The sequence below is a fragment of the Mucilaginibacter sp. 22184 genome (assembly GCF_052045695.1).
Taxonomy (GTDB): Bacteria; Bacteroidota; Bacteroidia; order Sphingobacteriales; family Sphingobacteriaceae; genus Mucilaginibacter.
This window is the reverse complement of sequence record NZ_JBQEPI010000005.1, coordinates 115,344-173,014: the sequence shown is the minus strand read 5'-3', so window position 1 is coordinate 173,014 and position 57,671 is coordinate 115,344. Positions and strand designations below refer to the sequence as shown.

At 41.8% G+C, this 57,671-nt stretch carries 43 protein-coding genes (2 of these 43 cut by a window edge); 25 read left to right on the top strand and 18 right to left on the bottom strand.

Annotated elements, in window-relative coordinates:
- From ACTJKG_RS12730 to ACTJKG_RS12655, 16 genes are all read left to right on the top strand, one after another.
- On the top strand, positions 1 to 279 hold the 3' portion of the coding sequence (locus ACTJKG_RS12730) for a PAAR domain-containing protein (protein WP_172333451.1). The gene continues 12 nt to the left of window position 1, outside the view; the window shows 279 of its 291 coding nt (coding positions 13-291); its start codon lies off the left edge, out of view; it ends in the stop codon at positions 277 to 279.
- A 1-nt stretch (position 280) separates the two neighbouring features.
- Positions 281 to 688, top strand: coding sequence for a GPW/gp25 family protein (locus ACTJKG_RS12725; RefSeq protein WP_172333450.1), 408 nt, complete (start codon positions 281 to 283; stop codon positions 686 to 688).
- Positions 688 to 4,557: a hypothetical protein gene (locus ACTJKG_RS12720; RefSeq protein WP_440739431.1), complete on the top strand. Its 3,870-nt coding sequence runs from the start codon at positions 688 to 690 to the stop codon at positions 4,555 to 4,557. Before ACTJKG_RS12725 ends, ACTJKG_RS12720 begins: the two co-directional genes overlap by 1 nt.
- Positions 4,550 to 7,609, top strand: coding sequence for a hypothetical protein (locus ACTJKG_RS12715; RefSeq protein WP_440739430.1), 3,060 nt, complete (start codon positions 4,550 to 4,552; stop codon positions 7,607 to 7,609). The genes ACTJKG_RS12720 and ACTJKG_RS12715 overlap by 8 nt, the downstream gene beginning before the upstream one ends.
- A gap of 3 nt (positions 7,610 to 7,612) precedes the next feature.
- Positions 7,613 to 11,005 (top strand): hypothetical protein, encoded by a 3,393-nt coding sequence (locus ACTJKG_RS12710; RefSeq protein WP_440739429.1) that lies wholly within the window; start codon positions 7,613 to 7,615, stop codon positions 11,003 to 11,005.
- Between the two features lie 10 nt (positions 11,006 to 11,015).
- Positions 11,016 to 12,956: a contractile injection system tape measure protein gene (locus ACTJKG_RS12705; RefSeq protein WP_440739428.1), complete on the top strand. Its 1,941-nt coding sequence runs from the start codon at positions 11,016 to 11,018 to the stop codon at positions 12,954 to 12,956.
- Positions 12,957 to 12,966: 10 nt separating this feature from the next.
- Positions 12,967 to 15,198, top strand: a complete 2,232-nt coding sequence (locus ACTJKG_RS12700; RefSeq protein WP_440739427.1) for an eCIS core domain-containing protein — start codon at positions 12,967 to 12,969, stop codon at positions 15,196 to 15,198.
- A 58-nt stretch (positions 15,199 to 15,256) separates the two neighbouring features.
- A complete protein-coding gene (locus tag ACTJKG_RS12695) occupies positions 15,257 to 16,300 on the top strand; it encodes an eCIS core domain-containing protein (RefSeq protein WP_440739426.1) in 1,044 nt (347 codons plus the stop codon).
- Positions 16,301 to 16,314: 14 nt separating this feature from the next.
- Positions 16,315 to 18,126, top strand: a complete 1,812-nt coding sequence (locus ACTJKG_RS12690; protein ID WP_440739425.1) for an eCIS core domain-containing protein — start codon at positions 16,315 to 16,317, stop codon at positions 18,124 to 18,126.
- Between the two features lie 10 nt (positions 18,127 to 18,136).
- Entirely contained in the window at positions 18,137 to 19,576 is a 1,440-nt protein-coding gene (locus ACTJKG_RS12685) for an eCIS core domain-containing protein (RefSeq protein ID WP_440739424.1), read from the top strand.
- 11 nt (positions 19,577 to 19,587) lie between these two features.
- Positions 19,588 to 20,517, top strand: coding sequence for a hypothetical protein (locus ACTJKG_RS12680; protein WP_440739423.1), 930 nt, complete (start codon positions 19,588 to 19,590; stop codon positions 20,515 to 20,517).
- 18 nt (positions 20,518 to 20,535) lie between these two features.
- A complete protein-coding gene (locus tag ACTJKG_RS12675; protein WP_440739422.1) occupies positions 20,536 to 21,852 on the top strand; it encodes an ATP-binding protein in 1,317 nt (438 codons plus the stop codon).
- A 27-nt stretch (positions 21,853 to 21,879) separates the two neighbouring features.
- Positions 21,880 to 22,692 (top strand): SH3 domain-containing protein, encoded by an 813-nt coding sequence (locus tag ACTJKG_RS12670; protein WP_440739421.1) that lies wholly within the window; start codon positions 21,880 to 21,882, stop codon positions 22,690 to 22,692.
- A gap of 32 nt (positions 22,693 to 22,724) precedes the next feature.
- Entirely contained in the window at positions 22,725 to 23,876 is a 1,152-nt protein-coding gene (locus ACTJKG_RS12665; protein ID WP_440739420.1) for a hypothetical protein, read from the top strand.
- A 156-nt stretch (positions 23,877 to 24,032) separates the two neighbouring features.
- Complete coding sequence (locus tag ACTJKG_RS12660) at positions 24,033 to 24,995, top strand: heme-binding domain-containing protein (protein ID WP_440739419.1); 963 nt, start codon at positions 24,033 to 24,035, stop codon at positions 24,993 to 24,995.
- A gap of 17 nt (positions 24,996 to 25,012) precedes the next feature.
- Complete coding sequence (locus tag ACTJKG_RS12655; RefSeq protein ID WP_172333437.1) at positions 25,013 to 25,495, top strand: hypothetical protein; 483 nt, start codon at positions 25,013 to 25,015, stop codon at positions 25,493 to 25,495.
- Between the two features lie 42 nt (positions 25,496 to 25,537).
- Here ACTJKG_RS12655 and ACTJKG_RS12650 read toward each other — a convergent pair whose 3' ends face one another.
- From ACTJKG_RS12650 to ACTJKG_RS12640, 3 genes are all read right to left on the bottom strand, one after another.
- On the bottom strand, positions 25,538 to 26,515 hold the full coding sequence (locus tag ACTJKG_RS12650) for a GlxA family transcriptional regulator (RefSeq protein WP_172333436.1): 978 nt from the start codon (positions 26,513 to 26,515) through the stop codon (positions 25,538 to 25,540).
- Between the two features lie 254 nt (positions 26,516 to 26,769).
- Positions 26,770 to 28,170, bottom strand: a complete 1,401-nt coding sequence (locus ACTJKG_RS12645; protein WP_440739418.1) for a pyridoxal phosphate-dependent decarboxylase family protein — start codon at positions 28,168 to 28,170, stop codon at positions 26,770 to 26,772.
- 398 nt (positions 28,171 to 28,568) lie between these two features.
- The gene (locus ACTJKG_RS12640; RefSeq protein ID WP_440739417.1) at positions 28,569 to 29,579 is read right to left on the bottom strand and encodes a fatty acid desaturase; all 1,011 of its coding nucleotides are present in this window, start codon (positions 29,577 to 29,579) and stop codon (positions 28,569 to 28,571) included.
- Positions 29,580 to 29,895: 316 nt separating this feature from the next.
- Between ACTJKG_RS12640 and ACTJKG_RS12635 the strand changes: the two genes are divergently transcribed.
- The 3 genes from ACTJKG_RS12635 to ACTJKG_RS12625 all read left to right on the top strand — a co-directional run bounded on the left by ACTJKG_RS12635 (position 29,896) and on the right by ACTJKG_RS12625 (position 33,380).
- Complete coding sequence (locus ACTJKG_RS12635) at positions 29,896 to 30,429, top strand: OmpA family protein (protein ID WP_172333433.1); 534 nt, start codon at positions 29,896 to 29,898, stop codon at positions 30,427 to 30,429.
- A 186-nt stretch (positions 30,430 to 30,615) separates the two neighbouring features.
- Positions 30,616 to 32,328: an ATP-binding cassette domain-containing protein gene (locus tag ACTJKG_RS12630; protein WP_440739416.1), complete on the top strand. Its 1,713-nt coding sequence runs from the start codon at positions 30,616 to 30,618 to the stop codon at positions 32,326 to 32,328.
- The gene (locus ACTJKG_RS12625) at positions 32,325 to 33,380 is read left to right on the top strand and encodes a glycosyltransferase (RefSeq protein WP_440739415.1); all 1,056 of its coding nucleotides are present in this window, start codon (positions 32,325 to 32,327) and stop codon (positions 33,378 to 33,380) included. Before ACTJKG_RS12630 ends, ACTJKG_RS12625 begins: the two co-directional genes overlap by 4 nt.
- Positions 33,381 to 33,774: 394 nt before the next feature.
- On the opposite strand, the gene ACTJKG_RS12620 is transcribed toward ACTJKG_RS12625, so the two are convergent.
- From ACTJKG_RS12620 to ACTJKG_RS12610, 3 genes are read right to left on the bottom strand one after another with little or no spacing between them, the layout of a single operon-like run.
- Positions 33,775 to 34,908: a glycosyltransferase family 4 protein gene (locus tag ACTJKG_RS12620; protein ID WP_440739414.1), complete on the bottom strand. Its 1,134-nt coding sequence runs from the start codon at positions 34,906 to 34,908 to the stop codon at positions 33,775 to 33,777.
- A 3-nt stretch (positions 34,909 to 34,911) separates the two neighbouring features.
- Positions 34,912 to 36,078 carry an amidohydrolase family protein gene (locus ACTJKG_RS12615; RefSeq protein ID WP_440739413.1) on the bottom strand — a complete coding sequence of 389 codons (1,167 nt, stop codon included), beginning with the start codon at positions 36,076 to 36,078 and terminating at the stop codon, positions 34,912 to 34,914.
- Entirely contained in the window at positions 36,078 to 36,818 is a 741-nt protein-coding gene (locus ACTJKG_RS12610; protein ID WP_440739412.1) for a class I SAM-dependent methyltransferase, read from the bottom strand. Before ACTJKG_RS12610 ends, ACTJKG_RS12615 begins: the two co-directional genes overlap by 1 nt.
- A 225-nt stretch (positions 36,819 to 37,043) precedes the next feature.
- Between ACTJKG_RS12610 and ACTJKG_RS12605 the strand changes: the two genes are divergently transcribed.
- Genes ACTJKG_RS12605 through ACTJKG_RS12590 form a run of 4 tightly spaced genes read left to right on the top strand, consistent with a single transcriptional unit; the run spans position 37,044 to position 41,926 of the window.
- Positions 37,044 to 38,552 (top strand): B12-binding domain-containing radical SAM protein, encoded by a 1,509-nt coding sequence (locus ACTJKG_RS12605; RefSeq protein ID WP_440739411.1) that lies wholly within the window; start codon positions 37,044 to 37,046, stop codon positions 38,550 to 38,552.
- A 33-nt stretch (positions 38,553 to 38,585) separates the two neighbouring features.
- Positions 38,586 to 39,635 carry a radical SAM protein gene (locus ACTJKG_RS12600; protein WP_172333427.1) on the top strand — a complete coding sequence of 350 codons (1,050 nt, stop codon included), beginning with the start codon at positions 38,586 to 38,588 and terminating at the stop codon, positions 39,633 to 39,635.
- A gap of 3 nt (positions 39,636 to 39,638) precedes the next feature.
- Positions 39,639 to 41,108, top strand: a complete 1,470-nt coding sequence (locus ACTJKG_RS12595; RefSeq protein ID WP_172333426.1) for a B12-binding domain-containing radical SAM protein — start codon at positions 39,639 to 39,641, stop codon at positions 41,106 to 41,108.
- Complete coding sequence (locus ACTJKG_RS12590; protein WP_440739410.1) at positions 41,105 to 41,926, top strand: class I SAM-dependent methyltransferase; 822 nt, start codon at positions 41,105 to 41,107, stop codon at positions 41,924 to 41,926. Before ACTJKG_RS12595 ends, ACTJKG_RS12590 begins: the two co-directional genes overlap by 4 nt.
- 181 nt (positions 41,927 to 42,107) lie before the next feature.
- Here the strand turns inward: ACTJKG_RS12590 and ACTJKG_RS12585 are convergent, their stop codons facing one another.
- The 8 genes from ACTJKG_RS12585 to ACTJKG_RS12550 form a co-directional block, all read right to left on the bottom strand.
- On the bottom strand, positions 42,108 to 43,028 hold the full coding sequence (locus ACTJKG_RS12585) for a hypothetical protein (protein ID WP_172333424.1): 921 nt from the start codon (positions 43,026 to 43,028) through the stop codon (positions 42,108 to 42,110).
- A gap of 26 nt (positions 43,029 to 43,054) precedes the next feature.
- The gene (locus ACTJKG_RS12580) at positions 43,055 to 44,374 is read right to left on the bottom strand and encodes an O-antigen ligase family protein (protein WP_440739409.1); all 1,320 of its coding nucleotides are present in this window, start codon (positions 44,372 to 44,374) and stop codon (positions 43,055 to 43,057) included.
- Positions 44,352 to 45,479 carry a DUF1972 domain-containing protein gene (locus ACTJKG_RS12575; RefSeq protein WP_172333422.1) on the bottom strand — a complete coding sequence of 376 codons (1,128 nt, stop codon included), beginning with the start codon at positions 45,477 to 45,479 and terminating at the stop codon, positions 44,352 to 44,354. The genes ACTJKG_RS12580 and ACTJKG_RS12575 overlap by 23 nt, the downstream gene beginning before the upstream one ends.
- A 2-nt stretch (positions 45,480 to 45,481) precedes the next feature.
- Positions 45,482 to 46,555, bottom strand: a complete 1,074-nt coding sequence (locus ACTJKG_RS12570) for a glycosyltransferase family 4 protein (RefSeq protein WP_440739408.1) — start codon at positions 46,553 to 46,555, stop codon at positions 45,482 to 45,484.
- A complete protein-coding gene (locus tag ACTJKG_RS12565; RefSeq protein ID WP_440739407.1) occupies positions 46,552 to 47,520 on the bottom strand; it encodes a glycosyltransferase family 2 protein in 969 nt (322 codons plus the stop codon). Before ACTJKG_RS12565 ends, ACTJKG_RS12570 begins: the two co-directional genes overlap by 4 nt.
- Positions 47,517 to 49,184 carry a hypothetical protein gene (locus tag ACTJKG_RS12560; protein ID WP_440739406.1) on the bottom strand — a complete coding sequence of 556 codons (1,668 nt, stop codon included), beginning with the start codon at positions 49,182 to 49,184 and terminating at the stop codon, positions 47,517 to 47,519. Before ACTJKG_RS12560 ends, ACTJKG_RS12565 begins: the two co-directional genes overlap by 4 nt.
- A 152-nt stretch (positions 49,185 to 49,336) precedes the next feature.
- The gene (locus ACTJKG_RS12555) at positions 49,337 to 50,752 is read right to left on the bottom strand and encodes an oligosaccharide flippase family protein (protein WP_440739405.1); all 1,416 of its coding nucleotides are present in this window, start codon (positions 50,750 to 50,752) and stop codon (positions 49,337 to 49,339) included.
- Positions 50,753 to 50,767: 15 nt separating this feature from the next.
- On the bottom strand, positions 50,768 to 51,592 hold the full coding sequence (locus tag ACTJKG_RS12550) for a glycosyltransferase family 2 protein (protein ID WP_440739404.1): 825 nt from the start codon (positions 51,590 to 51,592) through the stop codon (positions 50,768 to 50,770).
- Positions 51,593 to 51,828: 236 nt separating this feature from the next.
- Here ACTJKG_RS12550 and ACTJKG_RS12545 point away from each other — a divergent pair, with 236 nt between their 5' ends.
- Both ACTJKG_RS12545 and ACTJKG_RS12540 read left to right on the top strand, forming a co-directional pair.
- Positions 51,829 to 52,404 (top strand): TetR/AcrR family transcriptional regulator, encoded by a 576-nt coding sequence (locus tag ACTJKG_RS12545; protein WP_440739403.1) that lies wholly within the window; start codon positions 51,829 to 51,831, stop codon positions 52,402 to 52,404.
- On the top strand, positions 52,401 to 53,069 hold the full coding sequence (locus ACTJKG_RS12540) for an NAD-dependent epimerase/dehydratase family protein (protein WP_440739402.1): 669 nt from the start codon (positions 52,401 to 52,403) through the stop codon (positions 53,067 to 53,069). The genes ACTJKG_RS12545 and ACTJKG_RS12540 overlap by 4 nt, the downstream gene beginning before the upstream one ends.
- Positions 53,070 to 53,276: 207 nt before the next feature.
- Here the strand turns inward: ACTJKG_RS12540 and ACTJKG_RS12535 are convergent, their stop codons facing one another.
- From ACTJKG_RS12535 to ACTJKG_RS12520, 4 genes are all read right to left on the bottom strand, one after another.
- Positions 53,277 to 54,617, bottom strand: a complete 1,341-nt coding sequence (locus ACTJKG_RS12535; protein ID WP_440739401.1) for a hypothetical protein — start codon at positions 54,615 to 54,617, stop codon at positions 53,277 to 53,279.
- The gene (locus ACTJKG_RS12530) at positions 54,614 to 55,246 is read right to left on the bottom strand and encodes an RNA polymerase sigma factor (RefSeq protein WP_172333413.1); all 633 of its coding nucleotides are present in this window, start codon (positions 55,244 to 55,246) and stop codon (positions 54,614 to 54,616) included. The genes ACTJKG_RS12535 and ACTJKG_RS12530 overlap by 4 nt, the downstream gene beginning before the upstream one ends.
- 202 nt (positions 55,247 to 55,448) lie before the next feature.
- The gene (locus ACTJKG_RS12525) at positions 55,449 to 56,486 is read right to left on the bottom strand and encodes a PorP/SprF family type IX secretion system membrane protein (protein ID WP_172333412.1); all 1,038 of its coding nucleotides are present in this window, start codon (positions 56,484 to 56,486) and stop codon (positions 55,449 to 55,451) included.
- Positions 56,487 to 56,489: 3 nt separating this feature from the next.
- Positions 56,490 to 57,671 carry the end of a PKD domain-containing protein gene (locus tag ACTJKG_RS12520; RefSeq protein ID WP_440739400.1) on the bottom strand. Its footprint extends 2,919 nt past the window's final position, so only the last 1,182 of its 4,101 coding nucleotides appear in the window; its start codon lies beyond the right edge, outside the window — the gene reads right to left on this strand; it ends in the stop codon at positions 56,490 to 56,492.

Here is a 57,671-nt window from a genome sequence, read left to right as displayed (position 1 = left end):
GCTAGAATTTCAGACATGCATGTTTGCCCTATGTTTACTGGGCCGGTTCCTCATGTAGGCGGACCCATATTACCACCGGGGAGCCCTACTGTATTAATAGGCGGACTTCCTGCGGCCTGTGCAGGTGACATGTGCACCTGCGCAGGGCCGCCAGATGTAATAGCAAACGGTTCGGCAACAGTACTGATAGGAGGTAAACCGGCAGCACGTATGGGTGACCCAACTGCGCATGGCGGTTCAATAATAATAGGATGTCCAACAGTAATTATAGGAGGTTAACATGGCTGATTCATTTTTAGGAACAGGGTGGAGTTTTCCGCCAACATTTGATACTACCGCAAACTCGGTGATCATGACCAGTGATGAGGCTGATATACAACTCAGTCTGCAAATATTACTGGCAACGCGCAAGGGCGAACGGGTGATGGTGCCTGATTATGGCTGTAATCTGGACGAGATGCTTTTTGAACCCATGACCACCACTTTTAAAACCTATATCCGCGAGATGATCAAAACGGCTATACTTTACTATGAGCCTCGGATTGATCTGGCTTCGATACAGGTTGATGACAGCCGCGAAACAGAAGGAGTGATCCTGATCATCCTTAATTACACTGTTCGCACCACAAATTCAAGGTTCAATTTTGTATATCCTTACTATAAAAACGAAGGAACAGAAATACACTGATGGCAAATAATTGTTTCGATACCAAACTCTTATCCTATAACGGCACCAGCCAGGCTCAGCGTGCGTTGGATGCCCTTTTGGCTAAATGCGCGCTCGTTGATGAGCGTTCAGATGCAGATCTTATCCTGCTTACGAAAAAATATAGCGCCTGGTTAAACTATTACGACAATACCAATACGATCAATGGTGATTGGCAACAACTCATGGGTAAAGATATTGCAGTAGTAATAGCCGCAATTGCCGAATGGAGAATAAACGATTATGCATCATTTATCAAATACTTAAATAATACTATAGCTAACGCGACAAGTGACGCCGATGCAAAGAATAATTTTAAAATTCTTTTTGATTTTATTTTTTCAATAACAGCAGCGCTTGACGATGCTTATAAACATTTAGCTGATGATCTGAGTTATAAAACTTTTTTATCAGTTTCTATAGTTTCAAAAGTAGCAGCCCCTTTAAGCATACTTTATCAATATTATGGAAGCTTTGTAACTGGTTCTCTTATAGACCCAGCTTCAACATATACAGAGGCCTTAACTCCTGTTGATGACATCGTTTATTCGCAAAACTTCACTTTTCTTCCATTAGAGGGTGTTTATGCTGTCTCTTCACAAAAACGTCTGGAAAGTATTTTCACCGTTTCGCCCCCGGTTACGGCATTCCCTATCACACTAACAGGCACCGTTCAGGAGGACATTAATCATATTCTTACACATAACCTATTTACTGGGGCCTTACAATCATTCATTTCGGGTATTGTAAATATAGTGAGCCGCACCCCGGCTTACTTATCTGAAGCATTGGATAATTATCCGACTCATGCACCTCATTATGCACTTTACTTGGCCTTTATAAAACTATTTGGCTTTGCTCAACAACATTTAAATCAGTATACTAAAAAGCATCTTGATTTTTACTATAAACAGGTTTTGCAATTAAGTAATAATGTAGCCGAAGCAGATTTTGTGCACCTGGTTTTTGAACTGCAAAAAAACACAGATCAGCACTTATTGCCTAAGGGCACTTCATTTAAAGCCGGCAAGGACGCCAACAATAAAGATTTATTCTATTCGCTTACAGATGATATTGTAGTTCAAACAGCAAATGTTCAGGCACTAAAATCCATCTATTTAAATAAAGATGATAGTCCTGTAACTTTATATGCTTCGCCTACAGCTAATTCAGAAGACGGTCAGGGAGCTAAGTTACTAAGTGCAGACAATTCCTGGTTCCCGTTTGGCAATCCCCAAAATATTCAGCAAGCCTCTATTGGCTTTGCTGTAGCATCAAACGTATTATATTTAAATGAAGGCAAACGTACTATAACATTAACGTTCACATGTGATAGTTTAGCCGGTATTACATCTGCCGATCTTTCCGGGATATTCAATATCCAATTAACCAGTAAAAAGGACTGGTATACAGTACCCGTGTATACAGCTTCAGTAATAAACAATACAACATTCTCTTTAACTGTAGTTTTGGAAGGCGATGCGCCTGCTATTGTTTCTTATTCACCAAAAATACACGGAGGGAATTTTGATAGCACACTTCCCATAGCCCAGGTAATGCTTAATAGCTACTCCTCATACCAAAAAATAAAAACCCCGCGGATAAATCAGGTAACCATATCGGTAGTTGTTGATGCCATTAAAAATTTAATACTGCAAAATGATGATGGCAAAATAAATCCAGCCAAACCATTTAAGCCATTTGGCGATTTTCCAGAAAACGGAGCCTCGTTTATCATAGGCAGTAAGGAAATATTTCAAAAACAACTCACCAAATTAGCTATAGATTTTGATTGGCAGGAAGCGCCATTGTCTGCTACAACGGTAAATTTATCTTCATTAACCAAAGGTAGTTGGACAGCTATTTCTAATGGAACAAGCTTATATGCATCAAGCATTGTTATCACCGATGTGCAACAAAGAATACTAAGTCCGGTAGTATTTAATGATTTTAATGCACGTAACACGTTAACAGCCAATATTACTTCCGTAGTAAATCAAGGCTTATCATTTGAGGCAAATAATGCACTTGCTTTGAACGTGAATAATTTGGCTCAGGATGATCAGCCATTTAATGTTAAAAATATAATAAACCGGGGCCTGTCTCTTGACCGAACTAATAATACTATCAAAAATGACCTTCCAAATATAATAACAACCAGCCCGGTAAATATCAATGTGGCTGCAGGCCCCAAAGAGATTGATATTACAGGTTTAGAACGCGTAGCACAATCACCCGGAGATTTTGCACCCAATGAGGATTATAATATAACCTCTGTTGATGGTTACCTGAAATTGGAAATGATAGGGAATGATTACAGCATGGCTACATATCTAGCCCATATTCCTCCGCCATCTGTTAAAGTGGTTTATGATACTACGGATCCAAATAAAGTTGTTGGTTATACCGTTGATAAAGTCACTCCCCCGGTTCCAGCTCATCCGGTTTTAAAATCAATAAATGTAAAATATACCGCTACAGATAGTATTGTTTTCAGCAATACCAGTTTTACTACCCGCAGTAATTTCTTTTATCATATGGAGCCCTTTGGCTTCCGTGAAATGCACCCGGCTATTACTGCAGATGCACTCACTTTATTACCGGTGTTTAATGTTGAGGATGGAATACCTACAGATGATGGCGGCGAGTTATGGATAGGCTTAAATAATGCAAAAGCCGACGAAGTTTTCTCTGTTCTGTTTCAAGTATCAGACGGGAGTGCCAATCCATTAAAAAACATGACCCTGGTAAACTGGTACTACCTGAGCAATAACAACTGGCTGCTATTTAATAAACAATCGGTTACTGACCAAACCAATAATTTAACCAGCTCCGGTTTAGTTACGTTTAATATTCCAGCAGATGCTACTCTTATAAATACTCGTGCCGATAATGGACTAATCTGGATAAAAGCTGGCGTACAGCACGATACAGATGCCATTTGTAATTTAATTGCGGTTGGTGTAAATGCGGCAAAAGCTCAATTTATTCAGGATATTACGAATAACATTGTATTTACCCAGATACTGCCACCAAACACAATTAGTAAACCAGCAATATCCGACGCTGCATTAAAGAAAACGCAACAACCCTATACCTCATTTGGAGGTCGCGTGCAGGAAACTGATGATCAGTTTTATCAAAGGGTAAGCGAGCGCCTGCGCCATAAAAACAGAGCTATCACAACCTGGGATTATGAGCGTTTGATATTACAATACTTCCCGCAGGTTTTTAAGGTAAAATGTATTGACCATACCGGATTTCTCCTTGATGTGAACACCAATCAGCAAAAATACAGTGAGACGCTGGCAGGACATGTTACAATAATAACTATCCCAGATCTTACACATTTGAACAATGCCAACCCACTTAGGCCATATACCAGTATAGGTCTGTTAACCGAAATCGAGAAATATATTAAAACGCTCACATCACCATTTGTAAAACTACACCTCAGTAACCCATCGTTTGAAGAAGTACAGTTTGAGTTTAGTGTCACCTTTCGTGATGGTATTGACCCTGTTTATTTCTCCAATCAGTTAAACAATGAAATTGAGCAATTTTTAACTCCATGGGCTTTTGGCGATCCGCAAGCCATCCAATTTGGCAATAGTATTGAAAAATCAGTAGTGCTCAATTTTATTGAAGAAAGACCTTATGTAGACTTTGTTACCTGTTTTAAGATGAATCACATTATACTTCGCCAGGGACAGGTGGTAATAGAAGCACAATATGATATAGACGAGGCGATAGCAAGTACTTCCAGATCTATTTTGGTATCATATTATAATGAAGAAACCAAGGTAAAACATTTAATTAATTCACCAGCTAATTGTGATTGTAATGGATAAGCAAAAAGTAATCAGCAAGGATCCAGGCTTAACCGCCGATCAAAATTATGCTTTTCTGAGAGAGGCCGGCTTGAGTTATATTGAAAAACTGAGCGGTAGGATCTGGACAGATTATAACGAGCATGACCCGGGAATCACTATTTTAGAAGCTCTCTGTTATGCCATAACTGAATTAGGCTACAGAACGGGCATGCCTATGGAAGATCTGCTTACCGACGCGGATGGCCAAATAGCATCTTCACAAACTTTATATACCGCCAAAAATATACTTACGCAATCGCCACTTAATGTAAATGATTACCGTAAATTATTAATAGATATAGTAGGAGTACATAATGCCTGGTTTTTATACGCCGACTACTATGTTAATAATGATAAAAACATTCCGGCCGGCGAAATAACACTTTATGCTGATTGCAAATTGGATGCTTTGTCATATAAGGAAACACCACATCCGGTTTATTTATCAGGCCTATATAAAGTATTGCTTGACCTCGACGCTGATCAGCAATTTGGCGACATGAACAACGGGGCGTTGCAGGTTTTAAACCCAGCAAGCGGCAAATTTAAAGGAGGTGATGTTGGTCTTACTATTATTTTCCCTGTATGGGATAATCCAACTGTGGCTACATTATTAACCATCGATCCTGCATCTGTTTCTGGCGCTGTTGCCAGTTTTACAACAGGTAGTAGTCTTATCATTCAAATTGATTTTAATTATACTATTGAAGGATCAACCTCTTCGGCTGTCATAGCAGGTATAGTTGATGTCGATCTGCAACCTTCCGGCCAAATTGTACAGGAAAGTGATATCCAGGCTTTTTTTAGCGCTGATTTTACCGCACAGGTACTTAACTTATACCTGCTAAAAATTCAACAGGCCAAAAGCATTGTTCAAACAGCTATCCGTACCTTAAATGAAAACAGAAACCTGTGTGAAGACTTCGTAAGCGTTACCACTATAAAAGATGAAGAAATAGCCATTTGCTGTGATATAGAGGTTTTGCCATCTGCTGATATGGAGCAGATACAAGCCCAAGTGTTCTATGCCATCGAAGAATATCTTAATCCCTCAGTGAATTTTTACCTGTTAAGTGAATTACAAGATAAGGGCTATACTACCGATGCCATATTTGAAGGCCCCGTGTTGCAACATGGATTTATCGATACCGCAGAGCTGGAGCAAACTCAATTACGTGGGGAAATATATGCTTCGGATATCATCAGTATGATCATGGATATCGATGGGGTATTGGGAGCCCGAAATTTTATGATGACAAAATATGGAGCTGATGATAAGCCGGTTGATGGTTTAAGCGGAAAAAACTGGTGCATGCCCATAACTACGGGCTGTAAGCCGGTATTTTCTGAAACAAAATCAAAACTTCTTTTCTATAAAAACCAATTCCCGTATTTGCCATCTTTAACAGAGGTGCGCGACACACTCAAGTGGTTACGTGCCGTAAAAGCCCGGAATAAGCTTTCAGGACATACTGATGACCTGGCCGTTCCTGCAGGTAATTATTATCCGCTGGATAATTATACTTCTGTTGAATATCTTTTACCTCAAACTTACGGCGTGGGTTCGGCAGGACTTTCAACAAATGAAAGTGATCAAAGAAAAGCACAGGCAAAACAATTACAAGCCTATCTATTACTATTTGATCAGTTATTGGCCGATTTCTTTTCACAATTAAGCGGTGCAAAGGAATTATTTTCTACAGAGAATATCGCACAAACTTATTACGCACAGTTTTTGGGTGATATCAAAAACATTCAATCAGTTTATAAACAGGACGGAGCAACCCATACGATTAATCAAAGGGTAATGCAAAACCAGGATTCGACTGCTGAACCGGCAAACGACTGGCAAGGTTTATACGAATCAAATGAAGTTTTTACCGACAGGCGAAGTCGCTTCCTTGATCACCTGATGAGTCGTTTTGGCGAATCATTTAATGATTACGTCTTGCTGAATTACTCGCTTGATTATGCCACTCAAAAAGAGTCCAATTTGACACCTGCAGATATCATCGATAGTAAAATCTCGTTTTTAAAGGATTACCCGGTTATTGGTTATCAAAGGGGTAGGGCATTCAATTATTTTCCACAAAACTACTTCCCGCCACATCCAAACTTTTCTGTCAATACCAGTAAATTGTGGGATACGGATAATGTATCAGGTTTGGAAAAGAAACTGTGTCACCTGGGTGGAATCAATAACATTTACCGTAGATTCCTGTATTGTATCGGTAATGTCACGATTATTACTACTAATGATACACCTGTCAAATACCAATTTGTATTCAGCAATCAAAACGGAGGTACGCTAACATCTGTGGCTGTTTATGACACACAAGAGGAATTAAACAGTGCTTTACCTGCATTTATGGATGTTGTTTTAACCAATGAGCACTATGGTATTAAGCAGACGGGCAGCAACTGGAATATTTACGTAATTGATAACGAGGATAAAAATCTTGCTATAAGCAATAATTTTCCATCTCTGGCAGATGCAAACACAGCATTGGATCAATTTGTAACAGAGTTTAATAATGAATGTGACGCCGATGGACTTCACCTTATTGAGCATTTACTTTTAAGACCACGAAATGATCAATTTAAGTTTGCACCGGTGTGCCTTGACCAGAATTGTGATTTTTGCGGCGAGCAGGATCCCTACTCCTTCAAAATGTCAATAGTACTGCCTTATTGGCCTTTGCATTTTAGAAATTTAGCCTTCCGAAACTATTTTGAGGATATTATACGTCAGGAAACACCCGCGCACACCATGGTGAAAATCTGCTGGATAAATGACCAGTCGATCTATGATTTTGAAAACGCCTATAGGGCATGGATAACGGCCTTAGCAAATTACTCATCTGATAATACCAAAATAGATGATCTGCAGCAAGCTAATGATACCCTGACACAACTGCTGTTTAATCTACATAGTGAATACCCGGTAGCCACTTTGCATGATTGTGCCGAAAGTAAGGACACCAACCCAGTAATGCTGGGCAAAACCATTTTAGGATCTTTAAAAAATTGATATATGGCAAATCCAATAGAATACATCGTGTTTGAACCAGATCAGGTACTTACTAACGATCATCTCAATGAAACTTTTAACTACCTCGATCAGCAAAACCGCTGGACACGTAACAAGCTAATAGGTATTGGTATTGTTTGCGGGCTGGATATAGTACTTAATCCAGGGATTATTGAAATTACTAAAGGCTGTGGAGTTACTTCGCAAGGATATCTGATCACACAGGATACCAATCAATATACCTATTATATGCCGTATACAGCTGTTGATGTACCTGTTGATCTGCCATTTACTCATAATAATGGCGATCTGCCTTTTTTCAAACCTTTTTGCACCAATAAGAGCGTATGGTTATTACTAACAGATGATCAGTTTAACGCGTTGGAAAGTGCGCAACAACTCAACGCCAAAACTCTTTCTTCCGCAGCGGCCAATTTTTTAAGTGATTATGTGATCGCCTTATTTTTAGAGATCAAGGAAACAGACCTTAAAAACTGCGATACACAGGATTGCAATAACAAGGGCGAAAAAATGGTTTTACAGGTAAGGCCTTTACTTGTCGCTAAAAATGACCTATATAATAATGCCAATAAGGTAAGTAATATTGATAGAATAGGGAATATAAATAAAATATCACCTATATCTCCCAGGTTTAATATTCCATCTAAAGCATTTCAGCTAAGCTTAAACTCCAAGGTGCAGCTAAAAAGGTTTAATGTCCCCTATACTGATCTGGAAACAACAGATGATGTATTGAATGCCTTTGTTAATTTAGTTGATGATACCACATTAAGCCAGTTAACTGATGCCTATAATTCCTGCTATCAGCAATACGGGGCCATTCTGAACATTACGTCAAATCCTTTTTCTGATATGCTGGCCGTATTGAAAAATTATCTTGACCAGTTATTAAAACAAAATCCGCTCGCGATTGAATATTTCTACGATTTTATTGATGACCTGATCAAAGCCTATGATGAGTTCACTGCTAAGGTATCCCACATCATCGCTACCGGAAGCCCGGATGAGAACTTATTTCCATTGCACCTTATTTTAGGCGATGCATCACTGGCTACCAATGATTATATAAAGGATAGTTACCGTAATTACTTTATTTATTCGCCATTATTTTCAAAAATGGGGGTCGAATCCGCCGAGGTACTTCTCTTATTTAGCCGGATGGTACTGATGATCAAAGATTTTGTTATTCCGGACACAACCCAGTCAGATAAATTTACGATAAAGATCACGCCAAGCCAATATATGCATTTTCCGCTTTCGGAACGTGCCATCCCATATTACTACTCGGTAAATGAAAGCGGTGCAGAGTTGTATAAATCATGGAATTACGCCAAAACCAACAGCGGCAAAGCCACGTTAAACCTGGGCTATAATTCAGGTTTATATAACACCAGTACGGAAGTGGCTCAACCGCTTTTGTATGATATTGAAAAGTACAATTTTTTCAGAGTTGAAGGGCATATTGGCCAAAACTATCAGGATGTTCTGTCAAATATTCTTATTCAGCGTTTAACCTATAATTTGCCATTTGATGTAGTAACAGTTGGGGTTGAACAGTTTAATTTCTCGGATGTAACTTTACCTGATGCTGAAATTCGGGATTTGGAAACTGACTATAACCTGATAACAACAGAAGCCACGGTTAAGGTACTAACTCCATTTATTTTTGTTACAAACTTACCTTATACCTCTAAAAGTACAGGAACCAATATTCCCGGTAAATTAAACATAGAAACAAATAATCCTATCAGGAGAGCTTCAGATGTTAAAAGTAACCTAATTCGTGGGATTGAATCAGCGAGCCCCTCAAACACCCCCTATATCTATCCAAAGGGCACCTTTATGCGCAACAATTGTGCGGTATTGCCCAACACAATTGCAAGTGCTTATCTTAATGCATTAAGTGACACCGGAGTTTTCACCAATCCCGTTACGAGCTCTCAACCAGGTAGTGTAGACGAACTTTATTTCTACTTTTTTAATTTTATTGACGCAATCGAAACGGTGATGGTATACTTGATGAATACCCCATCTATCACTAATGTCAACTTAAACGACCAATATGATGCGTTTAACAATTATCAGGATTCCATCAATAAGGTTATAGCTACCCTGAAAGGCCCGGTGGCAAGAACTCAGATTCCACGGGATGCCTCTATAATATCATCAATTCAAACTTATGGATTGGATATTTTAATTGTAGATTTTGAAAGAGTATTAAATGCTGCTCTTGACGAATTATTGTATTCATTAAGTAATGAAGTTAACGATAGATACTCCCGTTACACCGATAAACATACATTTTTAGAATTCTACAAAAACAACCCGGGGCTCGAACATAAAGGAGGAGTACCCAAAGGCGGCACCCTAATATTAGTTTATAAAAACTACATCCCAACTTTGAAAAGAAACGTAAGTACCCCGCTTTCTAAAGCTGCTAATTTAACATCAGTGAAAGAGCAATCGGCAAGTACCGAAACCACTTCAGCAGATGGACAAAAAGCATCCCCAAATCTTGATGAAAACACGCTAAACCTTGTCAAAAAAATGGTAACCGATAGTAAAGGTGTATCTGATACTGAAAAGATGAGGCTGATCGATATTTTAGCCGGGAGATCTGCTGTTGAAGAGGAGCCAAGCTATGATATCAATAATAGACTTATTATTGCCGATTTCTATATTCCTTATATAGGTTCGCCGATAGAACGCACTACGGCAGAAATTACGCCACCACCACCGCCCGCACCGGTTATTTCGATGAGTGGTACCACTTTCTGTGATAATGATTTTAATCCCGCACAAATTGCGGTATCAATACCAGGCGGTACTTTTAATGCAGTACCAGGTCTTGATTCAGCCAAGCAAACTTTTACACCTGCCATCGCTAAAGCTGGAACGTACAGGTTAATTTACACCGTAAATAATGTAAGTTCTGCACCATTTAACATTACAGTCCTTTCTGTACCTGGTAATAGTGGTTTCAGTTTTATAAATGATTGGTCTGGTGGCATTAAAACTGCGGCCGTAGCTGCCGCAAGGTCAGGTATTGTATCAGCAACATTTACCCCTGTCATCAGAGATACCAGATTTACCTATGATTGGGAAGTATTTGGAGATAATATATCGAAAGGCGCAATGACTACCGATGGGGTTATTCGAATATCAGGTGATAGTAGTGTAGTAAATGTTAAAGCCTCAACTGTTACTGTTTCGTTAACAATATCAAACGGGACTTGTCATTCGTCAACAACATCAATGCAGCTGGAGATTACCTCAACAGGCTTCAGCCCTGCTATTTCAGACGGTCCGCCGGCATCGCTTAAAAAACCAGGGGCAATAGAAAAACTTTTTACCAGAAAGAAGAAAGATCAATAAGTAATAAATCATGGCATCACATATAGTTCATAGGCAGCAAGTAACTTTAAATATTCCCAAACGGGAAGAGGCTCTCGCTTTTCAAAATCGAGTGAGTGACTTGCTGCGTAATGAACTATCTGCTAGTATGGAGGCCATCTTTGATGAACTATTTCCAACAACTGATATTATACGTATCGATTCATTGCTTTTGGATTTAGGTAATATTGAAGCACACAATTTTGAACAAGAGTTTAAAAAGCACTTTATCGAAAAACTCAGAAAAAGCATCCCAGCTATAAAAAATGATTTGGCAGATGAGCATAGCGAACAAATATTAAAGCCTGAACAATCATTAGCAAAAGCGTTCATTTATTTTCTGGAGAATGGTTATTTGCCCTGGTATAGCCCGGTTGAAAATATGGCTGCGTGGAGTAACGAGATCATAGCTATTTTTTCGGATACTGAAAAAATAGCCTTATACTTTTTTGACTGGTTCCGTGATAAACATGTAGATAACCCAGTTATACTCCAAAGGCTGGTTTTGCAATTTGATAACAGCTTTCTGGAGAAATTATTATCAATTATTACCTCATTAAAAACCGAATCCTGGACTCTTATTTACAAAGATCTGGTAAGTTTCATAGTTGGTTATACAAACAAAAGCTCACCAAATCTCAAGGAAATATGGATTTGTATTTTTAAGGCTTTGTTAAGCCCTGTAATTTCAGGGAATGGCACGACTTTATCTGTTATCAATGATCGTGAACTGATATTACGGTCATTAGATTTGCTCACAAATCACTTTAAAATCTCAATTCATAGCATAATAACATCATTATCAGAGAGTAAATCAAAAGAAACGCTTAAAACAGATATTGTCAAGAAGGGACTTCTGGATCTTAAGTCGCTCTTAATATCAAGGGACAACTTGAGAAATAATACAGAAGATCCTGCATTTATAGATAAGCTTAAAGAAACCGAAGCCAACAATGCGCATAAGAATACTGAAGATATAAGTATCAGCAAGCAAACAGACCTGAGTAAAACAAGCCACGTTGAAAACACGGATCACGTAGGCAGTAATAAAAATCAAAAAGCATATGAAACCCAAACCGATGAACGCTTTGATTCTACAAATGACCCGAAAAAAATCAATATAAAAAAGGGAACTCAAGATATCCGGCAAAACAATACGGGGGATGAAAAAACCAAAGAAGAACAGGAAAACAACAAGATTAATCATTCCAATTACCAGGATGAAGAGCAATTAAAACAACAAAAAGGGATAACGGCAGCAAAAGAACTGGAAAAACAGAAAATCACGCTTACTGATAATCAAGATAGTATATCATTAAACGAACCAAAAAAATTCGAGACTGAGCAAGAAATATCTGAGAAAAAGAAACAGGGAGATAATACAAAACGGCCGCTGCCGCAGAGTAGAAGGTTTACAGGTATTCAAGAATCAGAAACGTTATACATAAAAGGTAGTGGAATTGTGATCCTTCATTATTTTTTATCGCCTTATTTTAATGATCTGGACTTATTAGTGGATGGAAGATTTAAAGATGATACGGCTCATCAGCGGGCGGTGTTATTACTTTATTATCTGGCCACAGGAAAAACCAAAGTTGCCGAGTTTGATTTAACGCTTTCTAAAATTTTATGCGGTTATCCCTTGGAGGAAACCCTGCCAGCAACTCTGATCTTAACGAAAAAAGAAAAAACAGAATCAAAAAACTTGTTAGAGGCTATTATACACCATTGGTCACCGCTAAAAAACACATCGGTTAAAGGCTTGCGAAGCGCCTTTTTTGAACGGGATGGAAAACTAACAAAAAAAGAAAATGGGTGGCTATTAACAGTTGAGCAGAAAACTATTGATGTATTATTAGGTAAATTACCGTGGGGGTATTCAACCATACGCCTACCATGGATGCAGGAAATATTAAATGTGGATTGGTATTAAAATAGAAGTAATGTTAGCAAATAAGCAATCACAACCCGAAAATACTACAAAGGCAAAAAACAATGCTCCTTTTTTTCCCGGGCATTTGGTACAGCCTAAATTACAGGTAAATGAGCCTGGTGACAGCTATGAGCAGGAAGCAGACCTTATGGCTGATCAGGTTATGCGTATGAGCGTCCCTTCACCAAATGAGTCTTCGTTTTTTAAACCCGCTCCAACAACTGTTCAGCGTAAATGTCAGCATTGCGAAGAAGAAGAAAAACTTCAGCGTAAAGAAGGCCCTGATACCGGTTTAGATGTAATCAGTGATTTTAAACCAGCATTAACAACCCTTCAGCGTAAATGTCAGCATTGTGAAGAGGAGGTTCATCGTAAAGAAAGCTCCGGTGCAACCGTAAATGGAGGTATCGAATTGGACAGTTATGTAGCATCCCTTGGCTCATCCGGGCAGTCTCTATCAGAAAGCAGTCGTAACTTTTTTGAACCCCGTTTTGGTCATGATTTTTCAAATGTGCGTATTCATACCGATTCTGTAGCCGCAAAATCCGCGCAAGCCATTAACGCGCTGGCCTATACTACAGGTAATAATATTGTTTTTAACAGCGGTCAGTATTCGCCCGAAAGCGAAAATGGTAAAAGATTAATAGCTCATGAGCTCACCCACACCATACAACAAGGGGGAAACAATGTTTCGCGAATGATACAAAGAACGGTAGATAATGTAGAAGTAAATTGCGGCGATAATCAAATCAAATTCTCTCATGATGGAGCCGTTACCTCTTATAATCTTGATCATTGTAATGTAACAGATGGTCAATACAATGCAACGGTAAGGCTATCACCCGCCAGGGTAGATTTTGACCTGGGGACTGTTGGGCCAGGTACACAGTTTGATTTCAGTTATGCCATAGGCCCTGGCCAGCCAAGCCCTAATACATTCTTTGCCGGGCAAACATCGGTTGCCATCAATTGCACGCATACACCATCAGCTTCGGGTGATGGCACAAATATACATTTCAATGCAAGCAGGCTAACTCCGGAACAGTTTACCCAGATGACGGGTAGATCAATTGATAGCGTACCAGAAGGGATGATGGTGCCGTTAGGTAATTTAATATCTTCTGTTGCAGGACCGGCAGTAGCAGGGGCAAGTCATTTTTCACCAACTCCATGGTCTTTCATTCCCAGAAATACCACCGGTATATTATGGGGTGGCAGCCATACCTCAGTGTGGTCAAACCCGGAAGGCCTGTTTTCAACACCAACAATAAGGGGATATAGGGGAAACCTCGGGTATTATATGGGCGAATATGCGCCAATAGTTGGCCATAACTTTACAGTCAGACTTCACGAGGGCGTACCCGGTAGTTTTGCAAATGATGCCTGGTTCCCGATGATGGCCGGCGATCAATATTATATTTTTACGCCTCAAACACCGGAACAGGGCCTGGCATTTGCCGAACGTTTAAGAAGTACCGAATATGGGGGGACTTATACCTACAGTCCGCCACGTGCAACAGGGGCTGCGGATCCCATATTAGGTCCGGTCGGTCCTACTGAGGGCAATCTCAATGCAGAATTATTATCACGGGGACGGGCTCCAATGTGTACAAATAATTGCATTACGGTACCCAGAGCCGAAGTTGAGGCCGCCATTGGCGGAAGACCAGCCACTCCAAGCGGAGTAGATGTAATGAGCGGAACCGGTCCGGATGGGGCTGTTGACCCCGCATTTGCAGGGCGCGGCAGGCTAATGACCGAGGCGATGCGTGATGGGCCATTGCCTCCCGGAGCACAACGACTTCGTATCCGGGTAACTCCAGGCGGGTCAGCCGGAATGTTTGTAATAAGAGGTGCTGGCGGAATAATGCTGGTATACGGCATTTATCAAACAACTGATAGAATAGCTTCATCAGTAGGCACAGGTCACACCACAACAGTAATTACAGAAGAAGCAGGTTCATGGACTGGAGGCATTTTAGGCTCGGCCCTTGGCGGAGCGGCAGCTGGTGCAATTTTATGCGCACCTACAGGTCCTGTTGATGCAGTTTGTGTAGTTGGCGGATTTCTTGGTGGATTATTATTTGGAGCTATTGGCGGAGCTGTAGGGCACACCGTTGGCCACGAGGTTGGAGAACATGTAGCTACACCAATTGTAGATTCTGTGATCCAACAAGCAGCCGAAGTGGAAAGCAGCATGACAAGAAGTATTTATAATCTATATGGAGTACCCTATTTTTAAAGGATTACAATTAATAATTGAATTTTTCAATAAACAGGAATTATCAGAATAGGTTTATATGTCAAAAGAGAAACAAAACACTGAACCAGTAAAAAGCAATTCGCATCATATCACATCCAAGGCTGCTTTATTCTTTTTTCAACCCAAGCTTACCATAAATCAGCCAAATGATGTTTATGAACAAGAGGCCGATGCAATGGCAGATAAGGTGATGCCTATGGCAATACCCAATCATAACCAAAATGTTTTTTTTAAACCGGTTGGGGATAGTATCCAACGTCAATGCCAACATTGCGAAGAGGAGGGAAAATTGCATCGCAAGGAAAGCTCAGATTCCAATGTGCAGGGGGGATATGAGTTAGACAATTATGTAGGCACTCTTGGATCATCCGGGCAAGCTCTATCCCAAGCCAGCCGCCAGTTTTTTGAACCCCGTTTTGGGCGGGATTTTTCCAATGTACGTATCCATACCGGCTTAGAAGCAGAAAAATCGACACAATCCATTAATGCATTAGCTTATACTACAGGCAATAACATCGTTTTCAATACCGGGCAATACGCTCCGGAAAGCAACAGCGGTAAAAAGCTAATAGCCCACGAGTTAACGCACGTAGTGCAGCAAGGACAAGGAGCAGAAGTTAAAACCTTCCCATGGCTTCCAGTTGCTCTGGGTACTGCAGTTATGGGAGGGGCATATGCTTATTGGAAATATAATTGTTTACAACCATGCAAGCCTTTAATGAAAAGAGCCTCAGACGATTTCAGTGAGTGGTACTATGAGCAAACCAAGGCCGACGTCCCGAACAATGTTTGGGATGCCTATGGGCATTGTTATGCGGCATGCTGCGCAAAAAAAAGATGTGGAGGAACCGCAGCGTACTTGGCCGGCCGGGGCCGGGAGTTTTATAGGCAATATCTTGACAGCGAGCCCCACGATAGTTATACCCAGGACGTAAACAATCAGGAGCTGGGCAGGAGTTTAGCTAAAGATGAATATGTAGACTGTTCCGAGGCATGTCAAAATCAAGCAGCTAAATTGGACCTGACTGCACCAAAAGCATCATTTTGGAATCCCCAAAAAGGCTTATATAAACCAGAATAAAATTATTATATCCATTGGAATCAGCAAAACATACCCAGAGGCAAGACAGAATAAAGGATCCATTATTTGTATCCAGATCATTCTTTCAACCAAAGCTCAACATAAATCAACCTAATGATATTTATGAGCAAGAGGCCGATGCTATGGCCGACCGGTTTATGCGTATGCCTGATCCTGCTATAAATGATAACACTTTTTTTAAGCCTGCTCAAACCATTCAGCGCAAATGCCAACATTGTCAACAAGAGGAGAAACTTTTTCGTAAAGAAAGCTCTACAGCCGGAACTCTTGGTGGCCATGATTTAGATACCTATGTAGCTTCATTAGGTTCTTCTGGTCAACCGCTACCTGAAAACAGCCGTCAGTTTTTTGAGCCACGTTTTGGGCAGGATTTTTCGGGCGTGCGCATCCATACTGATACTGTGGCCGCAAAATCGGCACAATCCATTAACGCGCTTGCTTATACTACGGGCAATAATATTGTTTTTAACAGCGGTCAGTTTTCCCCTGAAAGTGACAGTGGTAAACAACTAATGGCGCACGAATTAACACACGTAGTACAACAACGCAAAGGGATCCATCCCAAATTAATTCAGCGTGCACCAGGAAAAGGAGACGCACAAGCAATAATTGACCGCGATAAATTGATTAAAGATATCAAGGCAGAAGCAGCCTTTAAAGCCATGGATGCGGGACAAAAAAAACTTGCCGAGGAAATCATCACCGAAATAAAGAAAAAGCCAGTTCCTATTCAGAATTCCTATTATTTGAAACAGTTTCAATTGCTTTTTAAAACGGTAACCCAAACACCCGCACAAATCACCACTGCAACAAATGCAAAAACCGATACGGCAGTTGCACAGGAAGCTGTAAGAGTTGCCAAACCAGAAGAAGCCAAAAATAAGGATATGGAGGAAAATACCGCGAAAGATCCCGCCAGATCATTTGAGCGCGTTGTTGGTAAATTTGGAGGCGGTGCTTATTATATCGACCGAAGATCGCCAACTGATATTGTCATCAAGGCCGAAATAATGTTAAGGCCTACAGGTACGGGTACTATGGATCAGGTTAACAAAATTAAACAAATGAAGGATGGGATCGAAAAAGCAGCCTCCACCAAAGGCTATATCGTCTCCATCACATTTGTCGATGTAGCCGGGCCTGATACGTTCACGGTGGAAGTGAATCCATCGGAATGGGAAGTGGCCACCAATTGGTCTGGAGGAAGTCCTAAAGGTTTTGCCCATGAATTGCATCATATGATGGCTTATGAATTAGACCGCTATAACTACATTGATTCGCAGGCAGACAATGATGAGATGAAGCTGGGTACTAGGTTATACTGGTTCAGGAAAGAACTATCAAAACCCGCGGGTTATAATGATCCTACATCCATTATGGATAACGCAGATCACCCAAATAATCTTGATGTATGTACAGTTGCGGGAATAGATATGAAAACCTGCATGGACGCACGTAAAAAGATGGATGATGATGCGGTTCCTGTTGGTGAAAAGAAGCAATTTGTTACACCCGATACTATAAAAATTGGCAATGGTAAAAAAGCCAGGATTGGTTTAGACATGCATATTGATTTTTTACCAGACCATGTCCGTTTGCATGTATTTACGGCTAATGAACAAGGCGGCGAATATAAAGCCGGCGCATCACGCCAGATCATAGGCGATCCGGGTAAAGGCGGGGACTATGGTGTCGCTTTATCAGCAGTATCTGCCGGCCCTTTTATAAGACTTGAAGGAAGATCTGAAACTACGGGCATAAATGTACCAAGCGTTAAAGGGACATATACTTTAGAATTTAATTAAATATTTCACAGTGGATTCACATCAACATATCAAACTGGTTGGTAAGCTTGAAAACCACACAGCCTCCAAATCGCTATTTTTTCAGCCAAAGCTCTCCGTCAATCAACCTAACGATATTTATGAGCAGGAGGCAAATCATGTGGCTGATAGGGTTATGCGTATGGCTGTTCCAGCTCATAACGAAAAGGCCTTTTTTAAATCTTCTGATGGAATACAACGCAAATGCCAGCATTGTGAAGATGAAGTAAAGCTGCATCGCAAGGAAAGTTCGAACGCAGATGCGCACAGTGGCCATGAATTGAATAATTATATTGGTTCATTAGGTGCATCCGGCCAAACATTATCTGAGAATAGCCGTCGTTTTTTTGAGCCACGTTTTGGTCATGACTTTTCAGATGTACGCATCCATACGGACACAATAGCTGCAAAATCTGCTCAATCAGTCAATGCATTAGCCTATACTACGGGTAACAATATAGTATTTAACAACGGGCAATATTCGCCAGATAGCGATAACGGCAAGAAGTTACTAGCACATGAATTAACTCATGTAGTACAACAAGAAAAAACACGTCCATTGGTGCAGCGAAAAATAATGGTCGGAAATACGGCAATGACGGTTGACGATCAATACAAAAAAATAGTAAAAGATACATTTGGAGATAAAGGTTTAGAAATTGTATTGGGATGGCATAACAATGGGGCTGGCCCCGAATATGATTTTAAAGATTGGGAAGCTTATCGAACCGAGATCCGTATCCGGAGCAATGCCATAAAGGGTATGGATATTGCCAACGATAAAAGCATTAATTGTTGCCATTACCCAACAAAAGGTCATCCCGGAGGCACTTTGAACCCATTTTATTGGGATAAAACGGAGGATTATCATTTCATCGCAAAAGTACCATTCCCCGCAGGGAAAAACTCTTCAGACGCAATAGAAGATATGTTTAGGCCTAATGCAGGCACAGAGCTTGAATGCCTTACATTGTCTGTTGCTGTAGAGTATTATGCATTGCTTCAGGCTTTGGGTAAGGATAAATTTAACAAAATGTTTCCCGCGGGTGCCGGTCTGGTGATTGCCAATTCAGGTGCCGATCTTTTAAAGTCATTGGTAGGTTCTGACAAATTTGAGGAGCTACCAACAAAACAAAAAATAAGCGAACTTATTCCGGGCGATCACGGCTACTTTAAAAACTTTGCCGACTATGGCACCAGGCATCCAAACGGTTTATGGCAGGGTGAAAATGTGATATACTATGGCGATGGAAAATTCAGGGGCTTTGGAATAGGAATCTATGACGAGGATACCATTTTAGACAGATTGGTTTACTATTACAATAAAGATTTAGATGACAAGGACAAAAAAACAAAGACTGATCTTATAAAAGAAGGTGGGGGTTTTACAGGATGGGTTACCCGACCATCAATTAAACAAATTTTAAAATAAAATGTAATAACTTGGAAGCAATAAGAGATACAACGCAACCGGAAACGTCTGCAAGATCGCGGGATAAAAGCCCCTTGTTCTTTCAGCCTAAACTTTCCATTAATCAGCCCAAAGACATTTACGAGCGGGAGGCCGATAACATGGCCGATCAGATTATGCGCATGGCAAATCCTGCCCCAAATAAAAATACTTTTTTTAAACCAGCCAATAATATAGTTCAAAGGCAGGATGATCCATCCAAAACACTTACGGAAGGGGCAGGAGTTGTTAAAGAACAGTTGGATGATAAACCCGGGTTTGAAGAATGGCAGAAAGAGCAAACAGACGCGCTGAAAAAAGCAGTTTGGGACAACCAACCTACCGAACTTAAAGCAAGTATTATAGGTTTTGGCCTCGGTTCATTGGGAATATTGGGTTCGGTATTCGCTACTGATCAAAGATTCAGGACCGACACTATAAAATCACTAAATGATAAAAACATAGCGTTGCCACTTTCACTAATCCCATATCACGATTATTTCCCTTTATCTTCTTTTAAATATAAATTAAGTGATAATAAAACCCCTTTGTCATTTGATACAGAATTTGAGTTCAAGCCTTATCTGGAATTGTTACATAATAAATGGAACTTTATCCCAAAACTTGATCTTACATTAGGTTTAAGCAGTGAATATTCATCAAAAGGAGGTTTTGATGTCACAGGTGGCTCCATTAAACTAAAATTTGCCAGTGGTATTATTAACCTGCAAGGATACATCAATCAACCTTTGCCTCCTACGCCTATGTTGGTTAGCGGTAACGAACAATCACCCATGTGGATAATGAGAACCCTTCCCGGTCAGTTTGAGGATCAATTACCAAAAGGAACCGGTGTATTTTTATCTGTCGACGTATTACGTCTACCAGAGCTGTTTACAAACGGAGGAGAAAAAAAACCTTAATATTAAAGCTTAGACACCATGCAGGCTCAATCAATAACCAACTCTTTGGAAGTACTTTATCAGGTGATACATAATCGCCTGCAAGCGCATTTCAATAATACAGAAACTTCTTTTCCACCAGTTACCATCATGGACGATGGCAGCTCAATTAATGGGTTTATTATCGAAAAGAAGCTTCCTATCGAGGAATACATTATCCTTTTAACCGCGCTGGCCCCGCATTTGCGTACATCCTTTTTTGAAAACATTATACAAGAGTTTTTACCAAATGGCGGCGATTTTCCTGAATTTGGAGGAATAAAAGGAAATAACCACCGCGGATTACTGCCCACCGGTGAAACCGTTCAGTTCATATTAGGTAGTAATGATATCGACAAACGCCTTGCAGTTCAGTATCTACTCACTCATGGCGTATTGGTTAAACATGGCGTACTGTCTATGGAAACCGTTAAAGAGGGTGAACCATTAATGAGCGGCAGGATCATACTTGATGCAGAATGGGTAAGCCGTTTTCTTACAGGTGCCGAAACAGTACCTAAATTCAGTCCCGATTTTCCGGCAAAAAATATTGCAACGGCCATGACGTGGGACGATCTTGTATTGAACAATTATACTCAGAACCAGCTTAATGAGATTATGATATGGGTGAAACATAATGATACATTGATGCAGGATGAGGTACTGAAAAGAAAAATAAAACCAGGCTACAGGGCACTGTTTCATGGCCCTTCAGGAACGGGCAAAACATTAACAGCCACCCTACTTGGCAAGCACTTTGATAAAGAAGTGTATCGTATTGACCTCTCGCAGGTGGTAAGTAAATACATAGGCGAAACAGAAAAAAACCTGGAGAAAGTATTCCTGAAAGCCGAAAATAAAAACTGGATATTGTTTTTTGACGAAGCAGATGCCTTATTTGGTAAGCGTACCGGCGTGCAAAGCTCTCATGACAGGTACGCCAACCAGGAAGTAAGTTACCTACTGCAACGCATAGAAGATTTTCCCGGCCTGCTCATACTCGCATCCAACCTGAAAAGTAATATGGATGATGCTTTCTTAAGACGCTTCCATACGATCATACATTTCTCTATGCCAAATGCGCAGGAGCGGCTAAAATTATGGGAAAAAGCATTCCCTGAATCATGCGGGCCAGAACCCGGCATCCAATTAAAGGACCTGGCTGATAAATATGAATTAACCGGGGCAGCTATACTTAACATCATCCATTACGCCGCGCTGCAATCTATATCCAAAAATGATCAATACATACGCCTCAGCGACTTGATAGAAGCGATAAGAAAAGAGTATCGTAAAGAAGAACGTACCATGAGTTAATTAAACCACATAACCGGAGGAAAGAACATGGCCTTAGCACAATTTCATATATACACCCCACAGGAGTTTCAGCAGTATCTGGTAAACACAGTTTTTTCCAGAAGCATTAAAATGATACAAAACCATCATACCTGGGAGCCAAATTACAGTTCACTAAGCCCTAGTCAAGGGGAAATGTATTGGCTCGAATCTATGAGAAGCTATCATATCCATAATAATGGCTGGAGCGACATCGCGCAGAATCTGACCACTTTCCCTTCCGGTAACATTGGGCTATGCCGCCCAATAAATATCACACCAGCAGGCATTTTTGGTGCAAACTCAGGGGCCATTTGTATCGAAAACTTAGGTAACTTTGATGCAGGGCATGATCAAATGACCCTACCGCATAAGGATACCATTGTATTTTTAAATGCTATACTTTGTATGAAGTTTGATCTGAAACCGGTAAAAGAGCAAGTAGTTTATCATCATTGGTTTGACCGTTCAGGTAAAAGATTCCCTGAAAGTGTGGTTAATAATAATCAGGTTGGCAATCAACAGAAAACTTGTCCGGGCACTGCGTTTTTCGGCAACAATACCATTACATCTGCCGAAGCTAATTTCTTTCCTCTGATTGCTAGTAGAATAAAGCAACTCGATGAAACTTCGATATCCCAAATTGCATCTATGATTGTAAATACAGATGTATTAAACGTCCGCTCAGGGCCAGGTACATCGTATCCTATTTTGCGCACAATTACTCAAGATACTCAGGTGGCCGTTTACACCACAACCAATCAATGGAGTAAAATAAGTAACACGGCAGACGAATGGGTGTTCAGCAGCTATTTGTCTTAACTATTTTTTAAAACCATAAACCATAAAAAATCATGTTGTTATTTTTTAAAGCAAAAACCTGGAGCGGAGCCGGTTGGTTACTGACCCTTTGCGTGATACTTGTTTTTATTGCGATGATTTATACCGCACTTCATCTTTGTTATAAAGGTACCGATCATAAAAAACTGGACAATACGCAACTGTTAAATATTGATAATGTACTTGCTGTATATCCTGATCCTGATTCGGCTCAGTTGGCATCAAAAGACCCAGCGGTTAAAAAAGCTGTATTTGCAAACCGAAGAGAACGCGATCGTGCGCTGTTTAACTTTTTAAGAAATGAATATGACGGACACATAGATGAATACCGTCTCAAACGTATGGATAGTTTATTGATCAATCTTAACAATAAAGATGCCAAGGCATACCTTACCAATGCGGAGATCATTGTGAATGATTTTTTCTGGTTTGTTGGAACAGGCACTTATGCCGAGGTGTTGTTTTGGGCTCTTATAGGCGTTCTGGTAAGTTTAATTTATTATGTAAGTATTGCCAACCGCCAGGCATTAAAATTGGCTGGAGATGCGGATACAGGGCCGTTCGACCCTGCTGAAATATCTGGGCAGGTATCAAAAATGTTTTACGCCCCCATATGTGCTCTTGTTTTGGTGCTTGGATACAATTTATTAAGCGGCAGCAACTCCAAAATGACAGATATCAGCATAGGTAAAGGGCTTTTATTGTTTTCATTTATTTCGGGATTCTTTTCGGGACGGGTTATGAAATTTATTGATGGATTAAAAGACCTGGTATTACCATTAAGCGGAAACGATAGCACCTCAACAGATAACAGTAATAAAACGGATGGAAAAACAGCAGATATAACCATCGATCTGCATTTAGCTCAGGCTATGTTATCCGCACCCGAGGCAGCCGATATCATTGAGGGAGGATTTAATGCGGCTGTTGTTACACTAAAATCCGACGCAGGCGATATTATTACACTCGACAAACCAGCCAATGATCAAAGTTCAGAATTTACAGCAACACAGATACCTCAGGGAAAATATAACCTGCATGCCACTATGGCTTTTAAAAATAACGATGTTATTATTAACCTTGAGGGTGATAAGAATATTGAAATAAGTGATACCAACAAGACCATCTTTCAATTGGATCTGGATAAAGCGGCAGAGGCTGGCTAAAACCGTCTCAACGTACTTTTTTGAGGTCTGATGAACAGGCACCTGTATAACTCAACCGTTAAAATGTCCGGTTCGCCTTTGAAATTGTCTACTTCGACACTGGTTATGCGTATAAGTGTTTATTATTAAACAACTTTGCTGTATAATCATTGAACTATGAATACCCCAAATTCCAACCTATTCAAAAGAAAACCCATAGTCATAGGAGCTATTTTGCTGATCGGCTTTTTGTCTATACAATTCATTCGCCCTCAGATCACCAATCCACCGGTAACGGCAGAAATAGAAGCTCCGACAGAAGTAAAAAGTATATTGACACGGGCTTGTTATGATTGCCACTCCAATGAAACCAACCTACGCTGGTATGATCAGATATCACCTGTTTATTGGAGAGTAGCCGGTCACGTGAATACCGGTCGCAAACACTTAAATTTTTCCAACTGGAAAAATCTGGCACCAGCCGATCAAAAAGCCATGCTTTGGGAAGCCGTTAACCAGATAGCCGCTGGTGCTATGCCTATAAAGGATTACGAACTGGTTCACCCCTCGGCTGCCATTTCCAAAAGCGATCTGGAGATATTGAAAAAATACGTCTCGTCCTTTTCGCCTAAGCAAATCCCGGGAGATACCGCTAAAATAAACGCGGCCGATAAGCAATATGCGCATTGGCAAAAAACAACTACCACTTTAGCTAAACTCCCTAAAGCCTTAAACGGAATTACTTATATTCCAGACTATAAAAACTGGGAAACCATCAGTACCACAGAACGTTTTGATAATGGCACTATGCGAGTGATCTTCGGTAATCCGATAGCCATAAAAGCCATTCGCGAACATCATATTAATCCATGGCCCAATGGAACAACGTTTGCCAAAGTGGCCTGGGATCAGGTAACCGATAAAGATGGCAATATACACACCGGCGCATTTAAGCAGGTGGAGTATATGATTAAGGACGACAAAAAGTATGCCTCAACAGCCGGATGGGGTTGGGCCCGATTTAAAACTGATAAGCTTGTGCCTTATGGTAAAACAGCCCTGTTTACTAATGAGTGTGTGAGCTGTCATAAACCCTTAAGTAACACCGACTTTGTTTTCACATCACCAATTGAACACTAATCTATCAGGAAATCATCATGAAAATTACTCATATATTATTCGCGGCCTCTGTTTTGATAGTATCGGCCTGTAATAACCGTAAACCCGTCGAGGAACTTTTAAATAAGAAAGCCGCTATACCCGCTTCGTTTAACTTTAGCAAAGCTGGCTTAAAAGTGATCACCTCATTCATCAACAAAAAGGAGCAAACCATGTCAACTCTCTACGGCAATGACCTAGCCTTAAAAACAGCTCTTTTAGGTTCAGCAAACTATCCGCCGGGAGAAAACCTGACACTGGTTACCTGGAAACAGCAGGACGATGATCGCTGGTTTGGTGCCAGGATACCCGGCGACCTGTTATCTGTTGAAGTGATTAAAACAATCAGTTCAAATACTGGAAACGTTACAACTAATTATCAACGATTTACAGGAAGGGAATTAGCGATAGATACTGATACAACACATCAGCAGGAACGTATTAGTTACATCTTTTCTCAGAAGCCTTCAATAATGCCCTGATGCTTTTTTAAAATAGCAACAAGGCATTATTAAAGATCTGTATTACGTGGCGTACTCCCGTTGGTACTTATTCCGGTAATCAATAGGAGAGAGGCCTGTTATACGCTTAAATGTAGTACGAAAAGCTTTGGTATCGGTATAGCCTACGTTATACATTACTTCGTTCACATTCTCGCGCGAAGTTTCCAGGCTTACTTTAGCAGCCTCGATCTTTACACGCTGTATATATTCGGCCACGGTATTTGCTGTGGCTTTTTTAAAGCGGCGTTCCAGGTTTCGGCGACCAAGAGCAAACATCGAGGCCAGTTGCTCTACCGTGATTTTTTCCTGGTAATTCTTTTCAATAAATTCCTGTGCTTTTTTGATCGGATCATCTGCATGATCTTTTTGCCCCTGAAATATGATGAATGACGATTGGCTATTCCGCTCCATTTCAATGGCAAAAACCTTGGCACTTAAAATGGCAATGTCACGACCGGCGTATTTTTCAATAAGATATAAAATAAGATTCAAGTAGGAGAAGGCCCCCCCGCTCGAATAAATGCCCTGCTCATCTGTAATGATCTTTTCGGTAACCAGGTTAACATCCGGGAACATCCGCCTGAATTCATTGGCAAACATCCAGTGTGTAGCGCATTTTTTGCCGGTTAACAAGCCGGTTGAGGCTAATAAAAAAGCCCCCATGCACAAACTGGCGATCTCGGCTCCTTTATTATATTGTTCGGTTAACCAGGGTAAAAACTCTTTATTATTCTCCACTTCTTCACTGATATTACCATCAATGGCAGGAATAATGATCAGATCGGTCTTTTCAACTTCACCGATCAGCTTATTGGCATTAACGGTAAATAAGCCACCGCTAACCGGAGTTTCCATGGTAAGGCCAACCAGTTCAACTTTAAAAATAGGGTCTTTGCCGGCCGCCAAAAAAAATTGGTTCACTTGCGTAAGCAATTGACGAGACCCTTCCAGGCTTCCGAGTATGGCCCGTTTAGGAACCAGTATCGATATATGTTTCATACAGTAAAGGTTTATAATGCAGGTTTTTACTTCCCCAAATTGACGTATACTCCAATCATGGAGTATTGCAATATAACGTTAATTTTTTTTAGATGTAATAAGCAAAAATCACTTATCTGTTTACAAGCATTAATCTATCAATAGGCACCAATCCTTCAACTAAAACACATAACAATCTGACTATCTGCTTATTTTTAAAGTTCATTAAACAAATAAGTCAACTTTATTATTTTAAATCAGTACGTATTTACCGGTCAGGAAGCCTTGGTCAATTCATTAATAGCTATCAAAATATCCTCTTCCGTAGTTCGCCAGTTTACAAATGCTGCCCGCAAACAAGGTACTCCTTTATAGGACGTCGGAGAGATGAATAACTTACCTGATACTTTGAGCTTTTCCAATATCAGGGCTAGTTTACGGCCTCTATCTTCTTCGCTATCTATAGTAAAACAAACTACGTTCAACCTTACAGGCGCGACTAATTTAAATATGGTGTTTTGCTCCAGTAGCTGCGCAAATTGATTGGCCAGCGCTATATTATTTTCCACAATCCATCCAAATCCGCTGCGACCATAGGCTTGTAATGCAAACCAGGCCGGCAAGGCTCTTAAGCGCCTGGAGTTTTCAGGCCCGAAGTTCAGGAAACTAAAGTCGGTAGCCGGATCGCCTAAATAGGGGGCATTACTGTTCTGAAACGTTTGCAACTGAAATGCCGCGTGTTTTTCATGAACAAGGTATATAGCGCCATCATAAGGAACATTGAGCCATTTGTGGCAATCAACAGTAATACTATCGGCAAATTCCCATCCGCTTAGCAGATGACTATGCTTTTCTGAACAAACCGCGAAAGCGCCAAAAGCAGCGTCGATATGCCAATAAAAAGTATATTGCTTTTGTAAATCAGCAATGGCTTGCATATCATCAAAATCAACGGTGTTAACCGTACCGCCACTACTGATCACAATAACCGGATAATCCTTATTTTCCTGCAATTTAACTTCCAGATCAGCTGTATCCATAGCTTCCCGGTTACCTTCTGCGGTTTTTACTGTAATGATATTGCTACTCCCCAAACCCAACATAGCCAGTGATTTAATAGCTGACGAATGTGGAGTGGCTGTTAATATTCTGATCTCCGTTTTGATACCCTCACGGGCAATATCAATACTCTTTTGCTTGCCTGCCCACTGCCGGGCAATGGCCAAACAGGTAAAGTTCGACATGGTAGCGCCCGTTACAAAGCCACCTTTAAAGTAGGATGGCAAGCCAAACAATTGAATAAGCCAGTTAATGGTTTGCAACTCAATATTGGCAGACACATCACCCGAGCCTTTGATTCCCTGTGGGTTCTGATCAAACACCGCACTTAGCCAGTCGCCGGCAATTGCGGCCGGAGTGGTGCCACCGGTTACAAAACCCCAATACCGCGGACCTGATGATGCCACTATCTTATCTTGATGTTGCTCATAAAAGGCTTTTAAGGTACCCTCCAGGCCAATTCCGTGTTCAGGAAGATTGATGGGAATAGTTACCTGAACATTATTGACGCTTACAAGCCTGTCATTTATTTCATTCAGGTAAGCAGCGGCTTTATCTTTAGTTAAAGATAATAAATAGTCCAGGTTATCAAGATCGTTTTGTAATGTGTTGTACATGGGTTTATCAATTCGATATCGCAAATAAATACATATTTGATCAGGATAAAACACTGGTCACAAAATTTGACACAGGCTGTACAAAAACTTTTTAAAGTTTTATTTTAACACTTTTTTGATCAAAAACAGGGTAAAAGCGATCGAAAAACAGCTCAAAACTCATTCAAAACCATCGATTTTAACACTTTTTAACAAATTTCAGCGCCGTTTTGAAAGCTTTAAAAGGTATTAGATAATTGATTGTCAAATAACTAAATTGAAAACAAGTCGATTTCTGGCTATATTTCTCCTTAACTAAACAGCCCGGTTTTTCTTTTTGGTCAGAAAAACCGGGCTGCTGTATATACAAAAATACGAAAATTTCCGCTTATAATTAAATTATCTAGGAGTAGCCCGCCTCATACCAGCTCTTTATTTTTCCTTAAAGCCTCGGCCATTTTTAGTCCTTCCTGGCGTATTTGCTCGGTACGTACATAACGTTTATCGGCACCTAAGCGCGACTGGGTGATGAACTCATAAAACATCCGTGTCCAGGATCGGGTTGAGTCCAGATGCTCATAAAACTCCTTGGTTATTTTATAATAGCGGGGTAAAAACCGGCCCGGGATATTCATAATGTCATGATGTTCGTTATGATAACCCACATTAAAACAAACCCAATTGAGCCACCCGTAATAGGAATTGGTTTCCTGACCTTCCTTAAATACAAAATGCTCATGTATAAAATGCCCCGCAGATGGGTGCAAACTAAAGCCCCACAGTGTTGAAAGCAGCAAATAAATAATGGCTATTTTACCTAAGAATATAAATATAAGCACATCTGTAATGACCAGCGTGATGATATTTGCCCACTCCCAACGGGTAGGCTTGGTATCAAAACCTCGCACCAAAAACAGAAAGAAGATGTAAAAAAACAACCACACAAATTTCTTTATCCCCGATTTGCCCACCATTTTAACCTCCCAATGGCTCGGGAAATCATTGTCTATCTGTTCGATACCTAAATGGGAGTGATGCTTCATATGGTGCCTTCTAAAAGCGATGGCTCCTGGAACCAGAACAGGTATGTTGGCAATAATAGCTAACGCCTTATTCTGCGCCGGGGTTTTAAGCATAAGGTTATGTGCCATTTCGTGTACGGCCATAGCCGCCCAATGGTTCATGGTGCCTCCAACTACGTATGATAACAAAATAATTTGCCACCAATAGGGGCCAAAGTGCGGAAACCAAACGCCTACCGCCCAGGCAAAGCTTAGCTGACCGGCTACAATAAATAGTGTAAGTACCGCGGCCCAGGGATCATAGCCCATCAATTTTTTTACCTGGGGATACTTTTTTAATACCTCAATCCGGCGCAGATGATGAATGTCCGGTGTCTGAATGCCTTCAAATGGTGTGCTGCTTTCCATGATGATAAGTTTAGGTAACACTAATTTAACATCAATAGTCAAAATATCACACCGTATTTCTACCGAAAATAATGCGTACAAATACCTAACTATCAATACCATAAAGCACCATTAACAGATTATTTTCATGGACAGCTTATTTTAACGTAATACTTACCTTTTGAAATCTGCGTTTAGTTACGATACAAAATTGGTGGAGGACAGCCCGATGTGAAATAAACATCCTGTGATTCTCTTTATTTTCACGCCATGTTATACTCAACTGAGCTTGAAATCACGAATATTTTTTATGTTTACAAAAAAACAAAATTTAGCTATGAAAGCTTTAAAAACACCCTTATTTACTTTAATCTTTGCGTTAGGCGCCATCACTGTAATCTCATGTAAATCAAAAAAACTGGTTCAAAAACCTGTACCGGTTGAAACCGAACAAACTTACGCACCAAAGCCACAACCAGCTCCGGCTCCAAAACCTGCACCAAAAGAAACTCCACCGCCGCCACCGGCAAAACCAAACTATAACTTTAGCAATATCCAGTTTGAGTTTAACTCAGCCGTGCTAAGAACTTCATCTTACCAAACCCTTGATCAGGCAGCTGCTGAAATGAAGAAAGATCAAACTGTAAAATTTGTATTGAATGGTAATGCTTCATCAGAAGGTACGCCTGAGCACAATATGGAATTATCTGTTGAAAGAGCTAATTCAGTAAAATTATACCTGGTAAACAGCGGTATCAACGGCGATAACCTAAGCGTAAAAGGTTATGGCGAAAGCAAGCCAATTGCAGATAACACTACAGAAGACGGCAGAGCTCTGAACCGCCGTGTAGAGATCAAGCTTAACAAATAAATCTTTTCGACCTCATATCAAAAGCCGGGTAATTAAAATTACCGGGCTTTTTGCGTTCAAACGGGCAACCATTAAGCTTTTTGGCCCGTAATGAATAGAGTCAAGAGGTTAGAGTCAAGAATCAAGACAGAAAATAACCACATTGTTTTTCTTGGTTCTTGACTCTTAATTCTTGCTTCTTAAAAAATGAAGCATATTATAAAAGGCATTTTAACACTGCTGAACAGGCAGGAGAAAGCGCAATTGAGCAGGCTCATCCTGCTCGATCTGTTGATCAGCGCGCTTGATATCGCTTTTCTGGGGATGCTGTTACTGGTAGTCGGAATTTACACTTCGACTAAAACCATCAATAACGGCTTTGCCTTTTTGCCTTCTGGCTGGTTCAACAAAAATTCCATGCTGCTCATCAGTATATTCCTGGTACTTTTTTGCTTTAAAAACTGGATGGGCTACCTCATTATGCGTTTTCAGCATCATTTTTTTTATGGAGTAGCTTCGCGCTTATCAAAAAGGAACATCATCAATTACCTGAAAAATGATTACGTGAACTTTGTTAATGTCGATTCCTCTATCCATATCCGGCAGATCAGTCAGCAGCCTATTGAGTTTAGTCATTACATCCTCACCAACGTGCAACAGGTTATTTCGCAGGGCATCCTTATCCTGTTTACGGTTTGTGCTATACTCATCTATCAGCCCATATTATTTCTATTGCTGCTGCTGTTGCTGTTACCTCCGGTAATTTTACTGGCCTGGTTTATCCGGAAACGGTCGAAACAGATCAGGGTGAATACCAAACAGGCCAGCGAAAAAACGCTTCAGCATTTACAGGAATCATTAGCCGGTTTTGTGGAGAGTAATATTTATGATAAAACCAGCTTTTTCACCAATCGTTACCACAGCTATCAGCAACAGCTGAATGATAACCTGGCCGGGCAACAAACCTTGCAGGCTTTACCATCGCGCCTGGTGGAGGTCTTCGCGGTGCTGGGTTTCTTTATATTAGTGCTCATCAATAAATACTGGACCAACCAGCCAGTAATTGATCTGCTCACTATCGGCGTTTTTATGGCTGCCGCCTACAAGATCATCCCCGGTATTATCAAAATACTCAACAGCACCGGGCAAATAAAAACTTATGAGTTTACGCTGAATGATCTGACCTCACCCCGGTCCTCTCAAAAGGAGAGGACTTTACTTAGCGGCTTTGCTGATCCAGGCTCCCTCTCCTTTGGAGAGGGCTGGGGTGAGGCTGAGGCTATCACCTCCATCCAATTCAACAACATCAGCTTCCGGTATAAAGATCATCAGATCCTAAAAAACAGCAGCTTTAGTATCGAAAAGGGCGATCTGGCGGGTATCTCGGCCTTATCTGGCAGAGGCAAAACCACGCTCATCAATCTATTGTTAGGCTTTTTAGTGCCTGATGATGGGGATATCCTCATCAATGACCAGGTAGCAAATATTATCGCCAGAAAACAGTATTGGAACAGGATAGCCTATGTAAAGCAACAGGGTTATTTTATTCATGACACGATTCTTAAAAATATCACCCTCAGCGATGAGGAAAGTGAGCATGAAAAACTGGCTGAGGCTATCGCAATATGCGGACTTAACCCATTGCTGAATGGCAATGCAGAAGGATTGTACCAGACCGTCAGGGAAAATGGGAAAAACCTGAGCGGCGGTCAGCGCCAGCGCATATTGCTTGCCCGGGCGCTTTACCATGATTTTGACGTACTGATATTGGATGAACCTTTTGGCGAGATGGATCAACAGGCCGAGGAAGCCATTTTGATACAACTGCAACGACTGGCTGCTTCGGGCAAAATGATCCTTTTTATAACCCATAACACCGCGAGCCTGAGCTATTGCAACAAACTGATAACACTGGAATGACCAAACAAAAAACCATAGTGATATTAAGTCCCGGTTTCCCGGCTGATGAAAACGATACTACCTGCATACCGTCTATGCAGGTCTTTGTAAGGGGACTAAAGCAAAATAAGCCCGGGCTGCATATCGTGGTGGTTAGTTTTCAGTACCCATTTAAAGCCGCGCGATATAACTGGCAAGGGGTGGAGGTGATCGCATTGGCAGGAAAAGGCAAAGGTCAGTTATACCGCTTAATTACCTGGCGGCGGGTATGGCAAACGCTTAAACAATTGCATGCCCGGTATGAACTGATGGGCCTATTGAGCTTTTGGATGGGTGAGGCCGCCTATATGGGTAAGCGCTTTGCCAAAAAGTATAACCTGCCACAATATACCTGGCTGCTTGGCCAGGATGCCAAAGCGGGTAACCATTACGTAAAACAGGTAAAACCACAGGCTGGCGAATTAATAGCCATATCTGATTTTTTGGCCAGGGAGTTCAGCATTAATTACCATATACAGCCAGGTTATACCATCCCATCGGGGATAGATGTCACACTTTTTGGAGAGCAATCCACCAACCGAGAGATCGACATCATTGGGGTAGGCTCGCTGATACCATTGAAGCAATACAACCTGTTTATCCAGGTAGTAAAAAGCCTTACAAGGCAATTTCCGCATTTAAAAGCGGTGATATGTGGTAAAGGTCCCGAAATGGAGAACCTCCAAAAACAGATCAGCAGGCTAAAGTTGGAAGATCATATCGAACTTAAGGGAGAGCTCTCGCACCCCGAAGTTCTGGCATTAATGCAACGCTCCAAGATACTGCTGCACACCTCGGCCTACGAAGGCTACAGCACCGTTTTAAGCGAAGGCCTGTATGCAGGCTGCCATGTGGTAAGCCTGGTAAAGGGAATGGATTCGCGCCCGCCACAGCATCATGTACCTGGTAATGTTGAGAATATACCCGGGATAATTAAAGAGCTGCTGCACGATCCTGATTTGCTGCATGAGCCCGTACTGGCATATCCCGTAGAAACCATTGCCACCCGGGTTGCCGCTTTATTTGGGTGTTGAGTATTCTTGTTTCTCCTAAACTAAACGTTATTTCGAACGAACCACGACAATCTCCATAATTCAGGTTGTCATCCTGAGGAACGAAGGATCTATTCGCAGACAGTTCTGTAGTATAATAGATTGTTCGCTACGCTCAGAATGACAGGAGATTTTTTACTGTCTACTCGTGGTTTCACCTTTATTGGCGCAAGTCTTGTGTTATGGTATTGTGGGTCGATGAGTTGTGACATCATCAGACCATAAGCACAAGTCATCAGCGCACCAGCAACCACCCAAGACTTGCGCTAAAAAAGATAAAAAAACTATTTTGTCATGCTGAACTACAATGAATGTAAGCGTCCACGCTTACGATTGCAACATCAGACAAGTAAGCGTGGACGCTTACTCTAAAAAATCATTCAAGCGTTGACGCTTGAATGGGCGTCATGACCTGCTCACAAATACCTACCAGATCATCAGCGATATTCTTAAAACTGAGGTGTTGATGAAAATGAATTAAGGTATCGTCAGAAAGCTTTTTTTGATCGGCGTTATTCACAGTATAAAGCAATCTGGCCAGCGCATTGGCATCACCCCGGGGATATAGAAACCCGCAACGGCCATTTCCGGTTATTTTTTGATATGGAGGAATATCAGTGATCAGCGGAACACAGCCACAGGCCATAGCCTCTAATAAAGCATATCCACTGCCTTCTTTATGGCTGCCCGAGATATAAAAATCGGCCGCGCTATACCAGTAGGGCAATTCGTGGTTAGCAACGCGGCCCACCAATACCACCGCGTTTGCCAGCAGCTTACTGGAGGCAAACAAGGCCATTATATCATTGATCATATCCTCACTTTGGTAGATCATATACAATTTGGCCTCGGGTTTTATCTTCAGATACTGCATAAAACCCAATAAAACAGCTATAGGGTCTTTATTGGCATTTAACCTGCCAACCCATAAAATATTGGTTTCGCCCGCCATTTGGGTGCGTGTTTTACTTATTTGCTTGTCCTGCCGTTTAAAGTTAGTGGAGGCTTCCAGCAACTCAAATACGGATGCATCCTGTTTAATAATATTTTTTCTTTTCCAGATTGCGGCGTTACCTGCCGCCGTGAAAATAAAAGCATCGGCAAAACTGCAGGCAATTTTTTGCAGCCAGCCTTTAATGCCGCCGAAGGGCAACCCACCATGATGCTGGATCATAATTTTGAATCCCTTACCGCAAAACAATCGCAGAAAAATCACTTGCAACGGAAAGATGAATCCCTGCACCAGTACCACATCCGGCTTGAGTTTTTTGATATATTGATGTGTTTTTAGCGTGATGGACCAAAACCGGTTTCGGCCTTTAAAAAAATGATAAGGCACACCATCCATAACAACGTGCTCTTCAAAGGCGGCGTGTTTAACAAAACAAAAGTCGATCTTATGGATAAGATAAGGTGCAAAGGCAAGAGCAGGGGCATGGTTTTCCCTAACCTGGGCGGTATGGGTATAATCGCGATGTGCATAATAAGTAAGGTCAACCAGCTTTATCACCTTTTAAAATGTTTGATGATCCATAAATTCAAACGGGAAAGTAAATTCAGGCAAATACGAATGAATTTGCTCCGTCAATTCCCCAAGGTTACCTTCAATATATTTATAAGCTTTTCCTACTCTGATCAGACTAAAATCGCGCCCCTTTACTACGGGAGCAACTTGCAGTAACAACTCATGATCAAACAGGCGGATATTACCCTTATGCATCACCATAAGCAAACCGGCAGGGCTAAGACCGTGAAAAGAGTCAAACCCAGTGGCTCCATTTTTTTGGCGGGCTATCACCAGGTCGGCATCTTTTCCCAGGCTGATTTTGCCGGTATTCATCAGCCATACTTTCGCGGCGTTACTATTCAGGGATTGGTATAACTCTTCGTCTGTAAGCAAACCTGTTTTACGGGCCATGGTGATGTGATCCCATATGTTCCAGTTGCCAGTAAGGGTAGAGTCGGTGCCAAATAAAATAGTGGTGTGTTGTTTTAATTGATCGATAGAGGCCGTTTTATTCAACAAATAATAGTTCGACTCGGGGCACCACACAATACCTTTAAAATTAGCAGCTTGTGCGCCGGTCATGGCCACGGCATGGATACCAATTAGCGGCCGGCGCCATTTGTTCCAGCGGATAAGACTGTCAATTTCTGTTGAAGCCGCCTCATCCGTACCCTCGCCAATATGGATCGCTACAGGCAAATGCCGTCTTAATGGATTGTTGAGTTTCAGTCGCCAGAGTTTTTCAAAGCCTACAGAGTGCAGATCCTGGGTTTCTTCAAAAACATTGATCAGTGCGTCATCAAGGCGTAGATGTTCGCCGTGATTAACCACAGTAGTAACACCACAGAGCAGGTTTTTGTATACTCCCCAGCGAATACGCAGCGGAGCAGGTACCCGCAATACATGGTCTATCTCGGGTTTATAATGTTTGTGAATATACGCGCCCCATTCGGTATAGTTTTTATAGATACGGTTACCCAGCTGCTGGAAAAGGTTAAAATCAAGGTGGTCATGCGAATTGATCAATCCGGGAAAGATCATGGCATTATCAAAATGTAAATCAGTGTCATCCCTGGTAATTGACACAGGTGTTACCTCATCAATTTTACCTTTATTGATCCTGACGTTTACACATTGCCCGCCATCGGCCATTCGCAGCCCGTGGAGTATCATTATCCCTTTTTTAAATGAATACCGTATATCACCGGGAAACCTTTATATTTTTCGTACACATGCAGCGCATTTTGTTTGGTATAAAAAGGCTTCATGCTTTCGTCTATTTTGATCTCCTCCTGTAAAAGCAGCTCAAAATTATTCCGGAACAAGGCATCTTTTATGGTATAAATGGGGTGTACGTAGTTCTGCACGGCCATTACCGAGTTATTGTGCTTAAATGTCCGTTTACCGCCGGAAGCCAGGATATGGGGATGAAAATCGGTGATAATGAGCTCGCCGCCGCTTTTGAGCAAACGGGCCCAAGCCTGCATAGCTTCTTCAATATCCTCAATATGGGCCACGGTAAGGGTAGATATGATCACATCGTAAGTTTCGTCGGGAATCACAGAAAACAAATTATTAGTGATCATATAGGTATGCGCCTGCGGATATTTTTCGTTCAGTTTTTTCAACATTCCGCCAGATACATCAAACCCGGTTAACGTGCCGGGCTCTTTACTAAATAACAGCGACCAGTGCCTGCCTGTGCCACAACCAATATCGGCCACTTGTTTACCTTTGACATCAACGTTGCTGATGAGCTGCTCAAACAGCTTTCCGTCCAGGTGCAGCATGAGGTTATCGGGTTGGCTATCATAATTCTCGGCCCAGATATCATAAGCGTCAACCGCGTTTTTTTCGGTTACGGCCGATAATGACCTTTTTTTCTGTAAGTAGTTTTTTATAGTTGCCAGCATAGTAATCATCTTTTATAACAATACGGTGTAAAACGCCTTGAGGTTGCCTGCATTTTTTTATTGCTGGCTGAGGCAACCACTGCCCAATACCCAGCGTAATGTATTAAGAACGGTTATAATTTTTATGATTTAGGGTTGTGTAAGCGATGGGGGTAAAACCTCATCGCTTATCATTAAAATTAAATGACCGGTCTTTAAATATTCATGCGTCAAGAATAAATCTATATGGCAAAAATCAATAAGGTAATACTGTTTAACCCAAGAAGTGCTATAGCCAAATACCGTATACCTAATTCCATTTTAAATATAGCGGCCTCTATTGAAGGAAAATATGAATGGGCCATTGTTGACGGCAACTGTGAAGCCGACCCGATGGAGAAAATAGAAAGCTATTTACGAACCGGTGAGTATGGCTACCTGGGTTTCACGGTGATGCCCGGCCCGCAATTAAAGCAAGCCATTGAAATAGCTAAAGCCATAAAAATAAAATACCCATATACCACCATGATCTGGGGAGGTTATTTCCCTTCTAATCAGCCCAAAGTGGTATTGGATTCTAAATATGTTGATTTTATTATCAATGGTCCCGGCGATAATGCGTTTCCTTTACTGATAGACGCGTTGGAGGAAAGTAAACCCTACGAGTTCATCAAAAACCTGATCTATAAGGCCGATGGTAAAATAACCAAAACCATCAAAGAAGATCTGCTTGATCAGGATTCATTGCCGCCATTGCCTTATGATAAGCTGAACAATTTTTATCCCATACCTAAATTCCTGGGTAAAACCTACCTGGGCGAACATACGTTGGCTTATCATTCCAGCATTGGCTGCCCGTTTACCTGTTCGTTTTGCGCGGTGGTGCCTATTTATGAGGCCCGCTGGAAAGCCAAATCGGCACAAACGGTGTATAAGGATGTGAAATACATTAAAGATAAATGGGGCGCCGATGCCATTGAGTTTCACGACAATAACTTTTTTGTATCCGAGAAACGCGCGGTAGATTTTTCCAAACTCATCAAACCCGAAAACATGACCTGGTGGGGTATGGCACGCATCGACACCATGGATAAGTTTAAAGACTCATCGCTGGAGATCATCCGGGAATCGGGTTGCAAATGTATTTTCTTTGGGGCCGAAAGCGGCAACAACGAGATCCTGGAACAGATGGATAAAGGCGGCACCCAAACCGGCGAACAGATCATCCGTTTTGCCGAGCGGATGAAGAAATTCGATATCATCCCCGAATATTCTTTTGTATTAGGCACACCAGCGGCAACGCCCGAGAAAGTGCAGAAGCAGATAGATTTTGAGATCAATTTTATCAAACAGGTAAAAGCCGTTAACCCTAAAACTGAGATTGTTATTTATACCTATACACCGGTGCCCACAGAGGGCTCCGAACTGTACAAACAAGTTTTGGAATCGGGCTTCGCCTATCCTCAGATATTGGAAGACTGGATAAGCCCGGCCTGGGAAAGCTTCGATCTGCGCAAAAACCCGTTAACCCCCTGGATAAAACCGGAAATGATTGACAAGATCAGAAATTTTGAGACCGTATTGAATGGCGTTTACCCAACGGTTACCGATATCAGGATGAATGACCTCAAGAGAAGATCAATTAAGCTGATATCGAGCCTGCGTTATAAAACAAACCTGTATAAGTACCCATACGAAATAAAGCTGTTGCAAAGGTTCTGGAAATACCGCCAGCCGGAGATCCAGGGTTTTTAATTGTGTTTAAGATTTGAAAGAAAAACCATAGTTATGGCAGGTCAGTCGTTATACCATACTTTTAAGCGTTACCGCACACTGCAAACGCACAGGATATCAGTATTGCCGATTGTAATATTAATGCCTCACAGCGCCTGTAACTGCCGTTGTGTGATGTGTGACATCTGGAAGGACAACAAAAACCTGAAACAACTAACCGAAGCAGATATCAGCGGCTTATTGGCATCCTTAAAACAACTCGGCACCAAACAAGTGCTCATGTCTGGTGGCGAGGCTTTATTAAATTCCAATTTCTTTGCGTTGTGCCGCATCCTTAAAAATGCCGGTATCAAAGTAACGCTGCTCACCACCGGTTTATCCATAAAAAGCAATGCAGAGCAATTGTTGACCTGGGTTGACTATTTGATTGTATCCTTAGATGGTGATGAACCCCTGCATGATGCTATCCGGAACATTCCCAATGCCTTCCGCAAGCTTAAGGAAGGGGTGGAGTATATCAAAAAACTAAACCCCGCGTATCGTATAACCGGTCGTACGGTGATACACCGGCTCAACTATCGTAACTGGCCGGCTATTATTGCCGAAGCAAAAAAAATGGGGCTCGACCAGGTGAGCTTTTTGCCCGCCGATGTGAGCAGTCATGCTTTTAACCGCCAGCAGGCCTGGGAAGAACCACGACAGGACGAAATACGGATAGCAGAACGTGAACTTCCCGAATTGAATGAAGTAGTCAATTACCTGATGACCAAATATGCCGCCGAGTTTGATAACCGCTTTATTGCGGAAAGCCGCGAAAAGATCAGGGACATTTATCATTATTATGCCGCTTTTTATGGCTTGAATGATTTCCCTTTTAAAAAATGCAATGCACCCTGGGTATCCACAGTTGTGGAAGCCGATGGCACCGTGCGGCCATGTTTTTTTATGGAAGGTATGGGCAATATCAGGGATACCCCGCTTAAACAAATCATTAACAGCGACGAAGCCATCGCCTTCCGCAGGGCATTGGATACCTCGGGGCACCCAACCTGTGTAAAATGCGTTTGCTCACTTAACCTGTCGCCATTAACCAATGTCGCTTAACCTATGGAACAGTTAAATCATATACTTTTTACGCATTCCTATTTTTTGCGTTTCGATCCCAAACAATGGGCGCAGGGACAGCCATATCCGCCACTAGGCACTTTATATGCTGCTTCATTGATGCGGCAAAACAATTACCAGGTATCGCTTTTTGATACAATGTTTAGTCATACCCCACTTGAGATCACGGATCTGCTGGATAAAACCCGTCCCGGTTTTTTTGTGATCTATGACGATGGTTTTAATTACCTCACCAAAATGTGCCTCACCAATATGCGCGAGGCTGCTTTTGCCATGTGCAAATTGGCCAAAGAGCGCGGCTGCACCGTCATTGTGGCCAGTTCCGACTCAACCGACCGTTTCAAAGAATATCTGGCCGAGGGCGCCGACTTTGTGATCATCGGCGAAGCAGAGCAAACTTTACTGGAATTGACTAATACCATAAAAAAGGGAGAAGATTTCTCTCATATACAAGGCCTTGCTTATCTACAGGATAATGTCCCGGTTAAAACACCGGGCAGGCCTGTGTTGAAAGATCTGGATAGTTTGCCATTACCGGCCTGGGACCTGGTTAACATTGCGCCATATCGCGAATGCTGGCTGCAGCATAAAGGTTATTTTTCGCTCAATGTGGGTACCACACGCGGCTGCCCCTTTAAGTGTAACTGGTGCGCCAAACCTATTTATGGTAACCGCTACAATTCGCGCAGTCCCGAAAATGTGATCATCGAGTTGAAGCTGATGAAGGAGATGTTCAACATGGATCATATCTGGTTTTGTGATGATATTTTTGGCTTGAAACCAGGTTGGGTAGTTGAATTCGCCAGATTAGTAAAACAGGAGGGCTTGCAGTTCAGGTACAAGCTGCAATCCCGCGCCGATCTGTTACTGGATGATGAAACCGTGGAAGCTTTAGCAGCATCGGGCTGTGATAATGTTTGGATAGGCGCGGAAAGCGGATCGCAAAAGATACTGGATGCCATGGATAAGGGCACTACCATACAACAGATATACACCGCAACCCAAATGATGAAAAAGCATGGCATCAAACCATCTTTCTTTATCCAGTTTGGTTATCCGGGCGAAAACAAGGAAGATATCAGGCGAACCATCCGTATGATCAACAACTTGCTGCCTTATGAAATTGGTATATCAGTTTCGTACCCACTGCCCGGTACGCTGTTTTATGAAAAAGTAAAGGCCGATCTGCAGCAAAAAACCAACTGGACCGACTCCGACGAGATGGCACTGATGTTCAACAATACCTTTAAGCCTGCTTACTACAAACAGCTGCACAAGTACGTACATCAAAACTATCATGCTCATCTGGCTAAACATAGTTTGGTTGAGCTGTTGAGCAACCCCTTTAAACCAAGTGTAAAACGCATCCGCAAAGCTGCCTCTGTTTTATACCATGCACCGGCCATGATGATTGAGCGCTTTAAACTTAATCAACTGGAAAAAGCATCATGACAAACGGGATAACCATAACGAGTACCAACGAAACCGATGCCTCTACAGCTTTTAGCCGGCAGTCGGTTATTTTTGATGAGATCTATTCCAGCAATACCATTGTTAACTATAAACGGGCAAGGGTAAGGCAACATGTTTTGCAATACCTGGCGCCCAACAGTAGTATCCTGGAGCTTAACAGCGGAACCGGCGAAGATGCCTTGTTTTTTGCCAAAAATGGTCACCGGGTACATGCTACCGATATATCCACAGGCATGCAACAGGTACTGCGCCAAAAAACTGAAGCTTACCGCGACCTGATCAGCACAGAAATTTGCTCTTTTACTCAATTGGCCCAACTGCAAAACCAGGGGCCATTTGACCATATATTCTCTAACTTTGGTGGTCTCAATTGTACCGGCGAACTGGACAAAGTTCTCCTGTCTTTTGACCAGCTTTTAAAACCAGGCGGCAAGGTAACGCTGGTGGTTATTCCCGGCTTTTGCCTGTGGGAAACCTTGCTGGTTTTTAAAGGCAAATTCAAAACTGCCTTCCGCAGATTTTTTAGCAGTAAGGGGCGTACCGCACATATCGAGGGGACTTATTTCAAGTGCTTTTATTACAGTTCATTATTCATTATCAATACTTTAAAGGAATCATATAAAGTATTAGGTGTTGAGGGACTTTGCACCATTGTACCGCCATCCTACATTGAAGGCTTTGCTGAAAAGCATCCTAAAGCCTATCAATTCCTGAAAAAAAAAGAAGATAAATTAAAAAGTAGCTGGCCCTGGAAATTCATGGGCGACTATTTTATTATCTCGCTGGAAAAGAAGTAACAAAACTATTCGGGAGTATTAATTTAAAGCTGTCATTTCGACCGCAGGGAGAAATCTTCTGCTCATTTCTAAACAACGTAAAAGATTTCTCCTCGTTCCTCGTTCGAAATGACAGCGGAAGTTGAACAGCTACGAGATCGCTTCGTCGTTCCTCCTCGCAATGACATAATTTCTTTATTTATTAATTCGCTACACTATGCTGGTTTTCTACCAGCAACTGTGCTATCCTGGTTTCGTAACGACTGATTAGACTAATCTGGAAATTCTTTGGATCGGGTTTGGCGTAATGTTTACCGGTTGCCATGGCCAGTACCATACCGTGATCATTTAACTTTTTCTCGCGGGTTTTCTGACTCCATCTGCTGGCCGTGATCCTCATGAACTTGTTATCCAGTAATTCGCCCAAACGATTATTCAATAACCATTCAACCAGGCTTTTTAAGGGAAATTTGCTTAAAGGTTTGGCTGTGGATACCCGCATGATATGATTGGGCAGATAGTCGCGTGTCCAGGCGTTGGCTGCAAAAAAATCGGCAAAGGTGGTATCGCCCTGTATCGGGATCAGGGTAACCACTTCGGTCGCCGTATAAATGTTCTTTTCGGCAATTTCCAGCTGCTGCTCATCTATATAGTAGTTCATGCAGAAGTAATGCTCGCGATTAACCAGGAAAGTGAGTTTTTTTAAAAAGTGCATCAATGTACGGGCCACCCACATGCGGTTGGGGGCGGTAACTATAAACAGATCGATATCTGATTCGGCATCGGCATAGTTTTTTGATAAAGAACCCGAAATAGCTATACCACGCACATAAGGGAAACGGATAAGGATATTACCTACCTTACGGGCTGTTTTAATCATATCGGCCGCTTTCTGGTTCCCGTCGTTTCTTCTTTTCACCAGGTAGGGATCGTTCTTTAGCATATAGAACCTGTCGAACCGATAAATCAGTCTACAACTCACCAGGCAGGCCATAGCCAGATCAAAATCTATAGCATCGCACTTAACGGGCAGAAACAAACTTATCTCTTCCCGCGTAAGCGGATAGTTGAACACATCGAAATAAGCCAGTGTTGCCAATATGTTTTTTTTGATCTCTGCCACAGTGCTGTATATTTAGTAGTATATAATTATGACGTAGCAGCCAATGCGTTGGTTGCCAGCGGTATTAAATATTCATCAGGTTTTTGCTGCTCTTTGATAATTGTTTTATTATCAGGCGCCGAGAACAGGAAAAAGGAAAAGAAAAAGCTGTAAAACATCACGCCCTTATCTACATCCAATAAGTTTTCGCTCACCGACACCACAGCAATAATCAGCATAAAGCTGATGAACAAAACATCTTTTCGTTTGAAGGCCATTTTAAACCCATAAACCAGTGTCAGTATATAAATAACCAATCCCCATATACCCGATTTTAATACGAAACTGATATACTGATTATGGGAATTCAAGCCTTTGAGATAGGAGCTGTACATTTTGGCATTATAAAAATCATCCTTCAGCAAACCTACTTCCGAGCCTGAGCCATATCCCAGCAATGGTTTATCTTTTATGCGTGCGGCTGCGATATGCCAGCGTTCAAAGCGCGAATCTGAGTTCCGGGGGATGGTTTTATCTGTTGAAATATCGTCTTTCAGCAAGGTTATGTAGCGATCTCTGAAGGTGGATATGCTTAAAATTCCGGCAATACCTACTGCTGTGATCAACCATCCGGTAATCATGTATCGCCGACGCTGTTTTGCCTGTAGCAGATACAGTGGCAGTACCACGTTTACAGCCACAAAAAGGATAATCAATATTGATTTGGAACTCAACTGAATCATTCCACATACCAGGATAAGACAACTGATGATGTATATATTTCTTAACCACCTGGTTGTTACCCCTTTGATCAAAACCGACAGCAGGTAAACCAATGCGACAACCAGCTGGAAGGAGAAAAAAGTAGCGTGAATTTTTAACGGACCGGCGAAATTATGATTGGTAAAACCTTCACCAAAAATGGCCCGCAAAGGCATATGATAAAACCTAACGGTGGCCAAAACAACCACGAACAGGTAAAAAACGGTTAACGCGCAAACCAACGAAAACCCCATCAAGAAGTTTTCCCGGTATTTTTTCCAATCGAGGCCATTGAGTAGGAACATAACCGGGAACAGTAAGAGCGGGATCCGCAAAGTCCATTCATTAAAAGCAGCCTTTAGGTTGATAGTATAAATGGTGGCGATGATGGTAATAAATAAAACAGAAGGCAGTACCAACAGCTTAAAAGTACGTAATGCTTTTAGCCTGCTTTTATCCAGATGAATAAGCGTGTGCAGCGTAAAACTAATAAGAATGATATGACTGTAAAACATATCAAAAGGCAGGCTTGCCATGAGCAAGAGCACATGGTAATAGCTTATCCTATTGGCCGGTGTATCATTAATAAGCAATAATTGCTTCATGATTGGCGTGTTTATAGCTTTCCACAATAAATTCCTCGTACTGATCAATTACCGTTTCCCAATTAAACTGATCCTGGATCTTATGCAGGTTATTCATCACCATGCTTTTTTCTGTGTCTTGGCGCTGTACGTTTTCTACCAGTTCCCGCACTTCGAGAGCATTTGAAAAATAAAAAGCATCGGTATTCAGCACCGATTTATTGAAGGGGTTGTTATGCGCGGCGATAAGCGCTTCGCTGGCCATGGCTTCCAATAGTGATGGATTGGTGCCGCCTACGCTATGCCCATGAAAATACAGGTAAGAGTTATTTTGTAGCGATCGTACTTTGGGGTTATCAAAAATAGATCCTTTAAATTCTATACGCTCATCGTTATTAAATTTATTGGTGATATACTTGCCAAAGCGGTTGCCGGTATCGCCCAAAACTTTAAACTTTCTGCGCGAATTGCTTTTGTTAAATCCATCCAGAATAGTTTCGATATTATTTTCGGGCTCCATGCGTGCCATCAGCAGGAAATAATCTTCTTTTAAGGCTTCGTCAAAGTCATACTGTTCACGTTCCTGATCCGAGTAAACATCAGCGCCGTAGGGGATATATTCACTTGTAATGTTATATTTATCGGCAAGGTATGATTTGATCACCCTGGAGTCGGCCACATAATAATGACTGTACTTTACAGCCAACTTTTCGGCGTATTTTAAAAATTGCTGTACCGGTTTGGAGTACTTTGACCGTTTCCACTCCATACCATCCATATTGGTGATGATGGTACTATTTTTTGGATACAGTTTGCCCCAAACCGAGCTGCTGGTATACCCCATGATCAATACCACGTCAAACTTGTTTTTGCGGGCATCCAGCAGGCAATTCATATCATAGATGAATTGCCCGGCGGTACCTATCAAATATTCCGGGTCGTAGCAGTGTTTTATCTCCACACCATTCCAGCTATCCTGGGTATACGGGTGATTGTGCGAATTATAAACAGTTACCGAGTGCCCGCGTTTTACCAAACCGGCCGATACATATTCAGATATATGCTCAAATCCACCGTAATAATTGGGGATGCCCCGGGTTCCTAAAATGGCTATACGTAATTTCATGGCTATAATACTGATTGATACGCTTTTAATGTTTGTGATGCCGCCTGTTTCCAGGTGTACTGTTTTAATATACGGTGTCTTAAAGTCTCATTGTAAGGCATTTTGCTTGCCTTTTCAACAGCGGCCAGGATACTTTCCGGTGATGATGGATCGCAGTAAAAGGCGTCGTCGGCAAAATACTCGCGTACATCGCCTTTATCGCTGGTTACAATATTGCAACCCATGAGCGCGGCTTCAATCGAGCTCAGGCCGGTAGTTTCAAACCAGCTGGGCAGGATGTGCACTTTTGCCCGGCGGTAATATTTTACCAGTTCCTGCTGTGGGATGTGATCAATAAAAATCACATTATCGGCAGCTATTTCCCGGCATTCCTGGTAATAGGCCAGCTGATTTGGGGCATGTGTGCCAATCAACAGTAAGCGATAGGGGGTATTGTTGAGCGCACGTATCAGGTTCAGCTGATTTTTGATACCCTCTATTCGTGCTGCGCAGATCACCAGTTTCTCATCCTTTGGATAGTCCGGATCATACTGAAACATATTCTGATCGGCCCCGTTAGGCACTACCAGGTGTTTCACCTTGCGCTCGTATGATTGGATCACCCGGTTATACTCCGACTCTGAATTGGGCAGTATCATAGCGGCCCTGCTCAATATATTCTTGATGCTCTTACGCTGACCAAGCCAGGTGTATGACAAGCTTGCCAAACTATCACGTCCCAACAGATAACGGGCTATGGATTTAATATATTCAATAGTGTCTGTCGACAGATAACGCAGCAATCTGCCCATGCCCTTGCGGTGGTATTTATCATACTCACCGTAATTGCACAAAATGGTAGATACTACATAGGGCTTACCTGCTTTCTGGCTATGATACAGGATATCGGCCGGGCGGGTAAGATTAAAAAAATGCAGCAGATCGTAATGATTGTAATGGATACTTTCATTAGCCAGCCTGATATCGGCAGTAATGCCCATTTCGGTCAAGTGACGCGCTGTTTGCACCGCCTGGATAGTATCACCGCCGGGTACAGTATATATGGTCGACCGGGTTATAAATGCTACTTTGATCATTGCGCCAGCCTCCCTGAATTTAATTTATGCAACCACATGATGAATTTTTCGGGCAAAAAGCTGATAGTATATAACAGATAATTATCAAGTCGTAATGGCGATATGCTGATAGCTTTTACCACATGTCCCCGTGCCTTTTGCGGATGATAATTATTGACCAATAGTTTTTTGGCACACAAGGCATAATAGGCGCCATGCTTAACCCGGCGCAATTGCTGTTTTTGACCCATTGCGGTTAGCTGAGCACCGTCATCTGCGGTAACTACCTTGTTTTTAAGCGTGCTGTATTTTATTTTGAGGAATTTACGAGGTCGCCATTTTTCATCAATAGTGATGGATTCCGGATTAAGCCTGTGTTTGATTAAAGGCTGGGCGAAATTACAGGCCTTTTGATCTTTCAGGATGCTTACCCATAAAAAATGATCCTCATAGGTGTAAGCATATTCGCTATAACCGCCTGCTTTTAAGATCACTTCTTTTTTATAGAACACGGTGGGATGCATAAAGGGGCAAACCGACGATGCCAATTGCTGAATGTCTTCATTGCTTGTTGCCGGAGGGGTAGAGGTAAAAAGATAAGTACCTTCCATATCCATATAATCGGCGGCGGAGCCTATGATACTGTAATCGGGATTGTTGATCATAAAATCATACTGTATTTGTAAGCGCTCAGGATGGCACACGTCATCGGCATCAAACCGGGCTATATAAGGGGCACGGGCATATTTTAACCCGGTATTCAAGGCCAGGGATACCCCTTTATTGTCCTGGTGTATCATCACTATGCGCGGGTCGGCAAAGGAATGGATCACATCAACGGTATCATCTGTAGAGCCGTCATTAACTATAAGCAGTTCAAAATCGGTAAACGATTGCTCCAGCACCGACCGGATAGCATCGGCTATATATTTACCCACATTATAAGCAGGCATCAGAACCGTTATTTGGGGTGTGTCAAAATTCATGGGAGAATTGGTTTAACGGTTTCATTTTCTTTGATATTGAGCAATAACAGCAGTTCAAAAAATACCATTACCGATAGTTGTTCAAACCAGTAATCGGTCAGCAGAACAGCCAGCACCAAAAACAATATGGGCAAACCATAAGTGAGCTTTTGATAATGACGTATAAAAAAGCCTATATAACAGACTATAAACAGGATAATACCCAGTAAACCGTATTCGGCCAGTAATTGGTCATAAACAGAATAGGGGCTATTACTGATGGAGTGTAAACTTGTTTGTTTGCTATAAAAATACAGGTACAGATCAAGGTGATTAACCAAAAAATCGTGGTTGATATAGGCATATTTGGCAGGATACCCACCGGCAAAACCAGATCCTGCTGTGCGGTAAGCCAATTTCGATGAGAAATTACCAATACCTGTACCAGTGAGTATCTTGCCCAAATGGGTCCGAAAAAAGGCAATGGTTTGCAAAAATCCTGCCGCCTTACCGGGTATAGCATAAACAAAATCATCATTTCCGGCAGTAGGCAGGGCTGTTTTGTGCAATTTTATAAAATTCACCAATTGCAGCATTGCAAGCGGGGTTTCTTTATTGTATTGATAAAAATCACCGTTCAGGTTGGGTTCTGTAATGGCTATACGCCCTCCATCAGCCAGGAAAGCATTCTTTGCATAGTCCGGACGTCTACGCACCCTTATCGAATCCAGCATCTTGCCTACGCTGTCCAGATACAGGGTAGCTATCTTTTGTTTGCGTTCTTCGGGCGTTAGGGTATTATCGGGCCGGTCGGTAATACGCCAGTCGGCCATTGGGTTTACAGGCACGGCCGCGGTATTTACCGGTTTATCTTTTTTAAATAAGTGAATGAGTGTTTGCGTGGTGTAATTATTGTTCTGCGGCGATATCTTAGCCATGAAAACAACCAGGAAAACAAAGCAAACAACAACAAGGCTCTTTTGATAACGATCCGTTCTAAAAGCAAACAGCAGCAGCAGTATGGGTAGTAAAGCCAGGTTAACAAAATTGCTCGCGGTAAACAATAGGATAGCCATACAAACCAACAGCATTACAGCGTTTTTGCGGATCAGGAAGTAAATAACACCAAAAGCGCATAATGTGGAATTGGTAATGGAAGTATCAAAGGCTATCCCCTTAATGTAATCGCCGGTATTGATAAAGTATTTCTGATATTGCCCCTGGTAGGTATAAGGGTTGATAGTGTGTGTCTTTAAAACGATAACGGCAAGTATCAATAAGGATATCAGCGCATTGATTATAAAAAAGGCTGTTATGGTTTGATGTACCTTTTCGGGGGTATTATTGTCAATAGCCAGTTTAACCTGATGTATGGTCAATATGCACAAAATCCAAAAACCAATACCGGTAAGCAGCACAATATTGTAATTACCATTGACGTAACCTTGATAAATGATCCAGTTAACTATAGCAATGATGATGATGAGCGGATAAAAAAGCGGCAAGCGGGAATCTTTAAAGCGAAATCCGAATTTGAAATTGGCTGGCCATAAGCTAAACAGCAGAATAACCGGAATTTTTATGGCCAGCTTTACGTTTAAAAAAAGCAGCAAAAAGGTGAGTAGCCTCCAATCCACCTTATCATTTATTTTATCCCTATAAAAAGCCACTGCTCTGGTCAACATGCTCCGGTTTCTTTATAATCATTACGACCTAAAAATGGGATTGGTTGCCTGGGAGTTTTTTAAAGTATCAAGTAGTTAGTATCAAGTATCAAGACTTTTAAAAATACATTCAGTCTACAAAAATCCAGATACTGGCTATCCGATACCCTGATCTATCGACCTAATATTTTACGGAAATTTTTATAGTTGGCAATTTTGATCTGGCGGATAAGTGCTAAAGCCATAAAGTAAAAAGCCACCGAGGCCAGCAAAGCCAGCCAGAAGTTTTGGAATAGAAATTTAGCCAATACACCGCCGATAAGCGCGCAGGTAGTGCATTTTAACAAAATAAACAGACTACCATTCAATTCGCTGAGTTTATTTTTTGAGTTGAATAAAATAGCCTGCACAACGCATGATGCCAGGAAAGCGATAGCGGCGCCTTCGTTTTTAAAAAAGGGGATCAGCAGCAAATCGCCTATAACATTTACACCAAACGTTACCAGGAAAACCTGCAGGATCATTTTTAGGCGATTCTGTACAAAGTATATCGTCCAGAAAAAATTCATGATGTATATGAATGGCAGGCATAACGACAGGATGAAAATGGTATTACTATTAACTACGCCGTATTTTCCGCCGGTGATGTGATCAATCAATGGGTTCCAGCACATGTTCAGCAGCAAAGCAGTAAATGTAGCAATAACCATCTCGGCCCTGATCAGGAGTTTCAGGTTATTGCCGGTATAGCTTTCATCTTTAAACAACTGGGTAAATCGGGGTATCAATAAGGGCGCTATAGCCAGCAGGGGCAGGGTAGCTATTTCGAATACTTTGTATGCAAAGCTATATTCGGCCAGTTTGATGGCCGATACCATAAAGCCGATAAACAACCAATCAAAACGGGCCAGTGCCGAGGTGATCAAAACAACGCCTACCTGTGGTAAGGACTGCCTGACCAGCAAACCGTATTCGGCTTTATTCCATCGGGGCGCGATGGATATGCCAATATATCTTTTGAACAGGTATACGCTGAATAAGAACTCCAGCGTATCACCGGCTATAAATACCCACATAATACCGGTAATGCTTAACAAATGCGTTATCGCTAATACAACCAAAGCGCAACCCCGAACGATGTTTGACACCACCAGCATATAAGCCTGCAGCTTAAATCGTTCCATCCCCCCGGATATCTGTTTAAGCGGGGTAGAAAAAAAGAGCATCAGCTTGCCCGCGCCAATAAATAAAATGAGCCGGTAAAGTAAGGCGTCGCTTGTAAAAAACAGTTTACCCAGTAACAGTATACCGTAAAATATGCACCCGGTAAAAACCACGTGGAATGTGTAAATGGATAGCACACTGCGGGCATCATCGCCATGGGCTACTTTTTTAACTACCGTTTGATCGATACCAAAAGAAAGGATATTAAATGCGGTGAATACTACCGTAAGCGCCAGGTTGATCAACCCAAAACTATCTTTATCCAAATTGACAGAAAGCACGTAGAACATCAACACCCCGAACAATTGATTGATTACCAATTGCAGTGTATTGGCCGAAAGGTTTTGGATGAGCGTTTTTTTCATGGGCAACGCCCCGCTTTATTCGGTATGGGCATTGGCTTTAAGTTCGTATGCCATAACAGGTACTTCATACAGGTTTTTCTTTCCAACGGGATTTTGTTCGGCCTTATCCAGGTAATAATATTTTAACCAGGTATTTTTAAAGGCCATGCGGGCAATATTCCAGCCTTCTTTGCCATCTAAAAAACCTAATAAAAATACGTAAGCTTTTACAAAATGGAAGATAGGAGCAAGATATAATTTTACCATATTGGCTTTTTTACCGCTTTGCTGGTATTTTAAAGCACTCAGTTGAGCGTAATGCACAATTTTGGCCTCATGTTCCTGCACATTTTTAACCGAATAGTGGTGCAGATGACCGCTCAGTTTTTGAACCCGCATATTTTGTGGCAACACCAGCGTTTCGTGTACAGGCGGCTCAGACCATTTCACCCGTGTGCGGTTAAATAATCTGATGTGATGATCGCGGCCCCAATTGCCAAAATTGATGGCTTTGTTGCCATAATAAGCTTTAAAAGGTATATCGTAAACGGTATCGCAATCATCCAGCTTTAAGCGACTGATAGAGGTAAGCAGGTCAGCATCTGGTATTTCATCAGCATCAATACTCAGTATCCAGTTATAGCGGGCCAGGGCAATACCTTTATTTTTATTAGCTCCGTAACCATCCCAGCTTTTTTGATAAACGCGGCAGCCATTCTCTACCGATATATCAATGGTATGATCGGTACTATCGTTATCAACTACAACAATATCATCGGTTAACTGCCTCAGCATCGTGATGCTGCGGCCTATCATTTCGGCTTCGTTTTTGGTGATGATCACAACTGAAACTGGTACCATGTGCAGATAATTAAAGATTTATCAAGCTTTTATTTCACCATACCCCCCGGATACACCTGCAGGCTCTAATATGGTTGTCTATTAATATATCGTTACTTCATAGCAAAGGGTTGCCCGCCGTATAAAGAATTGTCGTTTTATTTTAATAATTTATGATTTAAGCCCTGTTAACAAGAGAAATAATTTGCGGTGACTGAATTTTAAATACATTTGTAGAGTGATTAGTCAGTTTATATATGGATAAGTCAGCATCAATTCTTTCAACAGCCCTAAAGTTGTTTGTACAATACGGGTTTCACGGTACACCCACCAGTAAAATAGCCAGCGAAGCCGGCGTATCAAACGGTACTCTTTTTCATTATTTTAAAACCAAAGACGAATTGGTAGTGACCCTGTACAACCAAACAAAAGAGGAGCTGAACACCCATCTGTTTGAAAAGATAGACCAAGGCGAAACTTTTAAAGATAAATTCAGGAACATGTTTGTGTATTCGTTAAAATGGGGGGTCGCACATCCGGAAGAGTTCTTTTTTCTTCAACAATTTCACTTTTCACCACACCTGGCCTTGGTTCCTGCCGAGGATATAGCCAGGCATTCCCAGAAGCATACGCAACTTTTAGAGGGTGCTGTACAGGCCGGAATATTTAAGTATTTACCCATCGAGCTAATTGCCACGCTTGTCTGGAGCCAGATTAACGGGATGTATGAGTTCCTGGTGAAATGCGATCTATGCAGCGACAAAAAAGAGCAGATCATTAACGATGCATTTGATCTCACCTGGTTAATGTTAGTAAACCCTGCAAAATTATGAGAACAAAAATAAGGGCTATTATAACAGGAGCCACCGGAATGGTAGGCGAGGGGGTGATGCACGAATGCCTACAGCACCCCGATGTAGAAGCTGTTCTGCTGATCAACAGGAAAAGCATGAACATTACCCATCCCAAACTTAAGGAGATAATACATGGTAATTTTTTTGATCTTTCGGCTATTGAGCGTGAGTTATCAGGATATAACGCCTGTTATTTTTGTTTAGGGGTATCATCAGTAGGCATCAAAGCCGAGGAGTATTATAAGTTAACTTACACGCTAACCATGCATGTGAGCGAAACGCTGAGCAAACTTAACCCTGGCATGACCTTTTGCTACATCTCCGGAGCCGGAACTGACAGCAATGAAAAAGGCAAAGGCTGGGCCGCCGTTAAAGGAAAAACCGAAAACGATTTGATGAAATTATCTTTTAAGCAGGTATTTGCCTTTCGGCCAGGTTTTATCAGGCCGATAAAAGGTTTGGTGAACACACATAGTTTTTATAAATACATCAACTGGTTGTTCCCCATTGGCAGAGCGTTGTATCCTGCTGGCTTTGTTACTTTGCAGGAGTTAGCCCATGCCATGATCAGCGCTACCAATGATGGCTATGGCAAGCAGATTATAGAAGGGAAAGACATTATTGCTCTGGCTAAAAGTCAGTAAAATAATGTCATCGCGAAGAGGTACGAAGCAATCTCGTAGCTATGCTAACCGTTTAGAACGCGAGGAGATTGCCACGCTGCGCTCGCAATGACAGATTATGGAATAAATGCGTAGGGGATGTCAGTCTGAGCTTGTCTAAGACTCGCGCGCAGAGGCCTGCCCACCATGCTTCGACAAGCTCAGCATGACATCCTTTTTGTTACCCTTTTATTTAGGCCTAGCCGGGTTGATATTCCAGTTTACACCCACAGCAACACCTGTTGATCTGAGGTCAACACGGCCAACACCGATACCCGTAACAGGCAATTTCATATAAGGCTGTATAACGGTGCTGAATTTGGAATTAATCCTGCGCTCGTAAGTCGCATTTAAATTCAATACGCCTAACCAATGCTGGTTGCGGCCATCAACCTGAACATCATATGAGGGTTTTGAGCCATCGGCAAATTCAAAATGATAATTTTCGCGCAGCATAATATAGGATGACAAACCACTGCCTATGGCAAACTTGTTTCTTCCCTTGGCATAGAACTGATAATTCAGATTCAGTGGTATATCCAAAACCTTGCAATTGGCGGTTACATAATCGGGCAGATCACTACTTGATCGCCCCTGCCAGGCTATGGAGTTATATTGGCTGCCGGTAGCTTGATATGGCTTAACCGCATATGAAGCACCGGTAGATATACTAAATTTTTTAGACAGATGAATGCCCAGCTGCACACCAAAGTTGGTACCTACCTGGTTACGACTGAATGAATTTACCGCATTCAGATCAGGTGCGGCCATTATGGCAAGTGTAAAGCGTGGGCCTGTCCTTAATATCGGTTTAAGAGATGCCTTATCCTTTTTGGTTTGTTGCACAGGTGGTGTTACTTTACCCGCGGTATCTGGCTGGTTGGTATCCGGCGTGTTGGCGGCCAGGTTATTTTTCGTTTGCGTATCGGTAGAAGCAATCTTTGACGGATCAACTACACTGTTATTTTTATCTGCCGGAACCGGAACAACCTTATTTTTATCGACACTGTCTTTTGTTACTTTGTTGTTCTGCACATATGGAGCCATAGGGCTTTGATCTGCAGGTATATTATTGTTTTGCTGCTTTTGTTTACCTGGGGTAATACCCAATATTGATGATTCTGACTGACTTTTGTTACCATTTACATCACCCTTAGCCAAATTTTCGATACCCGGAGTTACATGTTTAACCGAATCTTTTACAGGCTGAATATTTTGGCCATTATCTTTCACTACAGGTACAGTTGTATCTGTTTTGATTTTTGGTTTAACAGCCAGTTCATCTTTGGGTTTTTCTACTTTATTGTCCCCGTTAAATAAGAACAAGCCTATCGCCAATAATAAAATAGCCGCTATAGCCGCTGAGTAATAAATTATCCTCCTGATGGCGGCCTTTTTACTGGGTTTATTATCCAGCAGGCGCTCCATAGAAGCCCAATCCTCCTCACGAAAAGCAAAATGATCTTCAGAGCCGGATAACCCGTCTTTGAATAGCTGATCTAATTTATTTTCGTTTTTCCCTTCTTTCATCGCATTATTAATTCAAGCAAGTGTGATAATCCAACAGTAAACGCGCCTATTGCAACAATTTTATGCCGGATATCCTCAGAACCATTGTCCGGCAAACGGCCGGAGTTGAGTACCATTGTTTTTAGTTTTTCCCGCGCTTTAAATAAGTTTGATTTTGAAGTACCGGTACTGATACCCAACTGGGCAGCTATTTCTTCGTGCGAGAAACCTTCAATAGCAAACAAGTTAAACACGGTACGGTAGGCATTCGGCAGCTGCTGGATCATACCCAGCAGGTCATCATAATTTAGTTTTTGGTCGGGCAGTTCATCATGGCCTATATCTTCGGCAGCATCCAGATCATCATTAAGTGATAGTTTAAGGTTACTCCTGTAATAATCAACCGAGGTATTCATCATAATACGGCCAACCCAGGCAATGAACGGCCGCCCCGTATCATATTTATTCAAATTAGTGAATACTTTTAAAAAACCCTGATTCATGATCTCCGACGCCTCATAGCGGTTACCTGCATATCGCAGACATATGCTCATAGCAAAGCCATAAAACGCCTTGTAAAGCATTTTCTGATCCTTTCGGTTTTGCTGCAAACAGCCCGCAATAAGTTGTTGTAGTTCCGCCTCTCCCATATAAGGGGTAATAATGGGTTAAATTGTACTAATATTTATCATTTTTTCAGTTATCACGTAGCCTGATAATAAAAGGTTGCCTGCACAATTCATTTTTTTTAAAAATATATGATCAGTTAAAAAACCACTAAACCCAGGGGCGAAGAATCTATAGGTAAATGTACTAAAATTAAGTATAAAGACATTTCAAATTTCTCCCTGACTAGTAAAAATCATAACAACGCCGCGAACCTTCAAATTTACGATAGGTATCAGAGCGGGATGGCAGTGTTGTTTCGTACCCTATACTTCCCTCTGATGAACCGCTGGTATTACTGTAATTTAAACCACCGAAGGGAGCATCATGACTAACCCCTAAACGCAGCTTTTCGCCGGCATCGTGATGGACAAAAATGTCGAATATCAATGAGAGTACTACCGCGCTTGGCCCGGCAGATCCTCCGGTACGGTACCACAGGCCAGCATTGATGCTTCTCCGTTTAAACTGCATACCTGCATTGATAGATTGCGCGCTGGCTTGTTTATATAAGATAACCGATGGTATCAGGAATGATTTTTCGTCCTCATCAAGATTAGCGTAAGGATTCAGATCAAGGCGGTAACTCGCGTGGGCTGTGACACGCATGGGTAACTTGGCCGGAATACCTGTAAACGATTCATTGGGGCGATTGATGTGTTGTAATGCGCCGCCGATATTAAAATCGCTGATCACAAGGTTAATACCCGCACCAGCATCAAAATAATAGCGGTTATCAAAAAGTGGCGGTTCCGCGGCGGTAGGGGTGCCCGGTATATAGCCAAACTGCGGGTCTATCTGATCGCTGAACACCAGTTTATTGTAATTGACCGACCGATTGGTAATGCCCGCCTGCAAGCCAAACGACAATACAAAATCATCTGAACCAACGCTGTAGGAGTAAACACCGGCTATATTATTTTTAACCAATCCGGCAGCGCCCTCGCTGCCACGGGTAAACAATAAACCTACACCACCGCCAAACCGTGGAATATTATAATCAACAGATGCCGTGATATAATTAAATCCCCCCGGTACCGAGGTATACTGATTACGGTAGATAAGGTTCATCCGCAAATCGCCGGGGAACTGGCCATTCAACGCAGGGTTTAAGTATACCGGTGAATTAAAGAATTGCGAATACATATGATCCTGGGCAAAAGTTATCATGCCTGTCAGCAGTGCTGCAAAAAATAAAATACCTTTCTTTAATGGGTTGCGCATCTGCTATCGTATTAAATTGATGGTACCTGTACGTTTGGGCAGCGAGTTGTTATAACTCATGCCTTTCCACTCCGTTCCGTTGATAAATGTTGCTGAGGCCTGCCATATATAAACACCTTGCTGTACCGGTGCCCCCCTGAAAGTTCCGTCCCAACCGTCGCCACTAACAGGTGTACCTTTGTAATCATCCAGTTTATCGGTTTCCCACATCAGCTGCCCGTAATTATTGTACACCTGCAGGTGCCATTTTTTGATACCGGAGCCCTTGGCTATAAACTTTTGTAGCTCAGTTGAACCACTGGTGGGCATAAAAGCATTGGGCAGATAAAGTTGTCCCGGAATGCCCGTGATATGAACCTTGTGCGAAATAACACTATCGCAACTGCCCCGATAAGTAGTTAGCGTTACTTTATAAGTGCCTGTATCAATATAGGTATGGGCAGGATTTTGATTGTTAGAGGTTTGCCCATCTCCAAAATCCCAGTGCCATTGCGTGGGGCCATTGGTGCTTTGATCAACAAAAGTAAAGCGGTAATTAGGTATACTGATAGTGGTATCCGGCTTAACCCCAAACGCGGTAAAAGGCGGCGGGTTTACCGTGATATAAGTATTTTTAATCAGTGTGGCCGTACATCCGGTTACAGGGTTGGTAACCAGCAATGTAACCGTATATGGCGTATTGCTAAACTGATAAGTATGCGGGGCCGGGTTTTGCTCAAACGCGTGTGCGCTCCCATCACCAAAATCCCAGTCGTACTGGTAAGAGGTCGCGCTGGAATTTCCATCCGGCGCTTGTGTGCTATTGGTAAAATTTACCACCAGCGACTTACAACCTGTAGTAGCATCGGCTGTAAAAGCAGGTAAGGGTAATGGATTAACCGTTACCGTTACTTTATCCGACTCGATAGACGAACAGCCATTAGCCGCCGTAATGGAAACCCTGTAAACACCCGCCGCGGTAAATGTATAAGCAAATGTACTGCCCAAACCACCGGCAGTTAAATGGGTACCATTACCATTAGGATCATAAATATTATAGGTAAACGTATCACCACCGGTTGAGGCATTTACAAAGCTGGTAGCAAAAGGAGCGCAGCCCGTGTTATTATTATCGGTCACAAAGGTTTTTGCTACAAAATCTGGTGGCGATACGGAGATGGGCCATTCTATACTTTTTGTAGTATT

Bases quoted from the DNA above. Each gene is read 5' to 3' on its own strand.
- ACTJKG_RS12545 (WP_440739403.1), top strand. From the start codon at position 51,829: ATGGATAAGTCAGCATCAATTCTTTCAACAGCCCTAAAGTTGTTTGTA.
- ACTJKG_RS12725 (WP_172333450.1), top strand. From the start codon at position 281: ATGGCTGATTCATTTTTAGGAACAGGGTGGAGTTTTCCGCCAACATTT.
- ACTJKG_RS12665 (WP_440739420.1), top strand. From the start codon at position 22,725: ATGTTGTTATTTTTTAAAGCAAAAACCTGGAGCGGAGCCGGTTGGTTA.
- ACTJKG_RS12630 (WP_440739416.1), top strand. From the start codon at position 30,616: ATGAAGCATATTATAAAAGGCATTTTAACACTGCTGAACAGGCAGGAG.
- ACTJKG_RS12610 (WP_440739412.1), bottom strand. From the start codon at position 36,818: ATGCTGGCAACTATAAAAAACTACTTACAGAAAAAAAGGTCATTATCG.
- ACTJKG_RS12595 (WP_172333426.1), top strand. From the start codon at position 39,639: ATGGAACAGTTAAATCATATACTTTTTACGCATTCCTATTTTTTGCGT.
- ACTJKG_RS12660 (WP_440739419.1), top strand. From the start codon at position 24,033: ATGAATACCCCAAATTCCAACCTATTCAAAAGAAAACCCATAGTCATA.
- ACTJKG_RS12695 (WP_440739426.1), top strand. From the start codon at position 15,257: ATGTCAAAAGAGAAACAAAACACTGAACCAGTAAAAAGCAATTCGCAT.
- ACTJKG_RS12530 (WP_172333413.1), bottom strand. From the start codon at position 55,246: ATGGGAGAGGCGGAACTACAACAACTTATTGCGGGCTGTTTGCAGCAA.
- ACTJKG_RS12600 (WP_172333427.1), top strand. From the start codon at position 38,586: ATGGCAGGTCAGTCGTTATACCATACTTTTAAGCGTTACCGCACACTG.
- ACTJKG_RS12700 (WP_440739427.1), top strand. From the start codon at position 12,967: ATGTTAGCAAATAAGCAATCACAACCCGAAAATACTACAAAGGCAAAA.
- ACTJKG_RS12710 (WP_440739429.1), top strand. From the start codon at position 7,613: ATGGCAAATCCAATAGAATACATCGTGTTTGAACCAGATCAGGTACTT.
- ACTJKG_RS12525 (WP_172333412.1), bottom strand. From the start codon at position 56,486: ATGCGCAACCCATTAAAGAAAGGTATTTTATTTTTTGCAGCACTGCTG.
- ACTJKG_RS12640 (WP_440739417.1), bottom strand. From the start codon at position 29,579: ATGGAAAGCAGCACACCATTTGAAGGCATTCAGACACCGGACATTCAT.
- ACTJKG_RS12560 (WP_440739406.1), bottom strand. From the start codon at position 49,184: ATGTTGACCAGAGCAGTGGCTTTTTATAGGGATAAAATAAATGATAAG.
- ACTJKG_RS12655 (WP_172333437.1), top strand. From the start codon at position 25,013: ATGAAAATTACTCATATATTATTCGCGGCCTCTGTTTTGATAGTATCG.
- ACTJKG_RS12550 (WP_440739404.1), bottom strand. From the start codon at position 51,592: ATGGTACCAGTTTCAGTTGTGATCATCACCAAAAACGAAGCCGAAATG.
- ACTJKG_RS12650 (WP_172333436.1), bottom strand. From the start codon at position 26,515: ATGAAACATATATCGATACTGGTTCCTAAACGGGCCATACTCGGAAGC.
- ACTJKG_RS12625 (WP_440739415.1), top strand. From the start codon at position 32,325: ATGACCAAACAAAAAACCATAGTGATATTAAGTCCCGGTTTCCCGGCT.
- ACTJKG_RS12590 (WP_440739410.1), top strand. From the start codon at position 41,105: ATGACAAACGGGATAACCATAACGAGTACCAACGAAACCGATGCCTCT.
- ACTJKG_RS12675 (WP_440739422.1), top strand. From the start codon at position 20,536: ATGCAGGCTCAATCAATAACCAACTCTTTGGAAGTACTTTATCAGGTG.
- ACTJKG_RS12540 (WP_440739402.1), top strand. From the start codon at position 52,401: ATGAGAACAAAAATAAGGGCTATTATAACAGGAGCCACCGGAATGGTA.
- ACTJKG_RS12635 (WP_172333433.1), top strand. From the start codon at position 29,896: ATGAAAGCTTTAAAAACACCCTTATTTACTTTAATCTTTGCGTTAGGC.
- ACTJKG_RS12720 (WP_440739431.1), top strand. From the start codon at position 688: ATGGCAAATAATTGTTTCGATACCAAACTCTTATCCTATAACGGCACC.
- ACTJKG_RS12575 (WP_172333422.1), bottom strand. From the start codon at position 45,479: ATGAAATTACGTATAGCCATTTTAGGAACCCGGGGCATCCCCAATTAT.
- ACTJKG_RS12570 (WP_440739408.1), bottom strand. From the start codon at position 46,555: ATGATCAAAGTAGCATTTATAACCCGGTCGACCATATATACTGTACCC.
- ACTJKG_RS12605 (WP_440739411.1), top strand. From the start codon at position 37,044: ATGGCAAAAATCAATAAGGTAATACTGTTTAACCCAAGAAGTGCTATA.
- ACTJKG_RS12580 (WP_440739409.1), bottom strand. From the start codon at position 44,374: ATGAAGCAATTATTGCTTATTAATGATACACCGGCCAATAGGATAAGC.
- ACTJKG_RS12715 (WP_440739430.1), top strand. From the start codon at position 4,550: ATGGATAAGCAAAAAGTAATCAGCAAGGATCCAGGCTTAACCGCCGAT.
- ACTJKG_RS12670 (WP_440739421.1), top strand. From the start codon at position 21,880: ATGGCCTTAGCACAATTTCATATATACACCCCACAGGAGTTTCAGCAG.
- ACTJKG_RS12645 (WP_440739418.1), bottom strand. From the start codon at position 28,170: ATGTACAACACATTACAAAACGATCTTGATAACCTGGACTATTTATTA.
- ACTJKG_RS12565 (WP_440739407.1), bottom strand. From the start codon at position 47,520: ATGAATTTTGACACACCCCAAATAACGGTTCTGATGCCTGCTTATAAT.
- ACTJKG_RS12615 (WP_440739413.1), bottom strand. From the start codon at position 36,078: ATGATACTCCACGGGCTGCGAATGGCCGATGGCGGGCAATGTGTAAAC.
- ACTJKG_RS12535 (WP_440739401.1), bottom strand. From the start codon at position 54,617: ATGAAAGAAGGGAAAAACGAAAATAAATTAGATCAGCTATTCAAAGAC.
- ACTJKG_RS12555 (WP_440739405.1), bottom strand. From the start codon at position 50,752: ATGAAAAAAACGCTCATCCAAAACCTTTCGGCCAATACACTGCAATTG.
- ACTJKG_RS12705 (WP_440739428.1), top strand. From the start codon at position 11,016: ATGGCATCACATATAGTTCATAGGCAGCAAGTAACTTTAAATATTCCC.